The organism is Paenibacillus sp. GCM10023252, from assembly GCF_042653305.1.
GTDB lineage: Bacteria > Bacillota > Bacilli > Paenibacillales > Paenibacillaceae > Pristimantibacillus.
The window spans coordinates 1-48,061 of sequence record NZ_JBHSHW010000012.1; the positions used below are offsets into that span (position 1 = coordinate 1).

Genomic DNA, 48,061 nt, shown 5'->3' on the forward strand with positions numbered 1-48,061 from the left:
GATTGGCATGGTGCAGCGAGGGGAAACCTACCGCAGCGCTCAAGCAGATCTTGCTGCCGCCTAAGCTTCTCTAATCCAGCTACAAATTACGAGGATTGACTCATTCGCAGGATTGCTCGACCTATGAGCACAAAAGAACCGAGTATCAGTTCCGGAAGGGCATAGACCCGTTTATTAAACGCTATCGGTCTCCACGCCATGGACAGGTGTAAAGAAGGAATGTGAGGGCGTAGACCCGTTGAGATCTGGGAGGGTGAACCTCCATGGGCCATGTGGAGTGTGCAGGATATGGATTTTCTGGAAGCGCGTATTGCGTTGCTTCTGTTCCCGTACGCCCGCTAGCTGCTCGACGGCCCCAACCCTACCGCAAACCATCCGATACCACCATCTCCATTGTAATGAAATCCTGCGAATGAGTGAGCATTCGTGAGAAAGCCCCTTAAATACGAGGGACGGAACTGAACGCCCTTATTTGCCTTGTGGAGTAGAGTTTCCCCTCAAAATTGGCCCAATAAGGTCTCCTAGTTCCGTTAGATTAAGAATAGACGCTAAAATGTCAAAATAGAGGCTGTAGGTTCCGTTAGGACAGTATAAACGTCTACACTGAGCCGATCTTGACGGTTCACAAGGTCCATGTAATGAGCTACTCTATCCAATCTAACTACGTCTACACCGCGCATGCTCAGGGCATAAATAGTTCAGAATGGGTACATGCCCTGGACATCACGATTAGAGAGGTTGGATGATGAGATGAACATCAAGATAGCTATAACAGGGTGCATCTTAGGCGCGATGCTCTTCGCAGGTGCTTCAGCCCACGGAACAGTTAAGTTGGAGCCCGCCGCTGGGCTTGCAGCAGCAGAGCAGGCCGCTGCGCCTGCAGCTGCACAGCCTGCTGAGCAGCCTGGTGTAGAGTCACGGTCTAGCGAAGGCGAGTATGGTCACAACCGAGCAGAGCACAGCAGGGAGCAATGGGAGGCCCATCGGCTGGAGAGGCTTCGTTATATGGCTAAGTACTTCGGCATAGAGACAGAAGGCAAGTCTCCAGAGCAGCTGAGACAAGAAGTGCATGCTGCGAAGCTGGCGAATAAGGAGAAGTGGGAAGCCTTAAAGGCCGAGCATAAGGCGAAGCGTCTCGAGTATCTGCGTAAGTATGCGGAGTCCAGAGGCATTGCGTCTGATGGCAAGACAGAGAAGGAGCTTCGTGCGGAGCTGCACAAGCAATTCATGCAGCGCAGCCAAGAGCCGAACGATAAGAAGTGATTCGGCAAGCAGCTGCGGAACCGCAAATCCTGCAACAAAGCCACAAACAGCGACCGGTGAAAATAAGCAATAATGAGCTCAATCAGCCTTAATGAGCAATAATCAGCCCTAACCAGCAAGAATGAGCCACTGAGCCTCAGCCAGCCATAACCAGCCACAATAAGCATCAATCTGCAGCAACTACCACCAGCCAGCATCAAGAACACCTTCGACAAGACGCTCTACGTCCTGTCGAAGGTGTTTTTTCCATATAACCATTGTGCATCCTTATGTCGATTCAACCTGCACATCCATGCCAAAAAAATTTGACGAGTGGCTGTCAGTAAAATACAATAAACTATGAAGCGTTTACATGACGATGACCTATCACAGCTGGATAATCCATTATCGCAGAGGAGTTGGCAAGCTAATGTCAGGAAATCGCGCAGTTGTCTATGCAGAGCCGGGTAAGGTTGAAGTACGGGATACCGCATATCCGGATCTGGTGTTAAGGGATGGACCAGGTGTCAACCCGCTTAACGTAGGCAGGAAATGTGAGCATGGCGTCATTCTTAAGGTTGTATCTACCAACATATGCGGCAGTGACCAGCATATGGTTAGGGGCCGGACGACCGCTCCAAGCGGCCTTATTCTTGGCCATGAGATCACCGGCGAGGTTATTGAGGTTGGCCGGGATGTCGAGTTCATCAAGAAGGGCGATCTCGTCTCCGTTCCCTTCAACATTGCGTGCGGCCGCTGCCGGAGCTGCAAGGAGCGTAATACGAACGTCTGCTTGAACGTGAATCCTGACCGTCCAGGCTCTGCATACGGATATGTAGATATGGGAGGCTGGGTTGGCGGGCAATCCGAATACGTAATGGTTCCTTACGCTGACTTCCAACTGCTGAAGTTCCCGGATAAGGATCAGGCGATGGACAAGATTCGCGACCTGACGATGCTCTCTGATATTTTCCCAACGGGCTATCATGGCGCAGTCAGCGCTGGGGTTCGTCCCGGCTCAACCGTCTATGTGGCCGGTGCAGGTCCGGTCGGACTAGCTGCTGCTCACTCGGCACAGCTGCTCGGCGCGGCTGTCGTCATCGTCGGTGATCTCAATAGCGAACGGCTAGCTCAAGCGCGCAGCTTCGGCTGCGAGACGGTAGATCTTAGCCAGCATCCGAATCTAGGCGAGCAGATTGATCAGATTCTTGGGTCACCTGAGGTTGATTCGGCGATTGACTGCGTAGGCTTCGAGGCACATGGCCATGGACATGGGCATTCGGAGGCGCCGGCAACCGTACTGAACTCCATTATGGAAGTTACTCGTGCAGGCGGCAGACTGGGTATTCCAGGCCTCTACGTTACCGGGGATCCAGGTGCAGTGGATGAGGATGCCAGACATGGCACGCTCCGCATTCGATTCGGCTTAGGTTGGGCGAAGTCGCACACGTTCGTCACTGGACAGACACCGGTTATGCAGTACCATCGCGAGCTAATGACCTCTATCTTAAGTGGACGAGCCCAGATTGCGAAGGCCGTTAACGCAACGGTTATTTCCCTGGAGGAGGCGCCACAGGCCTATCAAGCATTCGACCGCGGGGCGTCGAAGAAGTTCGTTATTGACCCGCATGGACTTATTCGTTAGCTGTTATACTATCAATTAGGCAAGCCCTTGCCATAGGGTTTGTCTTTTTTTTTATCATAGTGTTACAAAATAACCGCAAGCACCGTCTTCCTTATGTAACGTTGAAGCGTTACGATGATGAGGAGAAGGAGGAGGATACGAGAATGGAGACTTCGGCGCCGAATCTCTTTCGAGAGTGTTATGAGACCCATTATCCCTCTGTACGCCGCAAGCTGATCGCCATTGTCAAGGATGAAGCTGCTGCAGAGGATCTGGCTCAGGAAGTATTCTTGAAGCTGTACAGGAATCCGCCGGATGAATTCGGGGCGGTTGGTGCATGGCTGCACCGTGTACTTACGAGAATGGCATACGACCATATAGATAAGAAGACGAGAGAGAGGGCGCTTGCCGAGCGCCAAGGCTTGCAGATTCAGACCGAGCAGGGCAGCTCTGCTTCGAATGAAGAACTTCTCATCCAGCAGGAAGACCGCCAGCAGGTACAAGGATGGCTGGATGCGCTGCCTGAGCGTGATCGGAAGCTGCTGATGCTTCGATATGAAGGCTGCAGCTATGCTGAGATTGCAGAGAAGATGCAGGTGCGGCTGCCCCAAGTAGGCACGATGCTGCGCCGGGCTGGCGAGAGATTCAAGCGACAGGCGGTAAGCGGCAAGCACGGGATTACAACGAACGAATAGGAGGAACGCATAGATGGATAACAAGAAGAGCAAGATCGACTCTACAACGCATGAAGCTTGGATACGGCTAGAGAAGCAGCTGCAGAAGGAAGAAGCTTCGCCATTGTGGCAGCAATGGGCAGCTCAGGAACAAGCAGGCCGTGCGTCTACAGAGAATCACACACAGCTGAAGGAAGCGACACCGGCGGCCCAAGCGAGCTCGCCGTCCATACTACGGCCGCAGTTACACCTAGCTGCTCAAGGGGGATTGGACAAGGAGGCAACTAAGCCTGCCGTTCGCCGCAGCTGGCTGAAGCGGCATTCAGCGAAGGTCGGTATGGCTACAGCAGCAGCTGTCCTTGCTGTGGTCATCGCAGCACCGTCCACGAATCAGGCGCTGGCCGCCTTACTGAACAAGTTCCGCATGGAGCAGGTCGTCGTTGTGCAGGAGGATGACATCGAGCAGATGTTCAATAGCATCTTCTACAGCGAATCCGACACGGAAGCTACGAATAAGTTCGGCGTCTTCGAGCATACGACTACGGGTGAGCACGTGAACAAGTTGACCCCGCAGCAGGTACAAGAGCAGTTCGGTCTCAAGATTCCTGCCCTTCAGCTTGGGGAGAAGACGCAGCTGGACCTTAGCTCTGGACCGGCCCAGCAGCTCACCTTCCGCCCTAAGGTGGATGAGATTAACAAGCTGATGAAGAAGCTTGGCGCAGAGAAGCTGCTGCCGGAATCCATACACGATAAGCCGATTACTCTGCAGACAGAGCGGACACTCAGCGTCAACTATCAACAAGCTGGGCAGGAGCAGGGCAAGCACGTATCTCTGAGCTACGTAGCTATTCCAACACTGGAGATTGATCCATCCATTGATGCGCAGGATGCCTACGAGGCGGTTATCCGCTTCCCAGTTATTCCAGATCATCTTCGCAACGCACTGGCCTACTCCACCAAGCTTGACGATGGTCAGGTTCCGCTTCCACTCATTACAGACGGCAAGGCGGATAAGATAACGATTGGGGGATTAGATCTGTACATCTCCCAGCCTAGCGAGGATTCCTCTGATTATTGGTCTGTCGTATGGAAGCAGGATGATATGATGGTCTATGCAAGCTTCAATAAGTTCACCGAGCGCGCCGAAGTGGAAGAGCTGCTTGCCCAGCTGGTGCAAGCGTAATGTCTACTCCAGCAGCGATTGCAGCGACTCACTTAACGAAGGATTACGGGGACGGACGCGGCTGCCGCGACGTCTCCCTGCAGATTAACACCGGGGAAGCCTTCGGCTTCCTCGGCCCTAACGGGGCAGGCAAGAGCACCCTGGTGAAAATGCTCGTCGGCCTCATCACCCCTACATCCGGTGAGGCTCTTATCTATGGTAAGCCATCCGGCTCAGTCGAGGCTCGCCGAAGAATCGGATACCTGCCGGAGCTGTTCCGCTACCCGGACTGGCTCTCCGGCGTTGAAGCGCTGCACTTCCATGCCAAGCTGTGCGGTCTCGACAAGACGACGGCTAATGCCCGTATCAACCAGCTCCTCCAAGAGGTAGGCATCGGCAAGCGCGGCAAGGACCGCATTAAGGGCTATTCCAAGGGCATGCAGCAGCGGCTGGGGCTGGCGTGTGCACTGCTTGGCGATCCTGATATCGTCTTTCTGGACGAGCCGGCTTCGGCGCTCGATCCGGTAGGCCGATATGAGGTGCGCCAGCTGCTTGCCCGCCTGCGTAAGCAGGGCAAGACAATCTTCCTTAATTCTCATCTGCTGGAGGATGTGGAAGAGGTGTGTGACCGGGTAGCGCTGCTGAACAATGGTCAGATTCTTGCCCAAGGCTCGATTGAGGAGGTGCTGCGGGAGCGTTCCCGTTACCATCTCCGCATTGGCGGCTTCACTCCCGACGTCCTTGACCCACTGCGCGAAGCAACTCTTGCGCCGATTCATGTGGCAAGCGGCCCGGATCCGCTCCCTGACGGGTCCGTATGGCTGGAGGCGGAGCTCGAGGATCAGGAGCAGGTCGGATACTTGAACTACCTCATCATGGAGCAGGGGATGACCTTGTATGAAGTGAAGAAGATGAGGTCGAGGCTGGATGAATGGTTCGTCGAAGCGGTCTCTGGCCTTGAGCATAGGGGGGAACGCCAATGACAGCCGTATGGGGACTGACTTGGAAGGAGCTCCTTCGCAAAAAAGTTACCTTAATGACCGTCATCATGACGGTTTTATTCTGGGTTATTTTCTGGTTCATCGCACAATCTATTCACACTGAACAAGAAGCCAGAGAGGTCGCTAATCTGTTCGACTTGATGGCGAATATAAGAGACAGCATCACGATGATCGCTCTAGGCTTCTTCTTCGGGACATTCGCTGTTGCCTTCCTTGCCATATTCAGCGCGGTTGCCGCGGTATCCGGAGAGGCAGAGAATGGCGTGCTGCAATCTGTATTAGCCAGGCCCATTCCACGCTGGAAGTGGTATTTGGGGAGATGGTTAGGGTTCGTTTGCTTTGGGGTGCTGTATGCTTTCGTTATTTTCACCTCTATTCTCCTCATCACCTATCTAACGACTGGCTTCGCGCTCGAGGTACTAACTATGGTGAAGGCATTCCTCTTGTTCGCGTCCATCATTCCGTTGCTGGTGTCCATAACGATGCTCGGTTCGGTCTGGCTCTCTCCGCTCGGCAACGGGGTTGCCATGACGATGCTGTATGGCATGGGCTGGCTCGGGGGCATGGTAGAGAAGGTGCTGAGGTCTGAAGCGTTCGACGAAGATGCGGTCAATCGGATGGAGACGATATCAGGCCTGATTGCTATCCTCATGCCGGCAGATTCGTTGCAGCAGCGAATGATGGTGGAGCTGTTCAATATGAAGGAGCTCCAAGGGATCATCAATATGGACAATCTTGGCCCGTTCAGCTTAGGTACGGTGCCCTCGAACGCCTTCCTGATCTACATTGCCTGCTATATGCTTACGGCATTGCTGCTCGGGATGGTTATTCTTCGCCGCAGAGACTTCTAAGCTCCGTACTAGAATGAGGTAGGTCTGCCCTTAGGGTGCAGGCCTATTTCCCATATATTCCTGATTCATCCCGTCAGAGTGTTGGTTAATGATTGGGTAGATTGCGGATAGGAAGGTGTTACGATGGGTACGTTCTATATACAGAACGAACAGGATTGGGTATGGCATGATTGGATGAAGCTTGATGCCGACGAGCGGGCAGAGTGGGTCCAGAAGTATCCGGAATGCGGGGCTTGGCTTACCGAATATGAGCGGCGGAAGGCGAATTATACCGAAGTCTATGCTCATCGCGGTGAGGATAACGCGCTATGCGGGACGCTTACCGTCTGTCAGGACTTGAACAGGCCGGATAGGCTCTGCCTTGTCCACTATTACATCTCTTCCCGTATGCTCATCACGATTGGGCTGTCGGAGAACCTGTTCACACGGACAACTCATGCGGCCCTGCTGGAGAAGCTTCAACAGGTGGAGAATGCGACGGAAGGCTTCATGCTCATATTGGGTGAGCTGATTAACACCTATCTGGACGGCATGGATGAATTCGAGCTGGAGCTCATGAAGCTGGAGCGCAGGATGCAAGAGCGCAATGGGCTTCATGTGCTTGACGAGATCATTAACCGCAGGTTCGAGCTTCTAAGACGCACCTCCATTACGATGCCGCTGCGCGAGATTCTATGTGCTGCAGAGGAAGCCTTCGAGGAGCAGGTGACCGAGAAGTCGGAGTACAAGCGGACCGAGGCCAGGCTGAGAAGGATTACGATGCTGGAGCAGCATTATGAGCAAGAGGTGGAGAAGCTGCTGCGCATTGATGACAATATTACGAATTATCGCGGCAATGATATTATGAAGACACTGACCGTGTTCACCGTCGTCTGTACCCCTGTCATGTCCTTCGGGGCGCTCTGGGGAATGAACTTCAAGTTCATGCCTGAGCTGGAGTGGAAGTGGGGGTATGCGGGTTCAATCGGACTAATCCTGGCATCGACTCTGGCGGTCTATTATTGGATGAGGTACAAGGGATGGACAGGAGACATTCTCAGAGGTCGAAGGAAGGATTCGAATATTAAGTAAGCCATATGTCACCTGTTTCATGGCAAGGCAACATGGTTAATATAGCCTAGACCGGTCAAGCAATATAAGTAAGTTACTAACTAATGGTAATGTGATCGTTTAATTTTCTATACAAAATGGAGGAATGACCTATGAGACCAGCTGTGCAAGTAGTAGATACTGGAATTGCCGCTCTTAATGCGGTTCGTGAACTTAGTCAGCAGGGGTATAAGCAAGAAGACATCTATGTGCTAGCCCATGATGAGGAGAGAACGGATACGCTGTCGGAATCGACGAACACGAACAAGATCGGTGTATCTGAGGAAGGTGTGTTCAACGCGATGGCGAATCTGTTCCGATCCAGAGGAGATGAGCTTCGCTCGAAGCTGGAGTCGGTTGGACTAACTGGGCGGGAAGCCGAGCGCTACGAACAGGAGCTTGATCGTGGACGAGTTATCATTATTGCGTCCCCGCAGGCTTAAGGCATATGAGCAGGTCACCAAGAACGCAGGGAGCGGCTCCCTGCGTTCTTGTCGTACCCAGATAACCAGCCTAATTATCAATGCTTGAACATTGGAGGAATAGGGTAATTTACTGAGGAGTGAATGAGATTAGGATGAGGAGTGAGAGCAATGAATCAGGGTAAGAGAGTAGCCTTCTTGCTGGCCGACGGATTCGAGGATTCGGAGATGAGCAACCCCTACGATGAGATGGTGAAGAATGGCCATGAAGCGGTCATCCTCTCTCTTAAGGCGTCAGAGGAGCTGAAGGGAAAGAAGGGTAAGGTGAGATACACATCCCATCTGGCGGTGAAGGATGCAAGTCCGAAGGACTATTCGGCCATTATTATTCCAGGAGGTAAGTCTCCTTCTCACCTGATGGATGATGAGCATGTGCAATCCTTCGTACAAGAAGCGGACAAGGCAGGCATAACAATTGCTGCGATCTGTCATGGTCCTCAGATTCTTGCCAAGGCTGGACTGCTGAAGGGCCGCACCTTAACCTCCTATCCAGGGATTGCAGATGAGGTCAGGGAAGCTGGAGGGACCTTCGTGGATAAGGAAGTGGTCGTAGACCGCAACCTCATTACGTCGAGAACGCCTGAGGATGAGCCTGCTTTTATTGAAGAGACGATTAGCCGATTAGGGGTTAACGCTTGGTAATACAGACAGAGTTGTTACTTTGCAGTTAATGACACAGCTAGAGAGCCCGGGACACCGGGCTCTTTTTGTAGTTTGCTCATCCTATGGCTGACCGATCAATGTCTTGCCCAATCTTTTTCACTTCCTAGTGTTTCAAGAGGGGGCCGACTGTGTAATAGCAAGTATACACACCACAACAATTAAGGCAACTATACAACGAAACCCTTATCATCCCTTTTAAATTATCAGAAAATTCAAATAACAAAAGGATGGTGGCCAAAATGACGATTAAGTACCGGACGCCCTGCTTCGGCAGTGAACTGATTGTCAAGGAAATTGGCGAAGAAGAAAAGCTGTTCCAGGTGTGCATTCAGAGTGCAACGAATCCGCTTGGTACGGGGAACAAGCTCGGCATCTACAACGATCTGGACTACGCCATTACGCAGCTTAACCGATTCTGCAAGATGTATACGCTAGCGAGAGAGGGCGGATATCATCTCAGCGGGGATCGCCTGACGAAGCACGACAAGCCGGATATTCTCGTCTCAAGCGTCTTGGATGATGATGTGACGGAGGATCAGCTGCGATCGCTGTTGGAAGTTCAAATAAGTTCATGAGGAGCAGCCAGACCATAAGCAGCTGCCTATAAGCAATTCACACACATAAGGCCGTTCACCATCACGCAGGAGTGATGCTTGGACGGTCTAGTTGTGATTATATAGAGTTAGGAATGTTATTTGCTAGTACATGTGTAAGCAGACCTATCGAATGAAGTAAGGAGCATGGACTTATGAATGAGTATACGAATGCAGTACCTCCCATAACGGTTGGCAGCGGCTCGGGAACCGGGACATGGTTGGTCGGAGGGGGGACAACATCGGGATCTGAGCTGGGGCTGGCGGATTCCCCGTTCCTGCACGCGTTGCGTGGAGTGGTCTCCGCCACGCAGGATGAGCGGCCGAGGATAGCGGTCTTCTCACCAGGAACTGCTGAAGCTGTCCGTCATCACTATTATGATTATGATGGCTATTCACTAGAGCAAGAGTACGCCGATTACGGCTTCGAGGCTGTCTTCATTCCACTTGCAATCGATAACTATAAGGAATATGCCGACTCCTCCTATTGGGCGAATCAAGTCCGCAGCTGTCAGGCTGTCTTCCTCCAAGGCGGTGATCAAGCGCGGCATGCCAGGCAATTGTTGAATGACGATGGTACCTTGTCTAAGCTTGCTCAAGCGATTCGTGACGTGTATGAGGCAGGAGGAGTTGTAGCGGGGACGAGTGCTGGCGCCCACGTTCAGAGCAGCCCTGTGTTCGGGTTCGGAGACAGCTACCCTGCTATGGTCTACAATCAGGCAGAGACCATTCAGACTCCAGCTGAGCTCCTTGTCGACGATATACATACTCCTAAGCTGCCCGGCAATAACATGATTATTCCAGGCTTAGGGTTCGCAAGAGAAGGGTTCATCTACGATACCCACTTCGACGCGAGAGGAAGACTGGGCAGGCTGCTTGTAGGGCTGAGAGATACGGGAGCAAGGGCGGGAATCGGCTTAGATGAGGGGACGGGGCTGTTGATACGCGGAAGCACGGGCACAGTTGTCGGTCATAATGGGGTCTTTGTCATAGAGTCGGAGGGAGCTTCTTATGGTCCTCGCGGTTCAGGTGAGACTTTCCGGGCTGAGGGGGTTAGGATCAGCTATCTGACATCCGGCGACCAGATTGACTTGGATACGTTCGCGATTACGCCAGCTGAGCATAAGCTCCCTGTTGTTACTAGAGCCGATCAAGAATCATTCGATTCGATGGATCTGTTCTCACGCGGCGAGCTGAAGTACCAGACAACAGCGGTCATCCTCTCACTCATGCATAGTGCAGCCGATTCGGTGCAAGCAGGAGTCCATAAGCACGGAATATCCTATGGGCCGGATTACGTCGTCACCTTCCGTAAGGATGCTCAGACCCTCGGCTTCGAATCTGGCGAAGGATATACAACGGGCAATCACCAAGCCGTAACCGCGCTTCGAGGCTTCAAGAAGACGACGGTAGTGAGGATGCTGGTGGATGTTGCTGCCTTTCGGTGATGATTGGTTGTCAAAAAAAGAAGGATCCGGGCTTATGCCAAGGATCCTTCTTTTTGCTTGTCTTTATTGCACGACCCATACTCCGCTTGATTTAACATAAGTTACAGTAGGAATGAATTTGCCGTTGCTATCCTTGATGTTGGTTAAGGTAATGGTGTCTCCGTCTTCGAAGTCATCTACTCCTCTTATGTGTACTTCATACGTATCGGCTAGATAATCCGGATAAGGAGGAGTATCTACATAATAGGCGTTTCCTGTAAGGATAATATTAGCTTGGGTAATTGATCCCGCAGACAATTCATCTGAGAACTCAATATATACTTCATCATCATAGGAATAATGAAGCACAGATTCAATCGTTACAGCAGATGGCGGCGGAGTTTCAGGTGTTGGAGCGATACTCATAATCATGTCGATAATGGTTGTTTTTTTATAGCCTGCTAGAGAAGTGGTAGCTGCAGAGTTCCCCGTTGTATAACCATCTGTTGGTGATGCATATCCTACTGTGGATGCATCTTTGGAGAAGGTAACGGCGAATTCCGGACCGCCGGCAACTGCATGCTTCTGTGCAGAGGTAACCACTGAAGTATCTGTGCTATTGATGAGCGACAGAATGGTTTTGGTTGACTGATATTTCACAGCATTTCTTGAGAAGATATCATTCGTTGTATATACCGTACCAGCAGGTGAAGTAATCTGTACCTTACCAGCAGCTGGGGTAACCACCTTAGTTGAGAAGTTGTATTGGTCGCCAGCAGTTAGATAGCTGAACTTCACTCCGCTTGCCTTGAAGTAGCGAGCTGGTCCAGCTCCATTGAAGGTAGCACCGTTAGAGTTAACGATGTATACACCATTATGGCCTACTACCGTTCCAACTCCGTTGCGTACGAGCAATCCTGTGCCTTCATCCATACCGATGCCAAGCTCGGCACCAGTGTCGCGAAGACCGATGACAAGACGTCCTAATCGGCCGCGTGCATCGAAGTGGGTGTCATAGATAATGTTCTCATTCAACAAGCCAAGTCCAGCTAGTGACAGGTTATTACCTGCATCTATGGGATCAAGCAAGGAACCGGTAGGAATATCTCCAATCTCAACTTCCTCCGTCTGGTTATAGACCAGTGACGGATAGCTGTCTCCGAAGCCGAACACTGGATTACTCTGAATATGTGCTCCAGCGCTAGTTCCTCCAACAACACCGCCTTGCTCGTATACATACTGGATTGCTTGAGCCAGCAATGAGAGGCTTCCATCATCGTTCAGCAGCTGCCTGGCATGTCTGGCTTGATCCCCGCCTTGGAGGAATACGGCCTCACAGCTCTTCACCACATCAGCCCAATAAGAGTTATTCGCATAGAGCTCATAGTTGTTAACGGCAAGAGGGATGAATACAGGTTCAAATCCATAGTCAGTGTATTCTTGCTCTAGAGAATATCCATCATAATCGTAGAAGTTGTAGTATACAGTATCGGCATCACCTGGCGTGAAGATCGCGATTCGCGGCCGCTCGTTAACAGGCTTGCCTGTAGCCGTTCTCAGAGCTTTCAAGTAAGGAGAGTTCGCAACATTGTAAGGACTTCCTGAAGAGGAACCTCCGCCTGGAAGCACGGCTCCTGTCCCCGGACCATTGCCAATGCTGACTAACGGCGCTGGTGCTGGTGCTGTGATCATCATGGCTTCAGTCTTGGATATACCTTGGATGCCTTGATTGTCTAACGCAGCCACATAAGCGTAATATTCATCTGGACCAGCTGGTGTACCGCCGAGTTCCTTCTGGTCCGCATTCAGTGTAACCATATAGTTAGGTGAACCGGATGCGACCAGCATACCACGGTTATCTGCGGCCAGCTGCTCAATCTCAAGGAGGCTTTTGCCGGAGAGTTCATCTTCAACTTCAGAGACTAAGCCCTTTTTGGAATAGAAGACGAAGTAGTTCCTGATCGCTGGGTCGCCTGAATCGTCGAACTCAACTGTGTAGTTAGCAAGGCTTGTTCCCGAACCTGTTAATTCAACATTTTTAGGATAAGCAGGAATTTGTACGTTTATTTTCGTCGGGGCTGCTGTGATACCTAATACACCATCAGCGCCGAACGTTGCCGCATAGGCATAATATTGGCCAGTTACGAAGGATACTCCAGTAATCAAGTCCTTCTGACCAGAACGGAACGTATTCGCTCCCCCATCTGCGTAGCTCAGATCAGTAATTCTGAATATTTTCCCAGCGTTAGCGCCAGTTGTGAGACTTGTCAGATAACCAGTTAGAATATCATCTCTGCTAAGTGCAGCTAAGTAAGCGGAGACTGCTGCCTTGTCGCTGGTGGAGTAGAACATGAGATAGGAATCCACACCGGCCGTATTGGTAGATGGGAGGAAGCCTAGACGATAATGTTCAATTAGCAGTCCTGTCGAAGTGTCTCTCTGTGACAGAGTGACATTACGCAGCTCATAAGGAGCAGGTGTCGGCGGTGTTGGTGAAGGAGTGTACACTGGACCAGGTGTTGCTGTGGGAGTTGCCGAAGGCGAAGGTGATGGTGTAGCGGATGGCGTCGGCGTCGGTACAGGTGTATCCGAAGCACGCTCCAGCAGAACAATTCCTTCAGCTCTAGTCAGCGGAGAAGTGGAACGGAACAGACCGCCTTCGCTTCCTTTGATTAGTCCAAGCTTGCTAAGTGCAGCAATCGCAGCGCGGCTCCACGATGGAATGTCTGCTGCGTCGGTATACTGTTTGAGTACAGACAGGTCTGCCTTGTCCAGATCAAGCTTAAGTACTCTCACAAGGATAAGTGCTGCTTCAGCACGGCTAATTGTCTTCTCTGGACGAATCGTGCCGTCAGTATAGCCTTGAACATATCCTTGCTCTGCGGCAATCAGGATATCCTGCTCGTACCAGGCTCCTTCTTTTACATCTGTGAAGCTGGCATCTCCTGTCTTAGTGAATCCATAAGTACGATTAATGAGCGCAACGAGCTCGGCTCTCTTTATGGGGTGATCTGGTTTAAAAGACCCATCTGAATAACCATTAATAAGTCCTGATTCAATCCATTTGTCGATCTCGGCTTCCGCCCAATGGCCTACGTAATCGTGCTCATCACTCTGTGCAGCGCTAGCCGTAGCCAGTCCGAGCGATGAGAAGAACATACAGAGAACGAGAATCGAAGCTAGTCCGCCTCTTACTTTCTTGGTCAACATATTCTTCCCTCCATGCAAGTCATATTGAATTACAGTAGAAGATTAGCAAGTATTGTTCCATTTTCCCTGAAAAAGTGACTCTTATGTAATAAAAGCTGACATGCATAGTTGGGGCAGTGGTTGAATAACCGTTGTATAATAATTGGATACTTAGAAACTTAGTTGAGGGAATGCAGGAGGAGTATCTATACGATGAGATATCCGATTGAATATGAGCATGAAATTGCCGTACAAGTCCACCTATGGTCTCCGGATACTGAAGCGATGCCGCTTCATGTTCATGCGAGCCTGGAGATCGGCTGCTGCTTATCGGGAGAAGGAGAGTTCTACTTCGGATCGAAGCAGTATCCGGCTAGACAAGGCGATCTGTTCCTGGTCAATCATACAGAGCCGCACATTGCACGGTCTTCTCCCAACAATCCAAGCACGTATCTGTTCCTCGTCTTCGATGCGGAGCTGCTTGCGGCGGAGGACAATAAGCTGCTGCTCCCCTTCTCCATACCCTCTGAGCGGTTAACGAACCGCATCCCGGCCGAGACCGGCCTATCCATTGACATTATTCCGTCCATGATGCTCATATGGGAGGAACTCAGACTAAGAAGAGAGGGCTATGTCGTATTCGTGAAGGGGCTGCTCCTGCAGATCTGTGCAAGGTTACAGCGCTACTTCAGCAGCGACCTAAGTTCAGAAGATTGGCAGATGCATATGGCGGAGTTCACTGCCTTCAGGAAGATCAACCATTATATGAAGGAGCGCTTCTCGGAACAGCTGGAGCTGAGCGATCTGGCGGAAGCTCTTCAGCTAAGCCGCTCCAGAGTGTCTCGACTGTTCCAAGAGGTCACGGGGCGCAGCTTCAAGGACTACCTGCAGCTGCTACGAGTTGCGGAGGCAAGGAGACTGCTCATTCGCTCAGACATGCAGGTTACAGACGTATGCTTCGCGAGCGGCTTCCAGAGCCTGTCTTCCTTCTACCGAATATTCACAGCGGTGGAAGGAGTGACGCCAACGGCGTACCGGAATAAATATGCGGTTGGAGCAATTTTTGAGAATGAGAGCTAGGGAGTTGGGAAGCAAGATGAGATCCCATCATGTATGCTCAGTTCAGTAGGCAGGATCCTACCTAACACGAGGAGAGTGACAGACCTTCTTATGAGCTACCCTAAGCTTAACGCCATTGTAGATGGCAATCGTCTTCATATCTACAGGAAGGATAACCCCATCCCGATTGTAACGCAGCAAGCAGACTTCCATCACAGACCCTTCCTGCATCCCATCGTCGCACCAGATGGAATTGGCGTGCTAACGGAGGACAAGCCTGCCCATCATCCATGGCAGCATGGCTTGTATATTGGGCTTAACGATGTGAATGGAATAGGATTCTGGTGCGAGGGGCTTATCCCTAAGAGAGCAGCTGCAGACGGCACCTTCCATCCCGCTCCTCTTAAGAAGCCTGTTACTCGTGATCATGAAGTATCATGGTCGGTCGAGACAGCTTACAGGAATCCAGGCGGAGCTGTCATGATCCATGAGACACAGCATTGGGAACTGACTGATTATGGTGAGAGTTATAATCTGGACTTGAACTGGACGCTGGAAGCCGCTACGGACATTACGTTCGGGCACTATGACTATGGAGGCGTATTCCTGAGAATGGCTTATCGCCAAGAGGCGGGCGGAACAGTCTTGAACAGCGAAGGCCAGAGAGGATTAGACGCCGAGGGTCAACGGGCGAGGTGGACAGCTGTTGCTATGCCGGTAGAAGGACGATTCGACGAAGCTGGAATTGCTGTGCTGGATCATCCCCACAATCTAGAGCATCCTGTGCCTTGGAGAGTAGACTCGGAGCTGGGCATTGGACCAAGCAGCTGCCGGGCAGGTGCCTGGACACTGAAGGAAGGTCAGGCACGGACCTTCTCTTACCGATTCCATGTATTCACAGGAGACATTCAAGTGCCTAATATCGAACAGCAATGGACGCTGCTTAGCCGGAGGAACCTGCTATGAATCGAATAACGCTAGTCATTCATGCTTCATTCGACCGCATCTGGCCGCTCGCTGGAGATCGTCTGCATGAGCTTCTAAGCATTCATGCCGAAGTGGACTTCATCCGGCTCCCGCAAGACTCGGAGCTGCTGCTATCCAAGGCTGTTCCCGACCTGGATCGGGTTGAGTGCCTAATCTCAATCGGTACCCCCATCACCGAAGCATGTCTTCGAGCTATGCCTTCTCTGAAGGAAGCGTTCATCGGTATCGGACGTTATGCGGAGATGCCATCTGCCGCTATAGGGGAGCTGCTGCGGGGATTAGGAATCAGGCAGCTGAAGTTCTCATCTGTCGGCTATTGGGGTCAGTCGGTGTCCGAATTCGCTCTCGGGCTGACGATAGCTGCACTGAGACGAATTCCTCAGACCCATCACTCCATCATGAGCAGCTATGAGGCTTGGCAATACCCATTAGAGCAATTCGGGGACGATCCAAGGTTCGTGAACGGTACGGTGGAAGGCAAGCGGGTTCGTATAGTAGGCGCAGGCAATATTGCCAGTCGTTATGCCAAGTTCATGCATATGCTTGGAGCGGATGTAGCTGTATGGGATCCATTCGCAGCCGATCAGGCGTTCCATCTCGCAGGCAGCCGCCGTGTGAGGCTGCTCGAGCATCTCCTTCATGACGCTGATATCTTCGTCCCTATGGTGCCTCTAACCCCTGCCACTACCGGCCTCATTAACGCCGAGCATATTCAGGCGCTTCCAACAGGAGCACTGGTGGTCCTCGTCACCCGATCGCAGATCTGTGACATGGCCGAGCTAACGAAGCGAGTCCTTGCCAATGAGCTCACTCTTGCTGCAGACGTCTATGAGGAGGAGCCCTTACCTCTCGGTCATCCGCTGCTAGGCCGCACTAACGTTGTCCATACTCCCCACAATGCCGGCAGAACGAAGGAAGCCAATTGGAAGTGGGCTGAGATGCTGGCGGAACAGATTGTATAGGTATATATACCTCGCATCCTAGGCTTGATTATAGCTTAGGATGTTTTTTTTTGCTGGCTACGACCGCGTGATAGTGAATATCCTCCCCCTGCCTGTGATAAAAATGACCAAGCCTCAGCCAGTCCGCATAATTGGCCAAGTTCCCTCATAGACATGTTAGCAGAGTGTAAAACAATGTGCAGAGGGGATGATTCCATGCGTCGCATGACATGGACCGCAGCCATTCTACTAGTGTTGTCGCTAGTGCTGGCCGCTTGCGGGACGAAAGACGCTGCTTCGGTCGTGAAGGATCTAGACAAGGTTGTCAAAGGGATGGAAAGCTATCAAGGAAGCGGGACAATGACTCTTCATACAGGACAAGAACCGCTGCAGTACGATGTTGAGGTATGGTATCAGCAGCCGGAGTACTACCGCATCTCGCTTACGAATGCCAAGAAAGATATTACGCAGATCGTGCTTAAGAATGATGATGGAGTATTCGTCCTGACCCCTCGTCTCAATAAAGTATTCCGCTTCCAGAGCGACTGGCCGCAAAATCAAGGACAGGTCTATCTGTATCAGACGCTCGTTCAGAGCATCCTGAAGGATAACTCCCGTCAATTCGCAGAGGAAGACAAGGCCTTCGTCTTCGACGTGATGGCCAATTACAATAACGGCTCCTTGGCACGGCAGAAGATCTGGCTGGATAAGTCAACCTATAAGCCGCAGCAGGTAGAAGTGAGCGACACGAATGCCGCAGTCATGGTAGAAGTGAAGTTCAATACGTTCGAGTTCGATCCGAAGTTCGAGAAGAGCGCATTCGAGACGGAAGCGAATATGAAGTCCTCAGCCGCATCGAATGAGCAGCCGACGATGGCAGACCCAGATGCTGAGAACAACAACGTCTCTGCCGAGGATGGCAAGAGTGGCAATGAAGAGCCAGCCACAGATGACAATAAGACACCTGCGGACGACAATACAGCTGCGAACGATGAGAATTCCTCAGGGGCTAATAATGAAGAGGAAGATGCAAGTGCCGGAGTCGACGATCCAGATGCAGCACCAAGCGAGATGGTCGTCATGGAGCCTGTCCTACCGGAAGGCACGTTCCAGAAGGATCAGACGGACATCATCTACGGCGGCAATGCTGGTGTCATCACCCGTTACTCCGGAACTCACAACTTCACGCTCATCCAGACACAGCCGAAGGACGAGGCAGCGTCTATCGTTCCCGGGTATATGGTGGACTTAGGCTTCACTTATGGTGAGCTTAGCGGGGATGAGCAGCAGACGCTTACTTGGACGTACGAAGGCAATGCGTTCCGCTTGACAAGCGCAGATCTTGACGATACCCAGCTCATCGCCATCGCTCAATCTGTCCAAGGCGAGATGGGCAAATAAGGAATCAAGGATTCATTGACAGCCTCACCGGCAGCGTATAACATTAATCCTACATGTGTTCAAAAAAGGACGAATGTTGCTGCAGGATGAGGAAGGTGAACGACATTGGATTCCTACTACCGCCCGACGAGGGCAGAGATCTCTCTCGATGCGCTGCATCATAACATCAAGGCATTCCGCCAGGCTATGCCTGAGACTATGCTGCTGATGGCTTCAGTCAAGGCCAATGCTTACGGACACGGCGCCGTCATGATTGCTAAGGAAGCGGCAATCTGCGGCGTCGATTACTTAGGCGTAGCCTTCTTGGACGAAGCCCTTCAGCTCCGCAACGCAGGAATAGATACACCTATTCTGGTGCTCGGATTCGTCCCTCCTTCAGCGTTGATACTTGCCCGTGAGCAGAATATTACGATTGCCCTGTTCCGGGAGGACGTGCTCGAAGCGGCAGCCTTGCTGCCAGACGACCCGCAGGGGAGAAGGCTCAAGGTGCATATCAAGGTCGACACAGGCATGGGCAGGCTTGGCCTCATTGCAGGTCCGGAAGCGGTTCAATTCATTGAACGGGCGTGCGGAGTGGCTCACTTAGAGGTTGAGGGATTGTTCTCTCATTATGCCCGCGCGGATGAAGAGGATAAGGCGTATACGAAGCTTCAATATGAACGGTATACGGCTGTTGTAGAGGAAGTCAGAGCAAGACAGCTGCACATTCCGATTATCCATGCGGCGAACAGCGCTGCTGGCATTGATACCCCGGAATGGGGTGGCGGGATGCTTCGTCTCGGTATCTCCATGTATGGCATCTATCCATCTGCCGAGGTTAATCATGAGCGAGTGGCCTTGCAGCCCGTGTTGTCCCTTAAGACCGAGGTCGTTATGGTGAAGAATGCACCTGAAGGCTGGGGAATATCCTACGGCACGCGTTATACCGCTGAAGACCAGGAGAAGATTGGCACCTTGCCAATCGGCTATGCAGACGGATACAGTCGCATGCTGACTGGCAAGGCACAGGCTCTGGTGAGGGGCGTTCGTGTACCCGTTAGAGGGACGATCTGCATGGACCAGTGTATGCTGGGACTTAATGAAGCAGATTCAGTCGCGGACCCGATTGGAACCGGTGAGGAAGTTGTCTTGCTCGGCAAGCAGGGAAGCCAGTGGATTACCGCAGAGGAGATTGCCGACCAGCTGGGTACGATTAATTATGAGGTGACATGCATGCTTGCTGCCCGCGTGCCAAGGGTTTATGTGAGTGAGGGACGAACGGTTCATATCTCCAACCCTATTTTGTAACATCACCCCAAGTCTCATTTTTCGCGCTCCTTTTTGTTGGGAATGATTGCCTATGTCATTTTTTGCGTGTATAGAGAGGAATTTCGTCCATTATCACGAATTAGTAAGTCAGGTGATAGATGGCTTATTCCACTCCTTATGCAGCATATTTGATATACGCGCGACATAGATATGTTGAAGTATAGGGTTGGCAACTTATTGTCATAATGTGTAATGAGGTTTTGGAAAAGTTTTGGGGGTGCTAGTTCGGTGGCCAATATGCAGAATACGAAGAGGATCATGATCAGCTTGCCGGATCATTTGTTGGAGGAAGTTGACGGCATTGTGGCCAAGGAGAACTCCAATCGCAGTGAATTCATTAGGCAAGCGATGAAGCTCTATCTCGTAGAACGGAAAAAACGTCAAATCCGCGAGTCCATGCAGCGCGGATATCTAGAGATGGCTAAGATCAACTTGAACATGGCCTCGGAAGCTTTTCATGCGGAGGAAGATGCCGATCATACGCTCGGCCGTCTCGTAAGCGGGGTGTAAGCATTGATTGTAAAACGCGGCGATGTTTTTTTTGCAGACTTGTCACCCGTTGTCGGCTCGGAGCAGGGCGGAGTTCGCCCGGTGCTCGTCATTCAGAATGATATTGGCAACCGATTCAGTCCGACCGTTATCGTAGCAGCGATTACCGCTCAGATACAGAAGGCGAAGCTCCCTACTCATGTAGAGATGGATGCGGCAGCACACGGATTCGATCGGGATTCGGTCGTATTGCTCGAACAGATTAGAACGATTGATAAGCAGCGGCTTACCGACAAGATTACTCATCTCGATGATGAGACGATGCGTAAGGTAGACGATGCTCTGCAGATTAGTGTGGGCTTAATTGATTTCTAGAATTTCTAGAGCATAATTGGAGGGGACTTTTTTGGCTGGCAGCGTCTCGCTACGCTGTTCGGTTGGAGGAGTTCTTTTTATTTTGGTTAAAAAAATAGTTGTAGACAAAATTCCCCATTATTTGCTATGATGTTGCTACTTTAGTCCTTGATTATTAAATAGAAGAGCTACGCTATGCGAAGAACGCAAGCTAGAGCCAATACGGCTCTCGCCTGCGTTCTTTTTTTTTATGTTCTCTCGCATAGCCGCTCTGGAAGGAGAGGCCATGAATCGAAGAAGGCAAGTACTTGTGAGTGTGACCGCGGCTGTTATGTCCGGCCTGCTGGTATACGGCATTCATAAGCTTCAGTTAATGCAGATGGAGAAGCAAGAGATGGTGCAGATTGTGGTGCCTAAGCGATTCATCGCTGCAGGAGAGAGGCTGGAAGCAGGGGATATGGAGCTGGCTTCAATTGCACGAGGCACCTTGTCGCCTGAGATGGTGACTGATCCGGGCAAGCTGCAGGGTCTGGAGACTGTCGTACCGCTAGGCTCGGGTGAGCCTATCTTGAACTGGAAGGTCGAGCAGTACAGGCTGCTGCCGCACAGCGGCGAGTCCACCTTCCAGATTCCGAAGGAATATGTCTTGTCGGTGTCCAATGGCATTCGGGCAGGAGATCGGGTTGTGCTGTATGTATCGGGGGATGGCCTAACGTCCTCCCGTATGTTCCAAGAGGTAGTGACAGTCGCTTCGGTCAAGTCGTCCGGCAATGTTGAGATTGATGATCCCGACAATCCGAATCTCCTCTCGCTTGCGAGCGGTGATAAGGAGAAGATGTACGCATCCCGCCGCGATGCCAATGGGATGATTGACTATGTGAATCTGAATCTGACCGAGAATCAATGGCTGCAGATCGACAGCGCCTGCAAGGGCGGTGAGTCGAAGCTGGTTATCGCATACAGTCCAGAGTCCCTTGAGGTTGCCGGCAGCAAGGAGGAAGGGAAGTGAAGAGTAGCACTGCACCGCTCATTGCCTTCGTTGGCACAACGCCGAATATTGGTACGACAACCGCGGCATATGCTGCCGCCTATCGGATTGCTGAGGCAACCGGGAGATCTGTTGGGTATCTGTGCTTGCACCTCAAGAGTGCGAAGCTTCACCGCTTCCTCGGCATTGATCAGCCCCAGTCATCGCTAGACAAGCTAAGACCAGAGCTGAGGTCGGAGTCGCTCACGGCAGATAAGCTGATGAGAGCCTCGTATCGGCCTGCACACCTTCCTGGGCTGCATGTCCTGTTCGGCAACATGGCAAGGGATCAAGCGGAGTTCTTCACGCCAGAGGAAGCGAATCACTTGCTGGATATTGCAGAGCAAGCCTTCTCGATCGTTATTCTCGATGCCGGCGCCTATTGGGACAATGCGGCGACGGTATGCTCCTTGCGCCGAGCCAGCACCAGAGTGGTCGTAACGACCCCTGCGCTGTCCCACTTCGGCGAGGATGGCCAGCGCTGGATCGGACAGGTATCGCCGCTGTTCGGAGTAGCTTCTGATCAATATGAAGCATTAATCATACATTCCCCATGGAGAACTGGAGGCTTCACGATGAAGGATATATGCAAGGAGATGGGCACCTCCCTGCTGGGTGAACAGAGATTGTCGCCGGCTCTCTTCTCCCAGCTAGACAACGGCAGGTACGAGGAGTGGCTGAAGTCGGATGAGGAAGGCAAGCAGATGATGCGTCAGCCGGCACAGCTGTTCATGAAGCGGTATGGACTTGGACTGCAGCAGGGACCTAGATCCGTCATCCAGCCTTGGTACAGGAAGCTGATTGCACATAGGGGCGGTGTCGGATCTTGAACAACAAGAGCCAGCAGCAACGCTTCTCCCCGGCTGCGTACTCCGCCGAGCTTCAGCTGACCGCGGAGCGAAGCGATGGGGAACAAGAGCAGAGCTTCACGGAGCTTGGCAGTGTTCCGGCAGAATTCGAACGAATTGCCGATGACATTCGGACTTATCTCGCAGCGCCCAGGGGCATGACGGATGAAGAGCGGCGTCAATATAATGAGACGCTGAACCGAGCTGTTCTTGGCTATGCGCAGGAGCGTGACCAGATTCTTGCGGTCATCACGGACCGTCTCATTCGGCTGAGGCTGCATCAGCTGTCCGGGTATGACCATCCTTATCAGACGCTGGCTGAGGCGCTCTTCGCCGAAGTGATCGGCATGAACGTATTGGAGCTCGTCTTGCAGAACAAGGAGGGGCTGGAGGAGATTCAGGTGGTAGGCACTCGAATATTCGAAGTTCGGGACGGCGTTGCGGCCCCTTCCGCTTATGCCTTCGATTCAGATCGAGAGGTAGAGCGCATCCAGCAGAATCTCGTGCTGTACAACAACGATCGCATTAATCCGCGCAAGCGATGGGCGGAGGTTATGCTGCGGGACGGCTCCCGTGTGACAATGACAGGCTTCGGGTTCACCGCGCAGCCGACCTTGACGATCCGGTTCTATACGGTCAGGAGCTTCTCACTTAGCAGCTTGTGCCTTCCGGAGCTCGGCACGATGACGGACACCATTGCATCCATACTCCGGGCGGTGCTGCAGGCCCGGTTCAATCTGGTCATTATCGGGGCGACGAACTCGGGCAAGACCCATCTCATGAAGGCGCTCATTGCCGAGCTGCCTGCTGAAGAGCGAATCGTCACGATTGAAGGCCGCCTGGAGATGCGGCTTGGGAGGGATTTTCCAGAGAAGAATACGGTGGAGTACGAGACGCATGAGGATGATCTCCTGCATCGGTCCGATCAGGCCTTCAAGCTCGCTCTGAGACAGTCGCCCCAGCGCATTGTTCATGCCGAGATTAGGGACGTAGATGCCAACATCTATGTCAGAGCTTGTACAAGGGGGCATTCCGGGAGCATGACAACGGTGCATGCCAGCACGCTGGAGGACGTTCCGGAGGCGGTCACGGATATGTGCATGCTGGACGGGAGGGGGATGAATCCCGAGAGGCTGACGAAGCGGATTGCCGAGTATGTGACCCAGGTCGGCATTGAGATGAAGCTGATTAATGGACGCCGGCGAATTGCCCGTATCGGTGAGCTGGGCTGGGAGGATGGCGAAGTGATCGTGAGGGACTGGGTGAGGTATGAGGAGACGCAGTCGAACTGGAGTTACCCTGGCATCATATCCTCTTCCGCGCTGGCGAAGCTGCAGTACAGCAGACCGGATGCGCGGGTCATGAAGTGGCTGGAGGATAGGAAGGGAGCTGGCCAGCGATGATCGCTCTTGCACAGACGTCGGCCTTGCTCTTGCTCTTCCTTCTGCTCTTCCTTGCTGCCTCAAGCCTGCTGCAGCTATGGTCTGATCGTGAGCATCTGAAGGGGAGGCTCGCCTATCCTGGCCGCAACCGTCTCAGTCAGCGTCTGACTCAGCAGTTCATGCGAATGGACAGGCTGTACCGTCACTTAGCGGACTTGTTGGAGACGCTCCGCTTCAGCTTGCAGCCAGGCCAATTCATGCTGCTAACCATCTTGCTGCTGCTGAGCGGACTAACATTCGGAGGCTTGCTGTTCCAGAGCGTGAAGGGGACGCTGCTTCTAGGGGGAGTGCTTGGCTTGCTCCCTTACACTGTGCTGCGGGCAATTCTCATCCAGCGACAGATGCAGACGCAAGTGGATTTCCTTCCGGCGGTGGAGCTGTTCTACCAATGCTGTCTAGTCACCGGTGGAAGGCAGGTGCGCGCTGCCTTGCAGCGGACGGTGGAGGAGCGGCGTATGCTTGGACCGATGCAAGCGGTGTTCGAGCAGCTGTATCGCAATCTGTCCGTTCGAGGCGATGATGAAGCGAGCTTGCGAATATTCGCAGCATCAATGGGCCACGTCTGGGCGGATTACTTCGTCAACATTATTCGTGTTGCGCTGGCTGAAGGGATACCCGCGGCAGACAGCTTGAAGGAGCTGCTGACCGATATGCGCAAGGCGAGGCGCGCGAACGAGCAGGAGCGCAATCGTCTGCTGGAGATTCGGCTGGCGAACTTCTCACCGATTGTATTCCTGGCGCTGTTCATCGGCATTAACATTCGGTACAACCGGGACAATGCCTACTATTATTATGTGCTCGATCCCGGAGGCAGAGATATGCTGCTTAACGCGGTCGTGTTGTTATTCGCTTCATTCCTAATGGGACTATGGCTCTCACGTCGCAAAATGTAAAAAAGAAAGGAGTAACCCTCCATGTACGAATGGCTTCCCGCTGTCCTTCAAGCGGTGACAACTGCCGCTCAGTTCCTCTTCGCCTTCGCGGCTCTGTTCTTCCTGCTGAGGCTGCTTCCCCAGCGCAGACCGAGATTCCTGCACTTGGCCCATATCCGCTGGCACTCACACCATGTCCCAGAGCGCTGGCTCGGGGCCGTTCGCCTCAGCCGGGAGCAGCCCTCCTTCCAAGAGCGAGAGTCGCTGCTCGCCGGCTGCGGCTTCACAGCGGATGCAGCCTATTATGTGCTCGGGCGGAGAGTGCTTCTGCTCTTCCTGCCTGCAGCAGCCCTTGTCGACGCAGCCTTGCGCAAGTGGCTGGCCTTCCAAGTCGTTCCAAGCGCTTATGTGCTAAGTGTGCTGATGGCAGTCTTCATCTTCGCGCAATATGATCTTCCGTGGCTTCGTTCCTTCCGGAAGCTGCGTGCTTACCGCATGACGAAGGAGATCTACATCGTTAGCAACCAGCTATTGTACCTTGCCGGGTCGTCCCTTCATATCCATACGAAGCTGATGCGCTGCGTGCCATACACCCGCACGATTAGAGGAGACTTGGAGCGGCTGTTAGCGGAGTGGTACCAAGATGCAGAGGGGGCGCTGCGCTCCTTCAAGCACCGAATCGGAACCGACGAAGGACTAAGCTTCACGGAGACGATCGATTCGCTCAGGCTGCACGAGAGCGAAGAGTATTATGTGCTGCTGCGCGAGCGGATCCAGGATTACAAGGAGAAGCTGGAGCTCGCCAGGGAGAGCCGTAAGGAGTCGACCTCTTACTTTCTGTTTGTTATAGCAGGGATTCCGATCCTGTATACGTTCCAGATTTTCATCTACCCATGGGTTCGTGAAGGTCAGAAGCTGTTCGATTCGCTTAGTTAATCATTCATTCATTATTCGACAAGGAGCTGTTCACGAAGATGAGAAATATTCTAATGACCGTCATGATGCTGGTAGTTGTCATCCTATTGTTCAACGCTGTTATTAATCAAGATACAACCGGAACGAAGGACCGAATCGAGAGCCAAGGCAACGCGGCCAATACGCGAATTGGCGCCTTGCTTCCGTAGCGGGGCGGCTAACGTATGCGGGGGCTGTTAATCTCGCTGCTGCTGCTCATCACCGTTATTATCATCTATACGAGCACGGCCGAAGGGGATGCTGGAACGAAGAAGCAGCTTGAGAGAGCGGGGAATTCTATGAGCGACTATATTCGGGGGATGAGTCCATGAAGAGCATATTGGTGTTCGTCCTGTTCGCGGCTATGCTCTGCTGGATGATGTTCTCCCCGATCTATAAGCATGTGGTGATCGTGAGGCAAGCCGTGCTGCAGCAGGAAGTAGACTATCTGCTCGAGGTGGGGGCAAGCGGCAATCGAGGCTACATCGACGCAAGCATGATGCAGCAGTCTCGACTTCGTCTCGCTAGATTCGGACTGAAGCCGGATGCCGTTGAGTTCGAAGTCATCGCGTCGAATGGTGCCATTGCGGTGTCCCCTGCTGCGCCGCTTCCACGCGGAATCGGTCTCTCCCTAACGATGAGCTATCCCTATGAAGACCTATTCGAGATTGACCGGCTGATCGGATTAACGCCTCCATCACAGACGCAGAGGCTGCGTGCATTCGGGATGAAGATGAGCGAGTATGTCCCCTGATTGGATAGTTGAGGGAAGGCTGCACCTCCCAAGAGAGGAGGGATGATTCATCTATAAAATATTACTTATCGTACTAATGATGTCGGTCTGGATGACTTCACATGTCCAGCAGGTTGATTCAGAGATGGCCATGCAGCTGCTCTTCCAGGGCAAGCATGCTGTTAATCGCGCTGCTCATGCAGCGGCACAGCAGCTCGACGAGTCTGCCTTGACGAGGGGGCAGATTACGATTCATCCTCAGCAGGCTAGAGAAGTGGCCGCCAAGTATCTGCAGTCGAATCTGGCGCTGGACAGTACGGGGCAGCCGCTGCCCGGATCCTTCGTTAGAGATCGGGTTGAGGTGCTTGTATTCGAGGTCATAAGTGAGGGGGTCATCTTCCCCTATACGTATAAGAATGATCAGTATGACTACGAGGTAACCTTGGACAAGCCGGGGGTTATTCTCATTATTAAGCTGGCCTATCCGAGGCAGTGGACTGCACTTGCAAGGATGGAATGGGAGATCAAGGGGGCGGCAGAGCTAATCCTGCGTTGACGCGTTAACCAAAAGTTGATCTAATGAGAGGAGAGAATGGATAGACATAGGAGCTGAGTAGGTTGACTATAGATGAACAGTACACGCCTGCAGCAGATATTCCGGCTGAAGAGATTCATCGTCGCATTATCCGGCTGCAACATCGCATGAATCAGGCTGGAGTAGAAGGTATGCTCCTATCGCAAAATATCGATCTGCTATACTTCACTGGCACGATGCAGTCGGGATACGCATTCATCCCCGCGACGGGATCTCCTAAGCTGTATATACGAAGGAGTGTGGACCGCGCAAGGCAGGAATCCATCGTGGATGTGCAGGAACTGACATCGTTCCGTCAGTTGCTGGCTTCTCTTCAGGAGGATTACCCTAACCTGTGCTCATCTGGCAGAGAGGGAGTCATCGGGGCAGATCTGGATGTGATGCCGGCTGGACTGTACCTGAAGCTCCAGGAGATGGTTGGACCGGTTGCCTTAACCGATGGTTCTGCACTCATCCGTGAGGTGAGAATGGTGAAGTCGGCATGGGAGATTGAGCGGATTGAGCGGGCAGCAGCTGTGACAGCTGCCTCTCTGGAGGAATCTCTGAATTATCTGAAGCCTGGCATTACGGAGCTTGACTGGATGGCAAGACTGGAATACGAGATGCGCCTGCGCGGTCATATCGGTGTCATGAGGATGCGGGGATACAATCAAGAGATCGTCACGGGTGTAGTCAGCTCTGGAGCTGCAGCAGCTGTGCCTACTTACTTCGATGGTCCGGCAGGAGGGCTCGGTATGGGTGCTGCTGCCCCTCAAGGGGTAAGCCGCAAGATCATTGGTATCAATGAGCCTATTCTAATTGATATTGGCTGCTGCGTGGATGGGTATGTCATTGACCAGACGAGGACAGCGGTCATCGGTGAATTGCCGGATGATCTCATGCAAGCGTTCAGCACGTCGGTCATGGTAATCCGCAAGCTTGAACCATTAATGGTTGCTGGAACAGCTGCCTCCGAGCTGTATACCGAATCACTCCGTATCTCTGCGGAAGCGGGGTTGGAGGCTAACTTCATGGGCTCAGGCAAGGATCAAGCGAGATTCATTGGTCACGGCATCGGACTCGAGATAGACGAGTGGCCTGTCCTTGCCAGAGGGTTCAGCCATCCCCTTACCCCTGGCATGGTGCTGGCTGTTGAGCCTAAGTATGTGTATCCAGGCAGAGGGGTAGTAGGCCTGGAGAATACCTATGTTGTAACGAATGGAACCCCGCGTGTGTTAACCCGTACGAGAGAAGAGCTTATTACTGTATCCTATTAGATGACGGGGGAGGCCGCACAATGAATCGATCGTTAACGAAGAGGCTTCACAGGGATTATCTGACGGTTAGCCGCATAAGTTCAATAATAACCCATGCTGTACTGTATGCTGCTGCCATAGGGTATCTAGTAGTAGCTGCATGGCAGAACTGGACGCTGCTTCCAGTCTGGATTATGTTCGCACTAATTACGGCTTCACTTGTTGGATTTGCCTGGCTCCTACCAGCCGTTCGTTATCGGAGATTCGTCTATGAACTGTTCGATGATGAGCTTGAGATTCAGTATGGCATTTTTTATGTTACCCACATGCTTGTTCCTATGGTTAGAGTTCAGCATGTTGAGCTGGAGAGCGGGCCTCTGATGCGTAAGTATGATCTCGCGAGCGTGTCGATCGTAACCGCAGCAACTACTCACCGCATTAGAGGGCTTAAGCAGAGCGACGCTCATCAACTGAAGCGCAGAATAGGCATTCTTGCAAGGGTGGAGCTCCCCGATGAATAAGCCTAATAAGCATAAGCTGCATCCTATCTACATCACCTTCCTATTATTCCAAGTGATACAGGGGCTGCTGCCCTTCCTGCTGCTAGCGCAGCTTCGAGGAATAGACTGGACTGACTTGCCAGCGTACGCCTATGGAGCCATCGTGGGCGTTCCGATTGTCCTGCTCCTATTCGGTTATATGGGCTGGAGATCCTACTCCTTCAATCTGGATTCGGATCGTATGATTATTAAGCGGGGAATGCTGTTCCGTGATGAGAAGACGATCTACTACAGCCGCATTCATTCGGTTAATGTGGAGCAGCCTCTCCTGCAGCGATTGCTTAAGATTGCTCAGGTGAAGATCGAGACGCCAGGCGGCAAGACTCAGGCGGATGGAATCCTTCCAGCGCTGTCGCTGAAGGAAGCTTATGCACTTCGAGATCTCCTTCGCAGTTATGAGGACGTTAAGGAAGAGAGCAAGATACAGAGCTTGGAAGCTGCAGTTCCCTCTGCCCCAATTACACTCAATGCACACTCTGCTCTCTCTGCAAGCAGTACCGATCCCATTCTCGCTCCGGATGAGATGCCTCAGGCTATCCGCATAGGGGGCGGACAACTCATGCTGGCCGCTGCTACGACGACGAACTTCGGTCTTGTCGCTGCTTTTGTCGCTGGATTGTACTCCTTCGCTGACGATATCATTAATCAATTCGCGCCGGATCACTTCTTGGAATCTATGTTCGAGGATACGGTGACTTCCATCCCAGGCTATGTGACAATTCTAGCTGCTGCAGGTGCTGCCTTGCTAGGTGCTTGGCTGCTGTCCATCCTGCTCTATGTTCTGAAGTACAGCGGCTTCACCGTGAGCAAGACTGGGGACCAGATCTCCCTCTCTTATGGCTTGCTGGAGAAGCGAACGCATCTGTTCCATCCCGGCAAGGTGCAAGCCGTCATCGTGAAGGAAGGATTGCTTCGCCAGTTGCTGGGCTGCGCCCAGATTGAGCTCCAAGTGCTCTCCTCTGACAAGCAGCAAGCGTTGATGCTTCATCCCTTCATTAGACGCGGACAGCTGCGTGAGATTCTGGGATTATTCCTTCCGCAGTTTGAAGTTAACAGCATTACACAGCCTGCGCCTAGGAGAGCGCTGTTGTACTACTCAAGGTGGTATCTGGTTCTTGTCACCTTGCTCTCCACCATCAGCATAGCATGGCTCGACTGGAGTGGTGCATGGTCGCTGCTGCTCATTCCTCTTGTGTACATATGGAGATGGGCTTCATGGCGCAGCGCGGGCATTCACTTATCCCCCAAGCAGCTCACGATGCGTAAGCGTTATTTAGCCCGCAGCACTTATATGGTCCGCAGGTCACAGATTGTAGCTATGAGAGTGAAGGGAACGCCTGGCCAGAGGAAGAACCATATTCTATCTCTTCGGGTCTATATCATGGGGAGCTCTCTCGGATACGGCGTGAGCTGTCTGGAAGCTTCCGCAGTCGGGACAGTATGGGATTGGTACAAGAGGAAGCCTAGGGCGAACAAGTAGTCGCTTGAGGTTGATTGGACATCCCTACTATTTTTTAGTAGGATAATAGAGATAGATTAGCAAGGGCTGACAGACAGGAGTTGGGACGATGCCGAAGCTCGGTGACAAGGTCGTCATAGTAGCCGACCACTTGGAACAGAATCTTCCTATTGGGGAGTATGGGTATATAATTGCTTATGACCGTAATGCGGACAATGTGTTCGATTATGTGGTAAGAATTCCGAAGGCGAACCGCAACTTCCTCGTTCCTGAGGAGGATGTTGAGCTGGAGGAGATCCTTCTTCAGATGGAGGCAGAACGAGTCGAGCGCGAAGCGCTGATTGATTATGCGCTAGCGACACATAACGAAGAGCTGTTCTTCCGGATTATGAAGGGCGAGGATGAGGTGCCGGATACAGACAGCACTAGCAAGGAACCGACCAGTCGCGAGGATTTCATCCGCCAGGTGAACCTTAAGGCTTGGATATAAGCAAGCAGGCCGTCCCGGCGAATTCATGATGACGCTGGGTCGGTTTTTTTTTGTGGAGGGAACAAGGCAAGACTGCAAGAGCTTCTCCTTAAGGCACATCTCGCTGAGCCCATACAGGGGAACGATTCACTTGGTCTTGACGTCATTGTGCGTTATAATAGAAGGAATGAGTTCAAGCAAGGTAAGGGAGGTCAATACATCCATGAGTATTACGGTTAGAGATGTTGAGCACGTTGCTAATCTAGCGCGGCTCCAGCTGTCTGAGGCTGAGCAAGAGCAGTTCACCGGACAGCTGAACGCGATTCTGAGATATGCGGAGAAGCTGGACGAGCTGAACACAGACGATGTGCAGCCGACAAGTCATGTGCTGCCAGTTAAGAATGTGACTCGCCAAGACGAGACGCGTCCTTCGCTTCCGATTGAGAAGGTTATGCTTAACGCACCCGATGAGGAAGATGGTCAGATTAAGGTTCCAGCTGTACTAGAGTAAGCTATATTGAAGGGAGGAACTACTGTTGGCACTGTTCGAATCACGCCTGCAGGATGTACATAATCAGCTTCGCAGCCGTGAGCTGTCCGTTACCGAGCTGGTAGACGCTTCTTACAAGCGTATTGCGGAGACGGATGAAGCGATTAAGGCATTTATTACATTGAATGAAGAGGGCGCGCGAAGGGATGCCGCTGCTCTGGACAAGCAGCTCGAGAGCGGTGAGGAGCGGGGTCTGCTGTTCGGCCTACCTGCGGGCATTAAGGATAATATTGTAACGGAGGGCTTGCTTACTACTTGCGCAAGTCAGTTCCTTAGTAACTATAATCCGATCTACGACGGTACGGTTGTGTCGAAGCTGAAGGCTGCCCAGTCCATCACGATCGGTAAGCTGAATATGGATGAATTCGCCATGGGCGGTTCCAATGAGAACTCCAGCTACTTCCCGACTCGCAATCCGTGGAATACGGATTATGTGCCTGGCGGATCAAGCGGCGGTTCAGCTGCATCAGTCGCAGCAGGTCAAGTCTACTTCGCCCTAGGCTCCGATACAGGCGGCTCGATCCGCCAGCCAGCAGCCTACTGCGGCATCGTCGGTCTTAAGCCTACTTATGGTCTCGTGTCGAGGTTCGGCCTCGTTGCCTTCGCTTCGTCGCTCGATCAGATTGGACCACTCACGAAGAATGTGGAGGACTCTGCTTATGTTCTCCAAGCGATTGCTGGTTACGATGCGAAGGATTCTACTTCCGCGAACGTTGAGATTCCTGATTACACGACCGCATTAACGGGTGATGTGAAGGGACTTCGAATCGGTGTGCCGAAGGAATATCTTGGAGCAGGAATCGATCCGAAGGTGAAGGAAGCGGTCATGAACGCTCTGAAGGTATATGAGGGTCTCGGAGCGACATGGGAAGAAGTATCGCTGCCGCATACGGAGTATGCTATTGCGACTTACTATCTGCTCGCTTCGTCGGAAGCTTCCTCTAACTTAGCCCGGTTCGACGGGGTACGCTACGGCGTGCGCGCGGACAATCCGGACAATCTGATTGACCTGTACCGCAAGTCGCGTAGCCAAGGCTTCGGGCCGGAAGTGAAGAGACGGATTATGTTAGGCACTTATGCGCTTAGCTCCGGCTATTACGATGCTTACTACTTGAAGGCTCAGAAGGTTCGTACGCTAATTAAGCAGGACTTCGAAGAGGTGTTCCAGCAGTACGACGTTATCATCGGACCGACGGCGCCAACGACCGCGTTCCGTATTGGGGAGCAAGTCGGAGATCCGCTGACGATGTATCTGAACGATATCTGTACCATTCCTGTCAGCCTGGCTGGCGTACCGGCCATCAGCGTACCTTGCGGAACGGCTGACGGATTGCCAATCGGCTTACAGATTATCGGCAAGGCCTTCGACGAGCAGACGGTGCTCCGCGCCGCTCATGCATTCGAACAGCATACGGATCACCATAAGCTGCGTCCGCAGCTGTAGGAGGGTATTGAATAATGATGTCTGAACCAACCCGTTATGAGACGGTAGTCGGCCTCGAAGTCCATGTGGAGCTGCACACGAACAGCAAGATCTTCTGCGGCTGCTCCACCGCCTTCGGAGCCCCGCCGAATACACATACTTGTCCGGTATGTCTGGGACATCCGGGCGTATTGCCTGTCCTGAACCGCCAAGCGGTAGAATATGCGATGAAGGCAGCTATGGCGCTTAATTGTCAGATTGCTGACGTAAGCAAGTTCGACCGGAAGAACTATTTCTACCCGGATTCCCCTAAGGCGTATCAGATCTCCCAGTTCGATCAGCCGATCGGTGAGCATGGCTGGATTGATATTGAAGTGAACGGAGAGACGAAGCGAATTGGCATTACTCGCCTACATCTCGAGGAGGATGCCGGCAAGCTGACGCATGTCGATGGAGGCTTCGCTTCCTTGGTCGACTTCAACCGTGTCGGAACGCCGCTCGTCGAGATCGTCTCCGAACCGGATATTCGGACGCCAGAGGAAGCGAAGGCTTACCTGGAGAAGCTGAAGGCGATTATGCTCTATTGCGAAGTGTCTGACGTGAAGATGGAAGAGGGAAGCCTTCGCTGTGACGCGAACATCTCTCTTCGTCCGTATGGCCAGGAGAAGCTCGGAACGAGAGCGGAGCTGAAGAATATGAACTCCTTCCGCGGCGTTCAGCGCGGTCTGGAGCATGAGCAGCTGCGGCAGGCTGCTATACTAGACAGCGGGGAGAAGGTTGTGCAGGAGACCCGCCGCTGGGATGAGGCCAAGGGCCAGACGTTCTCTATGCGCGGCAAGGAAGAATCGCATGACTACCGTTACTTCCCGGATCCGGATCTGGTGCAGCTGCACATTGACAGCGAGTGGAAGGCACGCGTGAAGGCTTCCATCCCGGAGCTTCCGGATGCCCGCAAGGCGCGTTATACGAGCACATACAGCTTGCCATCCTATGATGCGGAAGTGATTACCTCGTCCAAGAAGCTTGCAGACTTCTTCGAGGAGAGCTTGCAGTATACGCAGGATGCGAAGGCTGTATCGAACTGGATTATGGGCGATCTGCTTGGCTACTTGAATGCGAATAATCAGGAGCTGTCGGATGTCCGGATTACAGGCCAAGGTCTTGGCGAGATGATTGGTCTCGTTGATAAGGGAACCATCTCCAGCAAGATTGCGAAGACTGTCTTCAAGGCGATGCTGGAGACGGGCAAGCTCCCTCAGCAGATCGTCGAGGAGCAAGGCTTAGTGCAGATTAGCGACGAAGGGGCAATTGCCGCCATCGTTGACCGAATTGTAGAGGCGAATCCTCAGTCGGTAGAGGACTTCCGAGCAGGCAAGGAGAAGGCCATTGGCTTCCTTGTTGGCCAGATTATGAAGGAGACGAAGGGGAAGGCGAACCCAGCGCTTGTGAACAAGCTGCTGCAGGAGAGGCTGGCTCAATAGTCGGTTGTTAACTAGGCGCAATCTGACCCTCGAGGGTCGGGCTGCGCCTTTCTTTTTCTGTGGGGAACAGCCGCTGGATTCATCATTAAGCTCTCCTGGTTATTGATTAGGAACAGCTTATTGTGGCGGGTATGTGCATACATTATGTTACAATGGCTTCTATAGAGAGAGAGGTTGAGGATAACGTATGGCAATGGATACGGCTGCTAATCCCTGGTTGATTAATGAATGGACGATTATGCTAAGGCTGCTGCTTGCTATTATTCTTGGCGGACTAATTGGATTCGAACGCGAGCAATCGAATCATGCGGCAGGACTACGAACGAATATCCTCGTCTGTCTGGGCTCATGCTTGCTTATGCAGCTGTCGATATACGGCTTCTCCGACTTCGTCGATGAGCCCAACGTCCGGGTAGATCCCGCTCGTCTCGCTGCTGCGGTCATTACCGGAATCGGCTTCCTAGGGGCTGGTACCATTCTATTCACTGGCAAGTCTATTACAGGCCTTACGACAGCGGCTTCCCTGTGGGTTGTATCAGCGATTGGACTTGCAGTCGGTTCAGGCTTCTACTTCGCATCGGTTTCCTCGACGCTGCTTGTCCTTCTTATCCTATGGGCCTTCAACAAGCTGGAGAAGCGGTATATTAACGGGAAGAAGGAGCAGCTGCTCAAGGTGCAGGCCGACGAGCACTCGGCTATTCTGAACCGAATTAATCAGCTTCTAACCGCACAGCAAGTCAATATTCGCAAGATGATTCTGCAAGAATACGAAGAGAACAGCGGGAGCGAACAGATCATGCTTCACTTCTATCTCACCCTGCCTAAGGATAAGTCTCTTATTCCTATTCTAGATCAGATTAAGCAGATGGAGGGTGTGCATTGCGTCAGTACGGAATGAAGTATAATCTTCAGAATCGGATACTAACTGTCCTGCTCGCCATCATCATTCCCGGAGCGGGACATCTCTACCAAGCTAGATATCTTAGAGGGCTGCTGCTCCTCACTCTGTGGTTGATGGATATTACCGCAATGATCAGGCTTGCAGATGCGAACGGAGGACGTCATCTTCTGCTTATCGTCTACTTAGGGCTTGCTCTGCCCGTTATCTACTTCATCAGTGTATACGATGCGCTGCAAGGAGCGGGCGATGCAGAGCGGAGACGGATGTCAGCTCCGCGAACGAATCTAGTTCAAGGTCTCCTCTTAATGGCTGCGGGCGGTGTGCTCCTCCTGCTCATCAAGCCTCCTGATTCGCTTGAACCTTGGATGAGCGAGCTTGCTGACTATACATTAGGTCCCGGATTAATAGCAGTAGCAGCAGCAGCAATCCTCCTCACTGTCCGAAGTCGAAGCAGATGGAGCAGCTATAGGCTGGGTAGGCTGACTGGCGCGATTATTATAGGAGCTGTAGGCTGGATCCTGCTATGGGATCAGTTGAGCGGTGACAATCATATTGCGCTCCTCGTGGAGTGGTGGCCTATCCTAATTATTCTGATAGGAGCAGAGGTTATCACTAAGCAATGGTGGATGGCAGGAGAGAGGGCTGCCAGCCGGCTTCGGTTCGACCTGGCTGGCCTGTCCATCGCGGCCATTATCGCCGTCACAGCGTATACGGTAACTCAGTATGCGGAGCTGCCATTCCGCTGGCTGGATCAGTGGAATGCTGACCTGGCGGGCCTGTCCGACTATGGAGAAGAGAAGGGCTATCGGTATGAGAAGCAGCCGGTCACCTTAACAGCTGACGAACTTGGCTCACATATTGCCATAGAGAGTACGAACGGGCAAGTGACCGTGCGGCAAGGGACGACAGCTGACTTGCAGGTCAGCAGCGTAATCTGGGTAGATGTGGACAATCAAGCTGAAGCAGACAGCATCGGGGAGAAGTCATTCATTCACATCGATCGCAAGGACAGCCGCCTCATCATTAAGGGCAATGGCGAGCCGTACGGTCCGAACGGCAGCCGCAAGCCTAGAATGAATATAACGATTACGTTGCCAGCTGCATCGGCTAATCCTCTCACTGATGAGGAGCTGTTCGAGGGGAGCTCGATTCCTCCGGGCAGAAGCCTATCCATACAGACAGGCAATGGGATCATTGATGTTGCCGGTGCTCAGTTGCAGGGAGGTCTGACCTTGGAGCAGGCTACAGGGGATATTAGAATTAACGATGTAACAGGCGAGGTCAAGGCAGAGACGAAGAGTGGTCAGATTACACTTAGTCGTGTCTCCGGGGCTGCGGTGCTGGCAACGACTAACGGCAGCATTACCGCTTCAAGCATTACGGGCAGCTTATCTGGCTCTGCGGCTAATGGGAATATTGAGCTGGAGCAGGTGTCTGGTGCATTAGAGGCAGAGACGGATAATGGGAAGATCAGGATTACGGATGCAGCCGGGTCAATTAAGGCGGACACCCTTAACGGTGGAATTGAGATCAGCAGCAGAGCGATTGGCGGTGACTGGGACATCGACAGCTCGGTAGGTGAGATCATGCTGAGCTTGCCTGAGAGTGGGGATTATTCAATCTACGGCTCTGTCACCTTCGGCACGATTAAGTCGGACTTCCCTTATACGATTAGCAAAAAAACGATTCGAGGGAAGTCAGGAGCAGGGACGAATCGCATTCATATTAACGCTACGAACAGCATCATCTTGCAGCGTCTGAAGGAACTCTGAACGCTCGCTGAGCAGACTCTGAGCCGTCTCTGAACGAGCGCTTTCATTGACAAATTCTTAAGAATACACGTACAATAAGACTACACATCAAGCAGAAAAGGCGTGAGGGCAATGGGAGCCAGCGTAACGAAGGCACTGGAACAACTTAAGATGAATGGCGTCCGCATGACCCCTCAGCGACACGCCATACTGACCTATTTGATGGAATCCATGACTCATCCGACAGCCGACGAGATCTACAGAGCTCTGTCACCTAACTTTCCAAGCATGAGCGTCGCTACGATCTACAACAACCTCAGACTGTTTGTGGAAGCAGGGCTCGTTCGCGAATTGACCTACGGCGATGATTCATCCCGATTCGATGCGGATCTATCCGATCATTATCATGCGATCTGCAAGTCCTGCGGATCAATCGTAGACTTCGAATTCCCGCCACTCCTGGAAGTGGAGAGAGCAGCCTCGCACGAGACGGGGTTTGTTGTGGAAGGTCATCGGATGGAGATTTACGGCACATGCGCAGCGTGCTGCAGCCAGCAGCAATAATAGTTACCTAAGAGACAGGATCAGATAGAGCGTGTTGAGAGGCGATTTTTCGCTGAAGCGGCACGCTTTTTTATTTTTATACTATTGGAGTGTGACCTCTTGGAACCGTTAATGACTAGAACTCCTAGGCGAAGGTGGAGCGTTGCCAGATTGATGCTGCTGATGCTTGCTCTACTAGCTATGACTGCGACTATTGCTATAGGCTATTATCTCTATATACCAAGCTACAAGAAGCTGACTCCACAATATGAACATGCCCATCCAATCGTAGTTGAAGGGGCGGTGCAGCAGCAAGGGGCTATTCTCGAGAATGGTGAGATTAAGCTGCCCTTCTCCGTGTTGGAGCAGTCCTTCGGACAAGCGATGCCGATTGTGTACGAGCCAAGCAGCGGGACGATTATACTTACGACAGTGGACAAGGTGCTGAGACTGAGTACGAACTCCCTGACTGCGAAGATGAATCAGCAGACGTACGACTTGACGATTGGCGCTGAGGTTAAGGACGGAGAGGCTTATATTCCTATCACTCCACTTGAGGAGCTCTACGGCCTGAAGGCAGAGATGGCTGCGAATTCCGGAATGATCACCTTGCGAATGGCAGGTCATTCCTTGCCTATGGCTGTGTCAGAGGGGGATGATGGGACTGCTGTTCGTTCGGAGCCGACCATTCGTGCACCAATTATAGAGCAAGTCAACACAGGCGCGGCGCTCAAGATCTGGGGAGAGAAGAATGGCTGGTACGAGGCGCAAGGTCCAGATGGCCATCCCGGGTATGTGAAGAAGGATTCCGTCACGCTGACGAGCGTAGATCAAGTACCGCAGCCGAAGCGTGAGCAGCCTTTTGTCGCATGGAAGGTGCTGGGCACGAAGATTAATATGACATGGGAAGCGGTCTATGAGCGGAATCCGAAGGTGGCAGACATCGGGGCTCTCGAAGGCGTGAACGTCGTTAGTCCTACTTGGTTCGAGCTTCAGGACGGAGAGGGCAAGATTAAGAGTAAGGCGGATCCAGGTTATGTGAAGTGGGCACATGGGCGGGGGATGCAGGTATGGGCGCTGTTCAGCAACGGCTTCGAGACGGAGCGAACGACGAAGGCACTGGCTTCAGCAGATACTCGGTTCAAGATGATTCAGCAATTGCTTGCCTATGCGGAGCTGTATAACTTGCAAGGGATTAACTTGGACTTCGAGAATGTGCTCACCGCGGATCGAGAGGAGCTCGTTCAGTTCGTTCGGGAGCTTACTCCGCTGCTGCATGAGCAGGGACTAGTCGTATCTATTGATGTAACGCCGAAGTCGAACAGTGAGCTGTGGTCGCTGTTCCTGGATCGCAAGGCACTTGGCAGTATCGTGGATTATATGATGGTCATGGCATATGATGAGCACTGGGCATCCAGCCCGAAGGCGGGCTCTGTGGCATCCCTTGGGTGGACCGAGCGGTCACTGACTCGAATTCTAGAGGAGGACGACGTTCCCCCGAGCAAGATTATTCTCAGCATGCCTCTCTATACCCGGATATGGACAGAGCAGCAGGATGCGGAGGGCAAGCTTAAGGTGAGCTCTAAGTCGGTCAGCATGAACCGGGTGAAGGAGATTGTGGCAGCTAAGAAGCTGAAGCCGGTCTTCGATGAAGAGGCGGGGCAGAATTACGTGGAGTATACGGAGTCTGGCACGCGGAATCGCATATGGATAGAGGACGATCGGTCGATGCAGGCGAGAGTAGCACTTGTTCATAAGTATCAGCTGGCAGGGGCGGCGACGTGGGCGCGTTCATTCCAGACCGACAGCATATGGAAGACGATTGATCAGGCTCTGAAGAAGCGGCCTTAGGCAGTTGTATAGTCAGTAGTATTAAAAACACCTCCAAGCATCCATCATTGGGCGCCAGGAGGTGTTTTTTTTCGTTGTTATTGCTTCGCAGACTCTGCTGCCGGCAGATCCGTTGCTTGCGCTGGATCAAGGGTTAGCATCGTTCGGCAGAACATACACCGATCGGTCTTGCCAAGCATCTTGGTCGGCTTACCGCATTCCGGACATTGCAGCATCGTTGCAGTTGTCGACATCATACCAGCCCAGAAGTAGACTCCGACGCTGAGCAGGAGAGAGATCATCCCGAACACCATGAAGATGCCGGCCACAATCTTGCCCGTCTGTCCCCATAGTACGATACCGGCTGTGCCGAGTATCATAATACCCATACCCGCCAGTGTGAAAATCAATCCCCACAACCGAAACTCGTTAATTTTTGCAGACTTAAAAAATATTCGGTTTAGTCCTTTTTGGTTCATGTCCTAATTCCTTCCCGTGACCATAGACTTAATTAAAATAAATCGACACCGTTTTCTGCTTCCTAGGCAGGAAAGTACCAGACGGTTGTCGAACTAGAAAAGTACCGTAGACTATTATTATAGCCCAATTTTTTTTGAGAAGCTATACGGAGGCATATGTGGAACAGATTAAGCAATTTTTCATGAAGAAATATGAATCACAGTCAGGGGTTATCAGTGTAGCTGCCGTAAGTAATCCGTATCCTTACAATCCGTTGATTGAAGGACTGGATCTTCTGGTGCTCGTCGTCGCTAAGCAGGGCACAGTGGCAGAAGGCATTGAACATGTTCGAGTGAACGGTGACAGAATCCTCATTCGTACGATGGATCCAGTGGAGATGGAACGGTTATTAGCTAGCGGAGAGAACCGAAGCATTATTAGGTGGATTGTGCGGGGGGAGATTATGATGGATCGCGACGGCTACCTGGAGAACTTGCGAGTGCGGATTATGGCCTATCCGAAGACACTTCGTGATCAGAAGCAGTTCGTTGAATTCGCAGGATTCCTGCGGACCTATCTGCAAGCCAAGCATGAACTTCAAGATCGTCATCTGCTTGATGCCCATAGCCATATTCTCGCAGCACTGCATCACTGGGCGCATATCGCGTTGATTGAAGAAGGACAGCATCCGGAACTGACCGTCTGGAGGCAGATGAGAAGATTCGATCCCGGCATCTACAAGCTATATGAAGAACTTACCGTAAGTCCAGAGACACTGGAGCAGAGGGTTAAGCTGGTCATGCTTGCTTGTGAATTCGCGGTGATGAACAAGATGCGCAGCTGCTGCACCCTATTGCTTGATATCCTTGCCTCTAGAGAAGAGCCTTGGAGTATAGCCGAGCTGCAGAGGCATCCTCTCATTGAGCATTTGCATGTCGATCTATCCTTGATTCTGCAGAAGCTCGTGAAGCGCAGCTATATACGTGAGGTTGCAGTGATGGCTTCCGCAGGCCAGATGGATAATCTTGAATTGCGCTACAAGAATATTGCCATATAGCATTGCATTATTGCTGCGCTGCTTATATAATTTGGATATAAGTTCCACCCATGGATAGTTCGCAGGAAGCACCTGCTTAGGATCGTTATTTACGATTCTGAGCGGGTGCTTTTTTATATTTTACGATGAATAGGAGGGAATACATCTGTAAATTAATGGTGTCGCAATGTGTCAGAGGATGGTAGAATATTGGGAAATAATGTCGCAGACTGAGAGAGGTTGGACGAAGAATGAATATGAACATAGCGAGCTCCATGAGAAGTAAGTTAGTACGGATGATACTTGTATTAGTGGTGGCAGGATCATCGTTAGGTTTACAAGCTGGTGTGCCTAAGACTGCAGCGGCAGATAAGCCGATATTCAAGGATATATCGAAGCATTGGGCGAAGAGCACGATTGAGTCGATGGCGGGGACCGGCATTCTGAATGGCTATTCGGATGGCACCTTCCGCCCCGATGACCCGATTCAGGTCGATGAATTCATCAAGATCTTAATCATGTCCCTTACGGAAAAAACCAAATACGAAAAGCTCCCCGTCTTCTGGAAGGAGAAGGTCTGGAATCGGTTTGATCCCTTGGATCAGAGAGCGTACTCCGAGAAGTTCGGATACTGGAACTTCCAGCCTGCAGCCAAAGGTTATTGGGCTCAGACCTATATAGATGTGGCTAACGAAATTTTTCTAGTGTTTGCTGAGAAGTTCTACAACTACAAGGCCAATGTTAAGCGGGAAGAAGCGGCTAGGATTATTTTTCATACTCTGAATAGCATTGAGTTTACGGAAGAGGAGAGCTATTCAAGGCGTGCTACTTGGGGATACAAAGATATACCCAAGCTTGACGATAACGGTAAAAAGTATGCTGGCGAAACGATGACCAAGGGAATTATGAGTGGTTATGATACAAAGTATTTTGGTGTAGGTAAACTTGTCACGCGTGCCGAAGCATTAACTATCATCCAAAGGTTAAATGATTCGACCAAAAGAAAGCCAGTGAAAATTGATTTAACAAACGTCCCTCATGTTATTGCTCCAATTTATTTCAATATGTACAAAAGAGTTGAAATTTTGGCAACCAACAAAATGAAATTAGCCTATGACAAATTCGTTGAGATTGGTTCTAAGAATTCCAAAGAACTATCCTCTTTAAACTCTACTGCTATCAGGATGTTTAAAGATAAAGAAGCTAAGGAGTATTACCTATCAAGAAAAAACTCATTCGAAATATTTAAGTATGAAGCCTCTTTATCCGTTTTCCCTTCAAATAATTCATATGCGGCATCTATATATATTAAAGATAATGACAGTTGGAGAAGGCAGGAGAAATCATTTGAAGATTTCTTCGTGTATTTACTAGGCGAAACACAAGGAAAACTAATTCTTTCTGAGATGGAAACCGCCGCTAAAAAGATGCAAGAAAAAAGCATTGAGTCCAATTATTCAAAAGATCTTGGTGTTTACTTACTTACTGTGGGTTCAAAGACAGGTAATACAATTAATAATGTTAGCTTTATACTGTCGGAAAAAACTAAAGGAGCTTAGAATGAGACAATTGAAAGCTATTTTACCTTACTTATTGCTATTCATCCTGAGCATACAAGTGGGAGCTATTACTATCCCAATCACTAGTTATGCAGCAAATATGACTAACAGCTGTGGGGCAAAAGGAGTTCCAGCAAATTTTCCTCCATGTAGCATTTCAGGGAAAACCTTCGACATAAAAATATACTCTGCTTATGGTCTGATCACATATGGTGGTCCTAAATCTGTATCTGGTAACCAATTTCGAATAGGCTGGCAAACCAATCCCAATGATCCAAACTCCATCAACCGGTCAAAAGGAAATTTTGTGGATTATGATGCAGAACAAAACCGTAATGGTAATGGGGAATATCGCTATCTTGGCTATACTTACGAAGGAAAGCTTCAAAGTAATGAGATTTTTATAAATGATGCAAGTACACCAAATCCTCCAGGTCCAAAACGTTGGATTTATCATCCCTGGGACACCATTAAGAGCATTATAAGTTATCCGATGAATAATCAAGTAGCAGGAATTTTTAGTAACAGTGGCGAAATAGATCAACCTGAAAGCCACCGAATAAATCAATTAGTAACAACATCCCTAGGCTTCAATTTCCCAAACGCAATCAACTACCCCGCTGAGACTAAAATCGCAGGCAAGCTGCCTCTCCACTACATGTACCTACAACAACAACCATCATTGCTAAGCGACGGAGCGGGTGTCATGTGGCACCTGACCTCCAATGATAACATCTACCAACAAACCTTCCGAGTTGACCGCATTGAGGATAAGGAGCCAGCAACGCTCAAGGTGCAATCCAAGGCTGAAGCGATCACACCTTGCTATGATGGCAAAGGAACATCGGTGCCAATTACCCTAAATGTGAATGCCAACTTAGATGACAGCTCACTCGATCCGATTGAGCGAATGAGTTATTACAACAGCGGTGACTTGAGCGGCTGGACCTTCAAGGTGCTTGGGCAGACCGTGACAGCTCCAGTCAATGCGAACATGGGCAAGGCTACTATTAGAGTGAACATTCCAATCAGCGCTATCAACCAAGCCACTAAGCAATATGAAGGCAGCGTTGAAGTGACTGCTAACTACTTCAGGGGCAAAAAGCAGCTGTCCAGCGCACCGTTCATAGCAAGCTTCAGCACAAAATGCGGTGATGGCATCAAGTCGCTGTTCGAGGTGCAGAAGTCAATCTCCTTCACTCAATTCGCTGACTTTGCAGATAGCAGCATCAACTATGGCGATCTATCCAAGGGGAAGACGATTAATCAATACAACCTTAAGATTACCGAATTATCGGGAGGATCCCATCAGACCTTCACCTACTATAGAAGCGAAGGCCATATCAACGACGATGAAGTCCAGACGAACTTGTTCGCATTCATGCAGCCGTTCTTCAGCCAAGCGGGAGATACCAATCCTTCAGGTGATTCCCATAGCTTCAAGATTGACCAGACGGTTAAGTCGCCTTATGAGACGGATACGTATTCTCAGACAGTCAATGTCTCGCACAAGGGCAAGGTTCCTCCCCAACCAGTCGAGCCTAATGCTGATCTGCCCTTGGAGTGGTTCGATATCGTACAATTCCCAGCTAAGGACTACACCGATATGAGCAAGATTGCAGAGCGAACCGTAAGGATAGACGGACAAGTCGTCGATGCGGATACTTTTTTCAACGGGAATTATGTCTTCGGCGAGGATGGCGTAGGCTGGCATTATATCCAGATCGACTACGTCACGGATGATGGGGCTCCCTCTCTCAATTATCGTTGGACATATATCCACAATACGAAGCCTAACGCCTTCTATACCTTAGATGGTCCGTTCAAGGAAAATCGTAAAATGTCCGCCGCAAACCAATCTGACACTCCGGATGCGAATGATCAGTTCGTTACCAAAACCTATCCGATGAGCTATGAATGGGAATTCGGAGCACTTGATACGAGCAGCAATTCAGATCTTCACATTAAGACGGATACAGACCTGCACCAAGCGTTCCAATATAGCAAGCCTGGACGGTATTACTTGCAGCTTACTTCCAGTAATTCATTAGGCCGAGTCTCCGATCCATACCGAATCGAATTCGAGATTATGCCTGATCAGAAGCCAGCTATCATCCTTCATCCTTATGATTCGGCAGCCGTGCGAGGCGGAGTGATAGGGCTGGACTATGAGGTGGATTCCATTGATGGAGACTATATCTCAGATAAGTACATTGATGTGTATTACGATAAGAATAACGATGGAACAGCGGAGACATTCATTGAGAAGCTTACAGGAGACATTGCTTCGTATCGCGTTCCTGCGGACAAGCTTGGCAACTACGAGCTGAGGGCTTACGCCATTGAGGGAACGAATCAAGAGTATTACCCGGAGTTCACAGGCGGAGACTTCCATAAGGATAACAAGCAGACGGAATACTTTGTTGTAGACAACCTGCAGCCGTTCGCCGATCTCTACATGGACGAGCCTCTTAAGCGCCCTAAGGTAGATGCATTCCTCTTGCTAGACGGCAACCTGGCCCAGAGCAGGACTGATTATGTGAACGGGAACAAGGTCAATCTCAATAATGATCTGCGTGACTATGCTCTTGACCCAGTAGTAGAGAATTGGGATATGAAGACCTATACGTACAGTTCACCAGCGACGACAAGCGAGGTGTCAGGCAGCTCTTACCCGCCTAGCTCAACTAGCTATAGCTCCAATGGATATAGCGGGACACTTAGCTTATCAAGTGCGAGCAATGCTCCTTATCCTCAAGATGACGGCAAGTTCGAGTCCAAGCAGGAGAGTAAGACGTTCACGGATACGTGCAGTAATCATAAGACGAAGCCTAAGGGAGGCTCCTGGTCGGATGACAATCTGTGTCCAGCGACTCAATCGGTCAACAAGGACGGTTACAGCGGCAGCATCGGGAAGAGCGGCTTCTACAAGACAGGTGAGGGCTGCGAGTCTAACGGGGATTGCTGGCAGGACTGGACAGCTAATTATTCAGGAACCCTCAATAAGACCGTACAAGTGTGGGTACCGGATATTAACTGGTATGACAAGTGGACCGGCTTCTACTCTGGAACCATCTACAAGAATGTTAGACAGCCTTATAAGAACAGCTTCTTCCGTGTAGACAGTGACAAGTATGTGGTGTACGTCAGTGACGGTAATGTTAAGGACGCAGGTGACTTGCAGCATGTGATGCGAACCAATCAAGGGGGGCTCATACTAGTCGGGCCTGAAGCACTTCGTACCCATGTAACCAATCTTGGAATTCCAATAGAGTCCTTCATCCTGAATAATAAGGGAATCGACCAGCTGATGGGGGAGGTGACGAACTATATTGGTGAGAAAAATCATACGGCATCTTCTGTGCTAAGGGAGCTCGGAGATACGGTTAATCTATACACGGCTGAGGTCGATGACGAACAAGACCCCATGCGGAATGAAGTCATGCAGCTCGTTCATGACTCCGGTTATTTCGAGAATACGATGGGCCAAGATTCTTCCGCAGCAGCAACCTATACACCGGCCGGCTACACAAGTGCTACCATAACAAGCAAAACGTTCAACAAGGTTGGCCGATATGACTTCTATAGAAAACTGGAGGATCAGCCATCAAGCGATTCGAAGTTCGCCAAGTATAATTATGAATCCAACGAAGCCAAGCTAGGTGTCGTCGTTCATCGGATCCCGATAGCATTAGCTGAGCTGGACTGGACCTACAATGCTAACGGCAACTTCTATCATACCTCCTGGGTAGATAAATCGTACGACCTAGATCATCAGTTCTTACATGCTACCAAGGGTATTGTTGATCGTAAGATTAAGCTCACAGAGACGGGAAGCGGGCAGGTGTATACCGCCATTCCATCGGAGCTTACGTATGGAACCTACCACTTGGAGTATGTCGTCAGAGATGTCGAAGGGGCTTGGTCTGTTCCATTCTTGCTCGACTTCACTCTCTCATCTTCACCTCCGCCACAGCTTAAGGCTAAGCTAAGAGCGGTTGATCCTTACTTCAAGCTAACCGGTGTGCCGGCGTCTGAGAAGATAGAGGCGTATGACTTGTGGACAAGATATCCGTACTCGCTTACCCTGAGGCATCAGATGAGTTCTCACATTAATAAGCTGATTCCCTACTTTACTGGGGTGAAGAGCGGCAGTGATATTAGCTGGGACCCTGTAACATCTAATATTCCTTCTACCGCTCCAGATGGAACCTATAACTATCGAATTACAGCGGAGGGCTCAGCAGGAACGACGGCTTATGAGAATTTCACCGTGACAGTGCGTACTCCTATTCAGCTCACTGGACAGGTAGATCGCGGAGCATCCGCCAACGTGTCCGAGCTCGTAGCAGGCGAGCCGATAACTATTAAGGGGTTGACTACGGAGTATCCGCATGAGGTAAGTGTCGTCATGTTCCGGGGAACGCCGTACCAGAAGTCAGTCAACTTAACAGGACAAGTAACCGCAACTGCAGGAGTAGGGGAGCAGGATTGGGGCGTGGGAGCCATTGTGTCTGCTGTTCCTGATGGCAGTTATGTGTTCGAGTGGACAGCACGCACGCCTAATGGCAATGTAGAGAAGGCAACTCGAACCTATCAGGTCGTGAACAATCGTCCGCCTGCAGGTGATTTTGATTGGCTTCCTAAGCCGGTGTATGAGGGAGATACGTTAACGTTATCCCATACCATAACTGACCCTGACCGAGATAAGCTCACCACGGCTTACGAGATTACCGACCCCTCAGGCCACATAAGCCATTCCAGCTTCAGCAGTTCATATCCGTATACATCCGCAGGTCCGATACTTCCGAAGGTATCGCCAGGGAATTATAGAGTAATAATGACGATTACCGATGGCAGAGCAAGTGCAACGTCGACTCATGTCATAACCGTTCTTCCTCTAACATTGGAAGCAGGGGTGGATCATACAGCAGATTGGCTTAAGATTCATACGAAGCTTGGTCATGAGACGGCTAACCATCCTAAGGATTTCTATTCCGGAGAGATTATGATCGTTAAGGCGAGGACAGCTGCTGCACCGGTGAAGGAAGTAACCGTTACATTAGATGCTGCAGGAATGGATGGCAAGAAGATCTTAACATCGGCAACGCTGGACCTAACAAGCATTGCACGGATGTATTCGAAGGAATTGTTCGATTCAAGATGGACTTCGCTGACACAAGGGATGAAGAGAGGAACTTACCGGCTCCAGTTCGCAGTTGAATATAAGAATGGAGTCACGAAGGAAGCTGACGTGCCCATCCACATAATAGGCAATATATATGAAGCAGCTGGAGTACATCGTCAACAATGATCTTAAGAAGTCGAGGGTTTGTTTTAATCCTTGACTTCTTTTTGCGTGCTATGATAAATTAGAACTCGCCGCTTTTGAGGCAGTACGATTAAGTTGAGATAGCGAATTATGTTATTCGAAACTTTTTTAAAAAAAGTACTTGCATTAAACTAGGCACCTGTGATATATTATTTCTTGTCGCCGCTGAGAAACACACGGCTGACACACACAAGAAATGAACGAGAAATTGTTCCTTGAAAACTGAACAACGAGTGAAACTGCCCCGATCGAAAGATCGGAAAGCAATAAAGCTAGCAAGTCTTTAAGAGCTACAAACAAACCATTATGGAGAGTTTGATCCTGGCTCAGGACGAACGCTGGCGGCGTGCCTAATACATGCAAGTCGAGCGGAGTTGATGAGGTGCTTGCACCTCTGAAACTTAGCGGCGGACGGGTGAGTAACACGTAGGTAACCTGCCTGTAAGACTGGGATAACATTCGGAAA

At 51.2% G+C, this 48,061-nt stretch carries 43 protein-coding genes and 1 rRNA gene; 42 read left to right on the forward strand and 2 right to left on the reverse strand.

The annotated features are described in order from the left end of the window. Positions 1-750 precede the first annotated feature (750 nt). From ACFO9Q_RS09925 to ACFO9Q_RS09975, 11 genes are all read left to right on the forward strand, one after another. Entirely contained in the window at positions 751-1,263 is a 513-nt protein-coding gene (locus ACFO9Q_RS09925) for a hypothetical protein (protein WP_379181351.1), read from the forward strand. A gap of 409 nt (positions 1,264-1,672) precedes the next feature. Further along, positions 1,673-2,887 carry a formaldehyde dehydrogenase, glutathione-independent gene (gene fdhA / locus ACFO9Q_RS09930; RefSeq protein WP_379181353.1) on the forward strand — a complete coding sequence of 405 codons (1,215 nt, stop codon included), beginning with the start codon at positions 1,673-1,675 and terminating at the stop codon, positions 2,885-2,887. Positions 2,888-3,030: 143 nt separating this feature from the next. After that, entirely contained in the window at positions 3,031-3,561 is a 531-nt protein-coding gene (locus ACFO9Q_RS09935; protein WP_379181355.1) for a sigma-70 family RNA polymerase sigma factor, read from the forward strand. Positions 3,562-3,574: 13 nt separating this feature from the next. Next, the gene (locus ACFO9Q_RS09940; protein ID WP_379181357.1) at positions 3,575-4,723 is read left to right on the forward strand and encodes a hypothetical protein; all 1,149 of its coding nucleotides are present in this window, start codon (positions 3,575-3,577) and stop codon (positions 4,721-4,723) included. Next, on the forward strand, positions 4,723-5,685 hold the full coding sequence (locus ACFO9Q_RS09945; RefSeq protein ID WP_379181359.1) for an ABC transporter ATP-binding protein: 963 nt from the start codon (positions 4,723-4,725) through the stop codon (positions 5,683-5,685). Before ACFO9Q_RS09940 ends, ACFO9Q_RS09945 begins: the two co-directional genes overlap by 1 nt. Further along, the gene (locus tag ACFO9Q_RS09950; RefSeq protein ID WP_379181361.1) at positions 5,682-6,554 is read left to right on the forward strand and encodes an ABC transporter permease; all 873 of its coding nucleotides are present in this window, start codon (positions 5,682-5,684) and stop codon (positions 6,552-6,554) included. Before ACFO9Q_RS09945 ends, ACFO9Q_RS09950 begins: the two co-directional genes overlap by 4 nt. A 123-nt stretch (positions 6,555-6,677) precedes the next feature. After that, entirely contained in the window at positions 6,678-7,625 is a 948-nt protein-coding gene (locus ACFO9Q_RS09955; protein ID WP_379181363.1) for a magnesium transporter CorA family protein, read from the forward strand. A gap of 131 nt (positions 7,626-7,756) precedes the next feature. Continuing rightward, positions 7,757-8,086: a general stress protein gene (locus ACFO9Q_RS09960; protein WP_379181365.1), complete on the forward strand. Its 330-nt coding sequence runs from the start codon at positions 7,757-7,759 to the stop codon at positions 8,084-8,086. A 150-nt stretch (positions 8,087-8,236) separates the two neighbouring features. Next, the gene (locus ACFO9Q_RS09965; protein ID WP_379181367.1) at positions 8,237-8,767 is read left to right on the forward strand and encodes a type 1 glutamine amidotransferase domain-containing protein; all 531 of its coding nucleotides are present in this window, start codon (positions 8,237-8,239) and stop codon (positions 8,765-8,767) included. Positions 8,768-9,027: 260 nt separating this feature from the next. Then, a complete protein-coding gene (locus ACFO9Q_RS09970) occupies positions 9,028-9,363 on the forward strand; it encodes a hypothetical protein (protein WP_379181370.1) in 336 nt (111 codons plus the stop codon). Positions 9,364-9,536: 173 nt separating this feature from the next. Further along, positions 9,537-10,829, forward strand: coding sequence for a cyanophycinase (locus tag ACFO9Q_RS09975; RefSeq protein WP_379181372.1), 1,293 nt, complete (start codon positions 9,537-9,539; stop codon positions 10,827-10,829). Positions 10,830-10,892: 63 nt separating this feature from the next. Here the strand turns inward: ACFO9Q_RS09975 and ACFO9Q_RS09980 are convergent, their stop codons facing one another. Next, positions 10,893-14,018: an S-layer homology domain-containing protein gene (locus ACFO9Q_RS09980; RefSeq protein WP_379181375.1), complete on the reverse strand. Its 3,126-nt coding sequence runs from the start codon at positions 14,016-14,018 to the stop codon at positions 10,893-10,895. A gap of 192 nt (positions 14,019-14,210) precedes the next feature. Between ACFO9Q_RS09980 and ACFO9Q_RS09985 the strand changes: the two genes are divergently transcribed. The 27 genes from ACFO9Q_RS09985 (at position 14,211) to ACFO9Q_RS10115 (ending at position 39,230) form a co-directional block, all read left to right on the forward strand. Next, the gene (locus tag ACFO9Q_RS09985; protein ID WP_379181377.1) at positions 14,211-15,077 is read left to right on the forward strand and encodes an AraC family transcriptional regulator; all 867 of its coding nucleotides are present in this window, start codon (positions 14,211-14,213) and stop codon (positions 15,075-15,077) included. Positions 15,078-15,152: 75 nt separating this feature from the next. After that, a complete protein-coding gene (locus ACFO9Q_RS09990; protein WP_379181380.1) occupies positions 15,153-16,022 on the forward strand; it encodes a PmoA family protein in 870 nt (289 codons plus the stop codon). Beyond that, positions 16,019-17,005 carry an NAD(P)-dependent oxidoreductase gene (locus tag ACFO9Q_RS09995; protein WP_379181382.1) on the forward strand — a complete coding sequence of 329 codons (987 nt, stop codon included), beginning with the start codon at positions 16,019-16,021 and terminating at the stop codon, positions 17,003-17,005. The genes ACFO9Q_RS09990 and ACFO9Q_RS09995 overlap by 4 nt, the downstream gene beginning before the upstream one ends. Before the next feature lie 195 nt (positions 17,006-17,200). Next, a complete protein-coding gene (locus ACFO9Q_RS10000; RefSeq protein WP_379181384.1) occupies positions 17,201-18,385 on the forward strand; it encodes a LolA family protein in 1,185 nt (394 codons plus the stop codon). 105 nt (positions 18,386-18,490) lie between these two features. Continuing rightward, entirely contained in the window at positions 18,491-19,672 is a 1,182-nt protein-coding gene (alr, locus tag ACFO9Q_RS10005; protein ID WP_379181386.1) for an alanine racemase, read from the forward strand. A gap of 249 nt (positions 19,673-19,921) precedes the next feature. Next, positions 19,922-20,203, forward strand: coding sequence for a CopG family ribbon-helix-helix protein (locus tag ACFO9Q_RS10010; protein WP_379181388.1), 282 nt, complete (start codon positions 19,922-19,924; stop codon positions 20,201-20,203). Between the two features lie 3 nt (positions 20,204-20,206). Then, complete coding sequence (locus tag ACFO9Q_RS10015; protein ID WP_379181390.1) at positions 20,207-20,557, forward strand: type II toxin-antitoxin system PemK/MazF family toxin; 351 nt, start codon at positions 20,207-20,209, stop codon at positions 20,555-20,557. A 265-nt stretch (positions 20,558-20,822) separates the two neighbouring features. Beyond that, positions 20,823-21,545, forward strand: coding sequence for an SAF domain-containing protein (locus ACFO9Q_RS10020; protein WP_379181392.1), 723 nt, complete (start codon positions 20,823-20,825; stop codon positions 21,543-21,545). After that, on the forward strand, positions 21,542-22,393 hold the full coding sequence (locus tag ACFO9Q_RS10025; protein WP_379181394.1) for a hypothetical protein: 852 nt from the start codon (positions 21,542-21,544) through the stop codon (positions 22,391-22,393). The genes ACFO9Q_RS10020 and ACFO9Q_RS10025 overlap by 4 nt, the downstream gene beginning before the upstream one ends. Continuing rightward, positions 22,390-23,814 (forward strand): ATPase, T2SS/T4P/T4SS family, encoded by a 1,425-nt coding sequence (locus ACFO9Q_RS10030; RefSeq protein ID WP_379181396.1) that lies wholly within the window; start codon positions 22,390-22,392, stop codon positions 23,812-23,814. Before ACFO9Q_RS10025 ends, ACFO9Q_RS10030 begins: the two co-directional genes overlap by 4 nt. Continuing rightward, the gene (locus tag ACFO9Q_RS10035) at positions 23,811-24,746 is read left to right on the forward strand and encodes a type II secretion system F family protein (RefSeq protein WP_379181399.1); all 936 of its coding nucleotides are present in this window, start codon (positions 23,811-23,813) and stop codon (positions 24,744-24,746) included. Before ACFO9Q_RS10030 ends, ACFO9Q_RS10035 begins: the two co-directional genes overlap by 4 nt. Before the next feature lie 21 nt (positions 24,747-24,767). Then, positions 24,768-25,661, forward strand: a complete 894-nt coding sequence (locus ACFO9Q_RS10040; protein WP_379181401.1) for a hypothetical protein — start codon at positions 24,768-24,770, stop codon at positions 25,659-25,661. Between the two features lie 38 nt (positions 25,662-25,699). Further along, entirely contained in the window at positions 25,700-25,849 is a 150-nt protein-coding gene (locus ACFO9Q_RS10045) for a hypothetical protein (RefSeq protein WP_379181403.1), read from the forward strand. A 15-nt stretch (positions 25,850-25,864) separates the two neighbouring features. Continuing rightward, positions 25,865-26,011, forward strand: coding sequence for a hypothetical protein (locus tag ACFO9Q_RS10050; protein ID WP_379181405.1), 147 nt, complete (start codon positions 25,865-25,867; stop codon positions 26,009-26,011). After that, complete coding sequence (locus ACFO9Q_RS10055) at positions 26,008-26,433, forward strand: hypothetical protein (protein ID WP_379181407.1); 426 nt, start codon at positions 26,008-26,010, stop codon at positions 26,431-26,433. The genes ACFO9Q_RS10050 and ACFO9Q_RS10055 overlap by 4 nt, the downstream gene beginning before the upstream one ends. Positions 26,434-26,524: 91 nt before the next feature. Then, complete coding sequence (locus tag ACFO9Q_RS10060) at positions 26,525-26,968, forward strand: hypothetical protein (protein ID WP_379181409.1); 444 nt, start codon at positions 26,525-26,527, stop codon at positions 26,966-26,968. A 62-nt stretch (positions 26,969-27,030) separates the two neighbouring features. Then, positions 27,031-28,263, forward strand: a complete 1,233-nt coding sequence (locus ACFO9Q_RS10065) for a M24 family metallopeptidase (RefSeq protein WP_379181411.1) — start codon at positions 27,031-27,033, stop codon at positions 28,261-28,263. A 20-nt stretch (positions 28,264-28,283) separates the two neighbouring features. Further along, positions 28,284-28,763: a PH domain-containing protein gene (locus tag ACFO9Q_RS10070; RefSeq protein WP_379181413.1), complete on the forward strand. Its 480-nt coding sequence runs from the start codon at positions 28,284-28,286 to the stop codon at positions 28,761-28,763. Then, positions 28,756-30,282 (forward strand): PH domain-containing protein, encoded by a 1,527-nt coding sequence (locus tag ACFO9Q_RS10075; RefSeq protein ID WP_379181415.1) that lies wholly within the window; start codon positions 28,756-28,758, stop codon positions 30,280-30,282. The genes ACFO9Q_RS10070 and ACFO9Q_RS10075 overlap by 8 nt, the downstream gene beginning before the upstream one ends. Positions 30,283-30,370: 88 nt before the next feature. After that, complete coding sequence (locus tag ACFO9Q_RS10080) at positions 30,371-30,751, forward strand: ATPase (protein WP_379181417.1); 381 nt, start codon at positions 30,371-30,373, stop codon at positions 30,749-30,751. A gap of 202 nt (positions 30,752-30,953) precedes the next feature. After that, a complete protein-coding gene (gatC, locus tag ACFO9Q_RS10085) occupies positions 30,954-31,241 on the forward strand; it encodes an Asp-tRNA(Asn)/Glu-tRNA(Gln) amidotransferase subunit GatC (RefSeq protein WP_379181419.1) in 288 nt (95 codons plus the stop codon). A gap of 25 nt (positions 31,242-31,266) precedes the next feature. Continuing rightward, positions 31,267-32,724, forward strand: a complete 1,458-nt coding sequence (gene gatA, locus ACFO9Q_RS10090) for an Asp-tRNA(Asn)/Glu-tRNA(Gln) amidotransferase subunit GatA (RefSeq protein ID WP_379181421.1) — start codon at positions 31,267-31,269, stop codon at positions 32,722-32,724. Positions 32,725-32,741: 17 nt separating this feature from the next. Continuing rightward, entirely contained in the window at positions 32,742-34,184 is a 1,443-nt protein-coding gene (gatB, locus tag ACFO9Q_RS10095; protein ID WP_379181431.1) for an Asp-tRNA(Asn)/Glu-tRNA(Gln) amidotransferase subunit GatB, read from the forward strand. A gap of 193 nt (positions 34,185-34,377) precedes the next feature. After that, on the forward strand, positions 34,378-35,082 hold the full coding sequence (locus ACFO9Q_RS10100) for an MgtC/SapB family protein (protein ID WP_379181433.1): 705 nt from the start codon (positions 34,378-34,380) through the stop codon (positions 35,080-35,082). Next, complete coding sequence (locus ACFO9Q_RS10105) at positions 35,064-36,857, forward strand: DUF6677 family protein (protein ID WP_379181423.1); 1,794 nt, start codon at positions 35,064-35,066, stop codon at positions 36,855-36,857. Before ACFO9Q_RS10100 ends, ACFO9Q_RS10105 begins: the two co-directional genes overlap by 19 nt. Positions 36,858-36,968: 111 nt before the next feature. Continuing rightward, the gene (perR, locus tag ACFO9Q_RS10110) at positions 36,969-37,400 is read left to right on the forward strand and encodes a peroxide-responsive transcriptional repressor PerR (protein WP_379181425.1); all 432 of its coding nucleotides are present in this window, start codon (positions 36,969-36,971) and stop codon (positions 37,398-37,400) included. Between the two features lie 153 nt (positions 37,401-37,553). Continuing rightward, complete coding sequence (locus tag ACFO9Q_RS10115) at positions 37,554-39,230, forward strand: glycosyl hydrolase family 18 protein (protein ID WP_379181435.1); 1,677 nt, start codon at positions 37,554-37,556, stop codon at positions 39,228-39,230. A 77-nt stretch (positions 39,231-39,307) separates the two neighbouring features. Here ACFO9Q_RS10115 and ACFO9Q_RS10120 read toward each other — a convergent pair whose 3' ends face one another. Next, entirely contained in the window at positions 39,308-39,664 is a 357-nt protein-coding gene (locus ACFO9Q_RS10120) for a YgzB family protein (protein WP_379181437.1), read from the reverse strand. A gap of 182 nt (positions 39,665-39,846) precedes the next feature. On the opposite strand from ACFO9Q_RS10120, the gene ACFO9Q_RS10125 reads away from it, so the two are divergent. The 4 genes from ACFO9Q_RS10125 to ACFO9Q_RS10140 all read left to right on the forward strand — a co-directional run. Continuing rightward, the gene (locus ACFO9Q_RS10125) at positions 39,847-40,725 is read left to right on the forward strand and encodes a nucleotidyltransferase-like protein (RefSeq protein ID WP_379181427.1); all 879 of its coding nucleotides are present in this window, start codon (positions 39,847-39,849) and stop codon (positions 40,723-40,725) included. 230 nt (positions 40,726-40,955) lie between these two features. Further along, entirely contained in the window at positions 40,956-42,263 is a 1,308-nt protein-coding gene (locus tag ACFO9Q_RS10130) for an S-layer homology domain-containing protein (RefSeq protein ID WP_379181429.1), read from the forward strand. A gap of 100 nt (positions 42,264-42,363) precedes the next feature. After that, positions 42,364-47,577: an Athe_2463 domain-containing protein gene (locus ACFO9Q_RS10135; protein WP_379181439.1), complete on the forward strand. Its 5,214-nt coding sequence runs from the start codon at positions 42,364-42,366 to the stop codon at positions 47,575-47,577. A gap of 321 nt (positions 47,578-47,898) precedes the next feature. Then, a 16S ribosomal RNA gene (locus ACFO9Q_RS10140) occupies positions 47,899-48,061 on the forward strand; the annotation flags it as partial.

Excerpts from the sequence above, each read along its gene's own strand:
- ACFO9Q_RS09925 (WP_379181351.1), top strand. The coding sequence starts at position 751 with ATGAACATCAAGATAGCTATAACAGGGTGCATCTTAGGCGCGATGCTC.
- fdhA (WP_379181353.1), top strand. The coding sequence starts at position 1,673 with ATGTCAGGAAATCGCGCAGTTGTCTATGCAGAGCCGGGTAAGGTTGAA.
- ACFO9Q_RS09935 (WP_379181355.1), top strand. The coding sequence starts at position 3,031 with ATGGAGACTTCGGCGCCGAATCTCTTTCGAGAGTGTTATGAGACCCAT.
- ACFO9Q_RS09940 (WP_379181357.1), top strand. The coding sequence starts at position 3,575 with ATGGATAACAAGAAGAGCAAGATCGACTCTACAACGCATGAAGCTTGG.
- ACFO9Q_RS09945 (WP_379181359.1), top strand. The coding sequence starts at position 4,723 with ATGTCTACTCCAGCAGCGATTGCAGCGACTCACTTAACGAAGGATTAC.
- ACFO9Q_RS09950 (WP_379181361.1), top strand. The coding sequence starts at position 5,682 with ATGACAGCCGTATGGGGACTGACTTGGAAGGAGCTCCTTCGCAAAAAA.
- ACFO9Q_RS09955 (WP_379181363.1), top strand. The coding sequence starts at position 6,678 with ATGGGTACGTTCTATATACAGAACGAACAGGATTGGGTATGGCATGAT.
- ACFO9Q_RS09960 (WP_379181365.1), top strand. The coding sequence starts at position 7,757 with ATGAGACCAGCTGTGCAAGTAGTAGATACTGGAATTGCCGCTCTTAAT.
- ACFO9Q_RS09965 (WP_379181367.1), top strand. The coding sequence starts at position 8,237 with ATGAATCAGGGTAAGAGAGTAGCCTTCTTGCTGGCCGACGGATTCGAG.
- ACFO9Q_RS09970 (WP_379181370.1), top strand. The coding sequence starts at position 9,028 with ATGACGATTAAGTACCGGACGCCCTGCTTCGGCAGTGAACTGATTGTC.
- ACFO9Q_RS09975 (WP_379181372.1), top strand. The coding sequence starts at position 9,537 with ATGAATGAGTATACGAATGCAGTACCTCCCATAACGGTTGGCAGCGGC.
- ACFO9Q_RS09980 (WP_379181375.1), bottom strand. The coding sequence starts at position 14,018 with ATGTTGACCAAGAAAGTAAGAGGCGGACTAGCTTCGATTCTCGTTCTC.
- ACFO9Q_RS09985 (WP_379181377.1), top strand. The coding sequence starts at position 14,211 with ATGAGATATCCGATTGAATATGAGCATGAAATTGCCGTACAAGTCCAC.
- ACFO9Q_RS09995 (WP_379181382.1), top strand. The coding sequence starts at position 16,019 with ATGAATCGAATAACGCTAGTCATTCATGCTTCATTCGACCGCATCTGG.
- ACFO9Q_RS10000 (WP_379181384.1), top strand. The coding sequence starts at position 17,201 with ATGCGTCGCATGACATGGACCGCAGCCATTCTACTAGTGTTGTCGCTA.
- ACFO9Q_RS10020 (WP_379181392.1), top strand. The coding sequence starts at position 20,823 with ATGAATCGAAGAAGGCAAGTACTTGTGAGTGTGACCGCGGCTGTTATG.
- ACFO9Q_RS10035 (WP_379181399.1), top strand. The coding sequence starts at position 23,811 with ATGATCGCTCTTGCACAGACGTCGGCCTTGCTCTTGCTCTTCCTTCTG.
- ACFO9Q_RS10040 (WP_379181401.1), top strand. The coding sequence starts at position 24,768 with ATGTACGAATGGCTTCCCGCTGTCCTTCAAGCGGTGACAACTGCCGCT.
- ACFO9Q_RS10045 (WP_379181403.1), top strand. The coding sequence starts at position 25,700 with ATGAGAAATATTCTAATGACCGTCATGATGCTGGTAGTTGTCATCCTA.
- ACFO9Q_RS10050 (WP_379181405.1), top strand. The coding sequence starts at position 25,865 with ATGCGGGGGCTGTTAATCTCGCTGCTGCTGCTCATCACCGTTATTATC.
- ACFO9Q_RS10055 (WP_379181407.1), top strand. The coding sequence starts at position 26,008 with ATGAAGAGCATATTGGTGTTCGTCCTGTTCGCGGCTATGCTCTGCTGG.
- ACFO9Q_RS10060 (WP_379181409.1), top strand. The coding sequence starts at position 26,525 with ATGACTTCACATGTCCAGCAGGTTGATTCAGAGATGGCCATGCAGCTG.
- ACFO9Q_RS10070 (WP_379181413.1), top strand. The coding sequence starts at position 28,284 with ATGAATCGATCGTTAACGAAGAGGCTTCACAGGGATTATCTGACGGTT.
- ACFO9Q_RS10075 (WP_379181415.1), top strand. The coding sequence starts at position 28,756 with ATGAATAAGCCTAATAAGCATAAGCTGCATCCTATCTACATCACCTTC.
- ACFO9Q_RS10080 (WP_379181417.1), top strand. The coding sequence starts at position 30,371 with ATGCCGAAGCTCGGTGACAAGGTCGTCATAGTAGCCGACCACTTGGAA.
- gatC (WP_379181419.1), top strand. The coding sequence starts at position 30,954 with ATGAGTATTACGGTTAGAGATGTTGAGCACGTTGCTAATCTAGCGCGG.
- gatB (WP_379181431.1), top strand. The coding sequence starts at position 32,742 with ATGTCTGAACCAACCCGTTATGAGACGGTAGTCGGCCTCGAAGTCCAT.
- ACFO9Q_RS10100 (WP_379181433.1), top strand. The coding sequence starts at position 34,378 with ATGGATACGGCTGCTAATCCCTGGTTGATTAATGAATGGACGATTATG.
- perR (WP_379181425.1), top strand. The coding sequence starts at position 36,969 with ATGGGAGCCAGCGTAACGAAGGCACTGGAACAACTTAAGATGAATGGC.
- ACFO9Q_RS10115 (WP_379181435.1), top strand. The coding sequence starts at position 37,554 with ATGCTGCTGATGCTTGCTCTACTAGCTATGACTGCGACTATTGCTATA.
- ACFO9Q_RS10130 (WP_379181429.1), top strand. The coding sequence starts at position 40,956 with ATGAATATGAACATAGCGAGCTCCATGAGAAGTAAGTTAGTACGGATG.
- ACFO9Q_RS10135 (WP_379181439.1), top strand. The coding sequence starts at position 42,364 with ATGACTAACAGCTGTGGGGCAAAAGGAGTTCCAGCAAATTTTCCTCCA.